This window comes from Halomonas sp. (assembly GCF_052095765.1).
Classification (GTDB): Bacteria; Pseudomonadota; Gammaproteobacteria; order Pseudomonadales; family Halomonadaceae; genus Halomonas.
This window is the reverse complement of the sequence record NZ_JBQDJZ010000004.1, coordinates 1-57,671: the sequence shown is the minus strand read 5'-3', so window position 1 is coordinate 57,671 and position 57,671 is coordinate 1. Positions and strand designations below refer to the sequence as shown.

The 57,671-nt window shown below is 59.5% G+C and carries 53 protein-coding genes (1 of these 53 running past the window's edge); 17 read left to right on the top strand and 36 right to left on the bottom strand.

The genetic code is table 11. From position 1 onward, the window contains the following. From ACTH3D_RS01390 to ACTH3D_RS01340, 11 genes are all read right to left on the bottom strand, one after another. On the bottom strand, window positions 1–473 hold the 5' portion of the coding sequence (locus tag ACTH3D_RS01390) for an adenylosuccinate synthase (protein ID WP_441664488.1). 823 nt of this gene lie to the left of the window's left edge; the window shows 473 of its 1,296 coding nt (coding positions 1–473); its start codon is at window positions 471–473; its stop codon lies beyond the left edge, outside the window. Between the two features lie 63 nt (window positions 474–536). Next, window positions 537–1,733, bottom strand: a complete 1,197-nt coding sequence (locus ACTH3D_RS01385) for an ATP phosphoribosyltransferase regulatory subunit (protein ID WP_441664486.1) — start codon at window positions 1,731–1,733, stop codon at window positions 537–539. A 246-nt stretch (window positions 1,734–1,979) separates the two neighbouring features. Further along, complete coding sequence (gene hflC, locus ACTH3D_RS01380) at window positions 1,980–2,858, bottom strand: protease modulator HflC (RefSeq protein ID WP_441664484.1); 879 nt, start codon at window positions 2,856–2,858, stop codon at window positions 1,980–1,982. 2 nt (window positions 2,859–2,860) lie between these two features. Further along, on the bottom strand, window positions 2,861–4,132 hold the full coding sequence (hflK, locus tag ACTH3D_RS01375; protein ID WP_441664482.1) for an FtsH protease activity modulator HflK: 1,272 nt from the start codon (window positions 4,130–4,132) through the stop codon (window positions 2,861–2,863). Window positions 4,133–4,317: 185 nt separating this feature from the next. Beyond that, complete coding sequence (gene hflX / locus ACTH3D_RS01370) at window positions 4,318–5,634, bottom strand: ribosome rescue GTPase HflX (RefSeq protein ID WP_441664480.1); 1,317 nt, start codon at window positions 5,632–5,634, stop codon at window positions 4,318–4,320. Between the two features lie 14 nt (window positions 5,635–5,648). Beyond that, the gene (hfq, locus tag ACTH3D_RS01365) at window positions 5,649–5,891 is read right to left on the bottom strand and encodes an RNA chaperone Hfq (protein WP_441664478.1); all 243 of its coding nucleotides are present in this window, start codon (window positions 5,889–5,891) and stop codon (window positions 5,649–5,651) included. Between the two features lie 110 nt (window positions 5,892–6,001). Then, window positions 6,002–6,940, bottom strand: coding sequence for a tRNA (adenosine(37)-N6)-dimethylallyltransferase MiaA (miaA, locus tag ACTH3D_RS01360; RefSeq protein ID WP_441664476.1), 939 nt, complete (start codon window positions 6,938–6,940; stop codon window positions 6,002–6,004). A gap of 92 nt (window positions 6,941–7,032) precedes the next feature. Continuing rightward, entirely contained in the window at window positions 7,033–9,003 is a 1,971-nt protein-coding gene (mutL, locus tag ACTH3D_RS01355; protein WP_441664474.1) for a DNA mismatch repair endonuclease MutL, read from the bottom strand. Window positions 9,004–9,033: 30 nt separating this feature from the next. Beyond that, complete coding sequence (locus ACTH3D_RS01350) at window positions 9,034–10,494, bottom strand: N-acetylmuramoyl-L-alanine amidase (RefSeq protein ID WP_441664472.1); 1,461 nt, start codon at window positions 10,492–10,494, stop codon at window positions 9,034–9,036. After that, window positions 10,491–10,997 (bottom strand): tRNA (adenosine(37)-N6)-threonylcarbamoyltransferase complex ATPase subunit type 1 TsaE, encoded by a 507-nt coding sequence (tsaE, locus tag ACTH3D_RS01345; RefSeq protein WP_441664500.1) that lies wholly within the window; start codon window positions 10,995–10,997, stop codon window positions 10,491–10,493. Before tsaE ends, ACTH3D_RS01350 begins: the two co-directional genes overlap by 4 nt. Before the next feature lie 45 nt (window positions 10,998–11,042). After that, window positions 11,043–12,605 (bottom strand): NAD(P)H-hydrate dehydratase, encoded by a 1,563-nt coding sequence (locus ACTH3D_RS01340; protein WP_441664470.1) that lies wholly within the window; start codon window positions 12,603–12,605, stop codon window positions 11,043–11,045. A gap of 96 nt (window positions 12,606–12,701) precedes the next feature. Between ACTH3D_RS01340 and queG the strand changes: the two genes are divergently transcribed. Continuing rightward, window positions 12,702–13,832 carry a tRNA epoxyqueuosine(34) reductase QueG gene (gene queG / locus ACTH3D_RS01335; RefSeq protein ID WP_441664468.1) on the top strand — a complete coding sequence of 377 codons (1,131 nt, stop codon included), beginning with the start codon at window positions 12,702–12,704 and terminating at the stop codon, window positions 13,830–13,832. A 24-nt stretch (window positions 13,833–13,856) separates the two neighbouring features. Here queG and orn read toward each other — a convergent pair whose 3' ends face one another. Continuing rightward, the gene (orn, locus tag ACTH3D_RS01330) at window positions 13,857–14,456 is read right to left on the bottom strand and encodes an oligoribonuclease (protein WP_441664466.1); all 600 of its coding nucleotides are present in this window, start codon (window positions 14,454–14,456) and stop codon (window positions 13,857–13,859) included. Between the two features lie 100 nt (window positions 14,457–14,556). On the opposite strand from orn, the gene rsgA reads away from it, so the two are divergent. The 4 genes from rsgA to ACTH3D_RS01310 all read left to right on the top strand — a co-directional run bounded on the left by rsgA (window position 14,557) and on the right by ACTH3D_RS01310 (window position 18,263). After that, the gene (rsgA, locus tag ACTH3D_RS01325; RefSeq protein WP_441664464.1) at window positions 14,557–15,627 is read left to right on the top strand and encodes a small ribosomal subunit biogenesis GTPase RsgA; all 1,071 of its coding nucleotides are present in this window, start codon (window positions 14,557–14,559) and stop codon (window positions 15,625–15,627) included. Window positions 15,628–15,674: 47 nt separating this feature from the next. After that, window positions 15,675–16,517 carry a sulfurtransferase gene (locus ACTH3D_RS01320; protein WP_441664462.1) on the top strand — a complete coding sequence of 281 codons (843 nt, stop codon included), beginning with the start codon at window positions 15,675–15,677 and terminating at the stop codon, window positions 16,515–16,517. 69 nt (window positions 16,518–16,586) lie between these two features. Then, window positions 16,587–17,417, top strand: coding sequence for an archaetidylserine decarboxylase (gene asd, locus ACTH3D_RS01315; RefSeq protein ID WP_441664460.1), 831 nt, complete (start codon window positions 16,587–16,589; stop codon window positions 17,415–17,417). Between the two features lie 96 nt (window positions 17,418–17,513). Beyond that, complete coding sequence (locus tag ACTH3D_RS01310) at window positions 17,514–18,263, top strand: hypothetical protein (protein ID WP_441664458.1); 750 nt, start codon at window positions 17,514–17,516, stop codon at window positions 18,261–18,263. A 25-nt stretch (window positions 18,264–18,288) separates the two neighbouring features. On the opposite strand, the gene epmA is transcribed toward ACTH3D_RS01310, so the two are convergent. Both epmA and efp read right to left on the bottom strand, forming a co-directional pair. Next, a complete protein-coding gene (epmA, locus tag ACTH3D_RS01305) occupies window positions 18,289–19,320 on the bottom strand; it encodes an EF-P lysine aminoacylase EpmA (RefSeq protein ID WP_441664456.1) in 1,032 nt (343 codons plus the stop codon). After that, window positions 19,304–19,870 (bottom strand): elongation factor P, encoded by a 567-nt coding sequence (efp, locus tag ACTH3D_RS01300; RefSeq protein ID WP_441664454.1) that lies wholly within the window; start codon window positions 19,868–19,870, stop codon window positions 19,304–19,306. Before efp ends, epmA begins: the two co-directional genes overlap by 17 nt. Window positions 19,871–20,002: 132 nt before the next feature. Here efp and epmB point away from each other — a divergent pair, with 132 nt between their 5' ends. Continuing rightward, window positions 20,003–21,028, top strand: coding sequence for an EF-P beta-lysylation protein EpmB (epmB, locus tag ACTH3D_RS01295; RefSeq protein ID WP_441664452.1), 1,026 nt, complete (start codon window positions 20,003–20,005; stop codon window positions 21,026–21,028). A gap of 173 nt (window positions 21,029–21,201) precedes the next feature. On the opposite strand, the gene leuA is transcribed toward epmB, so the two are convergent. The 7 genes from leuA to pgi all read right to left on the bottom strand — a co-directional run bounded on the left by leuA (window position 21,202) and on the right by pgi (window position 31,507). Then, window positions 21,202–22,908 (bottom strand): 2-isopropylmalate synthase, encoded by a 1,707-nt coding sequence (gene leuA, locus ACTH3D_RS01290; protein WP_441664450.1) that lies wholly within the window; start codon window positions 22,906–22,908, stop codon window positions 21,202–21,204. A gap of 394 nt (window positions 22,909–23,302) precedes the next feature. Beyond that, window positions 23,303–23,560 carry a TIGR02647 family protein gene (locus ACTH3D_RS01285; protein WP_441664448.1) on the bottom strand — a complete coding sequence of 86 codons (258 nt, stop codon included), beginning with the start codon at window positions 23,558–23,560 and terminating at the stop codon, window positions 23,303–23,305. Window positions 23,561–23,678: 118 nt separating this feature from the next. After that, a complete protein-coding gene (serB, locus tag ACTH3D_RS01280; protein WP_441664446.1) occupies window positions 23,679–24,662 on the bottom strand; it encodes a phosphoserine phosphatase SerB in 984 nt (327 codons plus the stop codon). Beyond that, window positions 24,659–26,920: a DNA topoisomerase IV subunit A gene (gene parC, locus ACTH3D_RS01275; RefSeq protein WP_441664444.1), complete on the bottom strand. Its 2,262-nt coding sequence runs from the start codon at window positions 26,918–26,920 to the stop codon at window positions 24,659–24,661. The genes serB and parC overlap by 4 nt, the downstream gene beginning before the upstream one ends. A gap of 57 nt (window positions 26,921–26,977) precedes the next feature. After that, on the bottom strand, window positions 26,978–28,858 hold the full coding sequence (gene parE / locus ACTH3D_RS01270; protein WP_441664442.1) for a DNA topoisomerase IV subunit B: 1,881 nt from the start codon (window positions 28,856–28,858) through the stop codon (window positions 26,978–26,980). Between the two features lie 106 nt (window positions 28,859–28,964). After that, window positions 28,965–29,651 carry a YqiA/YcfP family alpha/beta fold hydrolase gene (locus ACTH3D_RS01265; RefSeq protein ID WP_441664440.1) on the bottom strand — a complete coding sequence of 229 codons (687 nt, stop codon included), beginning with the start codon at window positions 29,649–29,651 and terminating at the stop codon, window positions 28,965–28,967. 80 nt (window positions 29,652–29,731) lie between these two features. Beyond that, window positions 29,732–31,507 carry a glucose-6-phosphate isomerase gene (gene pgi / locus ACTH3D_RS01260; protein WP_441664438.1) on the bottom strand — a complete coding sequence of 592 codons (1,776 nt, stop codon included), beginning with the start codon at window positions 31,505–31,507 and terminating at the stop codon, window positions 29,732–29,734. Window positions 31,508–31,652: 145 nt separating this feature from the next. Here pgi and cmoA point away from each other — a divergent pair, with 145 nt between their 5' ends. Beyond that, complete coding sequence (gene cmoA, locus ACTH3D_RS01255) at window positions 31,653–32,399, top strand: carboxy-S-adenosyl-L-methionine synthase CmoA (protein ID WP_441664436.1); 747 nt, start codon at window positions 31,653–31,655, stop codon at window positions 32,397–32,399. Next, complete coding sequence (gene cmoB / locus ACTH3D_RS01250; protein WP_441664434.1) at window positions 32,396–33,391, top strand: tRNA 5-methoxyuridine(34)/uridine 5-oxyacetic acid(34) synthase CmoB; 996 nt, start codon at window positions 32,396–32,398, stop codon at window positions 33,389–33,391. Before cmoA ends, cmoB begins: the two co-directional genes overlap by 4 nt. Window positions 33,392–33,431: 40 nt before the next feature. Here the strand turns inward: cmoB and ACTH3D_RS01245 are convergent, their stop codons facing one another. The 6 genes from ACTH3D_RS01245 to ACTH3D_RS01220 form a co-directional block, all read right to left on the bottom strand. Continuing rightward, window positions 33,432–34,382 (bottom strand): hypothetical protein, encoded by a 951-nt coding sequence (locus ACTH3D_RS01245; protein ID WP_441664432.1) that lies wholly within the window; start codon window positions 34,380–34,382, stop codon window positions 33,432–33,434. Between the two features lie 25 nt (window positions 34,383–34,407). Continuing rightward, the gene (locus ACTH3D_RS01240; protein WP_441664430.1) at window positions 34,408–34,692 is read right to left on the bottom strand and encodes a DUF2798 domain-containing protein; all 285 of its coding nucleotides are present in this window, start codon (window positions 34,690–34,692) and stop codon (window positions 34,408–34,410) included. 145 nt (window positions 34,693–34,837) lie between these two features. After that, the gene (locus ACTH3D_RS01235) at window positions 34,838–35,782 is read right to left on the bottom strand and encodes a c-type cytochrome (protein WP_441664428.1); all 945 of its coding nucleotides are present in this window, start codon (window positions 35,780–35,782) and stop codon (window positions 34,838–34,840) included. Further along, window positions 35,775–37,157 (bottom strand): c-type cytochrome, encoded by a 1,383-nt coding sequence (locus ACTH3D_RS01230; RefSeq protein WP_441664426.1) that lies wholly within the window; start codon window positions 37,155–37,157, stop codon window positions 35,775–35,777. Before ACTH3D_RS01230 ends, ACTH3D_RS01235 begins: the two co-directional genes overlap by 8 nt. A 234-nt stretch (window positions 37,158–37,391) precedes the next feature. Next, window positions 37,392–37,766, bottom strand: a complete 375-nt coding sequence (locus ACTH3D_RS01225) for a hypothetical protein (protein WP_441664424.1) — start codon at window positions 37,764–37,766, stop codon at window positions 37,392–37,394. Further along, the gene (locus ACTH3D_RS01220) at window positions 37,763–38,176 is read right to left on the bottom strand and encodes a thiol-disulfide oxidoreductase DCC family protein (RefSeq protein WP_441664422.1); all 414 of its coding nucleotides are present in this window, start codon (window positions 38,174–38,176) and stop codon (window positions 37,763–37,765) included. Before ACTH3D_RS01220 ends, ACTH3D_RS01225 begins: the two co-directional genes overlap by 4 nt. A 212-nt stretch (window positions 38,177–38,388) precedes the next feature. On the opposite strand from ACTH3D_RS01220, the gene ACTH3D_RS01215 reads away from it, so the two are divergent. Continuing rightward, on the top strand, window positions 38,389–38,850 hold the full coding sequence (locus ACTH3D_RS01215) for a flavodoxin family protein (RefSeq protein ID WP_441664420.1): 462 nt from the start codon (window positions 38,389–38,391) through the stop codon (window positions 38,848–38,850). Window positions 38,851–38,942: 92 nt separating this feature from the next. Here ACTH3D_RS01215 and fadA read toward each other — a convergent pair whose 3' ends face one another. Both fadA and fadB read right to left on the bottom strand, forming a co-directional pair. Further along, window positions 38,943–40,121 carry an acetyl-CoA C-acyltransferase FadA gene (fadA, locus tag ACTH3D_RS01210; protein WP_441664418.1) on the bottom strand — a complete coding sequence of 393 codons (1,179 nt, stop codon included), beginning with the start codon at window positions 40,119–40,121 and terminating at the stop codon, window positions 38,943–38,945. A 42-nt stretch (window positions 40,122–40,163) separates the two neighbouring features. After that, complete coding sequence (gene fadB / locus ACTH3D_RS01205) at window positions 40,164–42,350, bottom strand: fatty acid oxidation complex subunit alpha FadB (protein WP_441664416.1); 2,187 nt, start codon at window positions 42,348–42,350, stop codon at window positions 40,164–40,166. Window positions 42,351–42,649: 299 nt separating this feature from the next. On the opposite strand from fadB, the gene ACTH3D_RS01200 reads away from it, so the two are divergent. Further along, on the top strand, window positions 42,650–43,942 hold the full coding sequence (locus ACTH3D_RS01200) for a DUF5924 family protein (RefSeq protein ID WP_441664414.1): 1,293 nt from the start codon (window positions 42,650–42,652) through the stop codon (window positions 43,940–43,942). On the opposite strand, the gene ACTH3D_RS01195 is transcribed toward ACTH3D_RS01200, so the two are convergent. Then, a complete protein-coding gene (locus ACTH3D_RS01195; protein ID WP_441664412.1) occupies window positions 43,931–45,523 on the bottom strand; it encodes an ABC-F family ATPase in 1,593 nt (530 codons plus the stop codon). The genes ACTH3D_RS01200 and ACTH3D_RS01195 overlap by 12 nt on opposite strands. Before the next feature lie 334 nt (window positions 45,524–45,857). Here ACTH3D_RS01195 and slyA point away from each other — a divergent pair, with 334 nt between their 5' ends. Next, window positions 45,858–46,331: a transcriptional regulator SlyA gene (slyA, locus tag ACTH3D_RS01190; RefSeq protein ID WP_441664410.1), complete on the top strand. Its 474-nt coding sequence runs from the start codon at window positions 45,858–45,860 to the stop codon at window positions 46,329–46,331. A 79-nt stretch (window positions 46,332–46,410) separates the two neighbouring features. Here the strand turns inward: slyA and ACTH3D_RS01185 are convergent, their stop codons facing one another. Continuing rightward, a complete protein-coding gene (locus tag ACTH3D_RS01185; protein WP_441664408.1) occupies window positions 46,411–46,908 on the bottom strand; it encodes a preprotein translocase subunit YajC in 498 nt (165 codons plus the stop codon). Window positions 46,909–47,100: 192 nt separating this feature from the next. On the opposite strand from ACTH3D_RS01185, the gene ACTH3D_RS01180 reads away from it, so the two are divergent. Further along, window positions 47,101–47,547, top strand: coding sequence for a universal stress protein (locus tag ACTH3D_RS01180; RefSeq protein ID WP_441664406.1), 447 nt, complete (start codon window positions 47,101–47,103; stop codon window positions 47,545–47,547). A gap of 99 nt (window positions 47,548–47,646) precedes the next feature. Here ACTH3D_RS01180 and ACTH3D_RS01175 read toward each other — a convergent pair whose 3' ends face one another. Beyond that, window positions 47,647–49,572 carry an ATP-binding cassette domain-containing protein gene (locus ACTH3D_RS01175; protein WP_441664404.1) on the bottom strand — a complete coding sequence of 642 codons (1,926 nt, stop codon included), beginning with the start codon at window positions 49,570–49,572 and terminating at the stop codon, window positions 47,647–47,649. 126 nt (window positions 49,573–49,698) lie between these two features. Here ACTH3D_RS01175 and ACTH3D_RS01170 point away from each other — a divergent pair, with 126 nt between their 5' ends. Further along, a complete protein-coding gene (locus ACTH3D_RS01170; RefSeq protein WP_441664402.1) occupies window positions 49,699–50,589 on the top strand; it encodes a TatD family hydrolase in 891 nt (296 codons plus the stop codon). Continuing rightward, window positions 50,582–51,073 (top strand): hypothetical protein, encoded by a 492-nt coding sequence (locus ACTH3D_RS01165; RefSeq protein WP_441664400.1) that lies wholly within the window; start codon window positions 50,582–50,584, stop codon window positions 51,071–51,073. Before ACTH3D_RS01170 ends, ACTH3D_RS01165 begins: the two co-directional genes overlap by 8 nt. A 3-nt stretch (window positions 51,074–51,076) precedes the next feature. Here the strand turns inward: ACTH3D_RS01165 and ACTH3D_RS01160 are convergent, their stop codons facing one another. After that, window positions 51,077–51,649: an elongation factor P hydroxylase gene (locus ACTH3D_RS01160; RefSeq protein ID WP_441664398.1), complete on the bottom strand. Its 573-nt coding sequence runs from the start codon at window positions 51,647–51,649 to the stop codon at window positions 51,077–51,079. A gap of 142 nt (window positions 51,650–51,791) precedes the next feature. Between ACTH3D_RS01160 and ACTH3D_RS01155 the strand changes: the two genes are divergently transcribed. Further along, window positions 51,792–53,240 (top strand): MATE family efflux transporter, encoded by a 1,449-nt coding sequence (locus ACTH3D_RS01155; RefSeq protein ID WP_441664396.1) that lies wholly within the window; start codon window positions 51,792–51,794, stop codon window positions 53,238–53,240. Window positions 53,241–53,498: 258 nt separating this feature from the next. Continuing rightward, window positions 53,499–54,197 carry a hypothetical protein gene (locus ACTH3D_RS01150; RefSeq protein WP_441664394.1) on the top strand — a complete coding sequence of 233 codons (699 nt, stop codon included), beginning with the start codon at window positions 53,499–53,501 and terminating at the stop codon, window positions 54,195–54,197. 46 nt (window positions 54,198–54,243) lie between these two features. On the opposite strand, the gene tusA is transcribed toward ACTH3D_RS01150, so the two are convergent. Next, window positions 54,244–54,492 (bottom strand): sulfurtransferase TusA, encoded by a 249-nt coding sequence (gene tusA / locus ACTH3D_RS01145; protein ID WP_441664392.1) that lies wholly within the window; start codon window positions 54,490–54,492, stop codon window positions 54,244–54,246. A 49-nt stretch (window positions 54,493–54,541) separates the two neighbouring features. Here tusA and ACTH3D_RS01140 point away from each other — a divergent pair, with 49 nt between their 5' ends. Beyond that, on the top strand, window positions 54,542–54,829 hold the full coding sequence (locus tag ACTH3D_RS01140; RefSeq protein WP_441664390.1) for an antibiotic biosynthesis monooxygenase family protein: 288 nt from the start codon (window positions 54,542–54,544) through the stop codon (window positions 54,827–54,829). 28 nt (window positions 54,830–54,857) lie between these two features. On the opposite strand, the gene rlmM is transcribed toward ACTH3D_RS01140, so the two are convergent. Next, window positions 54,858–55,925: a 23S rRNA (cytidine(2498)-2'-O)-methyltransferase RlmM gene (gene rlmM / locus ACTH3D_RS01135; protein WP_441664388.1), complete on the bottom strand. Its 1,068-nt coding sequence runs from the start codon at window positions 55,923–55,925 to the stop codon at window positions 54,858–54,860. Between the two features lie 159 nt (window positions 55,926–56,084). Beyond that, window positions 56,085–57,671, bottom strand: coding sequence for a BCCT family transporter (locus tag ACTH3D_RS01130; protein WP_441664386.1), 1,587 nt, complete (start codon window positions 57,669–57,671; stop codon window positions 56,085–56,087).

Genomic DNA, 57,671 nt, shown 5'->3' with positions numbered 1-57,671 from the left:
AAACGCTCGGGATACAGCATGTCGCCAAGACGCAAGCCACGACGCGCTACTTTATCTTCATAGGCCGGGCCGATGCCGCGCCCGGTGGTACCGATTTTGGCCTCACCGCGATCTTTCTCACGCGCCTGATCGAGATAAGCGTGGTAAGGCAGAATCAGCGTACAGGCCGGTGACAGACGCAAACGCTCACGCACCTGCACGCCACGCGCCTCAAGCTTATGAATTTCTTCAAGCAACGCCTCGGGCGACAACACCACGCCATTGCCGATCACGCAGGTCTTGCCCGGCCACAGAATGCCCGATGGAATCAGATGCAAAACGGTTTTTTCACCGTCGATCACCAGCGTATGGCCGGCGTTGTGCCCGCCCTGAAAGCGCACGACGGTATCAGCAGACTCGGTCAGCAGATCAACGACCTTGCCCTTGCCTTCGTCACCCCACTGGGTACCCAGTACGACTACATTCTTGCCCATTGCTTTCGTCTCTCATTGCTGCGCCCGGCTGTAGCCGGCGCGTCGGATGTTGTGGTCAGACGCTCAAGTCTGATCGGCGATAGGCTCAAGAGCTGCTATTTTCCAGCCGCTATCAGCCATTTCCAGCTGGCGACGGCAACCATGTTCAGCAGGGCCGGTACGCTGCCCAGGCAACGCCTGAACGACACGTTCGCCCTGCCCGCGCAAGCGGCTGACCGCGTCAGCCAATCCATCACCGCTGGCCGGTGCCCAGATGGCATCACTGACCGGCGTCTCGCTGGACAGTCCCGCCAGATGCTTGAGATCCATCGAGAAACCCGTGGCCGGACGCGCGCGCCCAAAAGCCCGACCAGTGTCATCATAGCGCCCGCCCTTGACCAGCGCCTGGCCGTAGCCCGGCACATAGGCCGCAAACATCATGCCAGTGTGATATTTGAAGCCGCGCAGCTCCGCCATGTCGAAGAATAGCGCAACCTCAGGAAACTCAGCTTTGACACCGCGATGCAACGCCTGCAGCTGATCCAGCGCGGCCCCAACAGCCTGGGGAGCCTCGGAGAATACCTCGCGGGCTTCATCCAGCACTTCAGGACCACCGTTGAGCTCGCCCAGGGCGCGGAACATGGCGGCAAGCCCCGGATCCTCTACCGCGGCTTTAACCTGGCTAGCCAGCTCACCGGGCGACTTGAGACGCAGCGCCCTGAAGATCGCCTGTTCATCGTCGACACTCAGCTCAGCACTGGCGACCAGGCTGCGATAGATACCGATATGGCCGATGGCCAGGTGAATCTCGTCAGCACCGGCAACATCAAGACTGGCAAGGGCCAGACGCAGAATTTCCAGGTCAGCATCAATGCCGGCATGACCGAATAGTTCCAGACCGACCTGAACCGGACTGCGGCTACCCTGGGGGTGATCCGGCTTGGCGCGCAGCACATTGGTACAGTAGCACAGCCGCGCCGGCCCCTGGCGCTTGAGCGAATGGGCATCCATACGCGCTACCTGGGGGGTAACGTCGGCGCTAGCACCCATCATCCGGCCGGTCAGCTGGTCGGTCAGCTTGATGGTCTGCAAATCCAGCTCACTGCCGGGGCCGGTTAGCAAGGAGTCAAGAAACTCCACCGAGGGCGGCATGACCTGGTCATAGCCCCAGCGGTCATACAGATCAAGCAAGTTACGCCGTAGCTTCTCCATGCGCCCGGCCTGAGGCGGCAGCACTTCGTCGATGCCGTCGGGCAGCAGCCAGCGGTCAGCGATGGTCATGTGATTCTTCCTGCAAGACAGTTGAATGGCCTGTGACACAACGTCTGATGCAACATGGCGCAATGAGCGGACCGGAATGCCAAAAACGCTGCAAGCACGGACGCGCCGCCAGGATCACAAAGGTGGCCACAAAAAAACCGGGCGCGCCCGGTGTGATTCACGCCAAGTCTATCATATCTGACCGAGCGTTGAAGCTTCCGGACCGGCGACGGATCACTCGGCCCGGAAGCGTTTTACTGCCGACGCTTACTGCCTACCAGTGGGCTGCTTCAGGAACTGGAAGAAGTCACTGGACGGGTCCAGCACCAGCAGGTCGCTATCACCGGTGAAACTCTGGCGATAGGCTTCCATGCTGCGCCAGAAGGTATAGAACTCCTCATCCTGGCCATAGGCCTCGGCATAGATACTTGCCGCCTCAGCATCCCCTTCACCACGCAGGGTTTCAGCCCGCTCGGTGGCCTGTGCCAACAGCACCTGGCGGCGACGATCGGCGTTGGCCTGGATACGCTCGGATTCTTCCTGACCCTGGGCGCGCCATTCACGAGCCTCCCGCTCACGCTCGGAGCGCATCCGGTCATACACCGCGCTGGACACGTCTTCAGGCAGATCGATCCGCTTGACGCGGATATCAAGAATTGCCACACCCAGCTCTTCGCGCATCAGCCGGTTGAGCTCTTCGGTGGGCCCGGTCATCAGATCATCGCGCCTTTCAGAAATGATCTGCTGCAGGTTCAGTCGGCCAAACTCGTTACGCAGGCTTTCATCGACACGCGGCTCGATCAAGCGCACCGCCTGCAGCTCATCGCCTGCGGTCGCTTCGTAGTAACGGGTCGGGTTGATGACCTGCCACTGTACGTAGGAGTCGACCACCACGGCTTTTTGCTCCAGGGTCAGATAGCGACTGGCCTGGGTATCCAGCGTCAGAACCCGAGTATCAAACTTGCGGATAGTCTGGGTAATCGGCACTTTGGCGTGCAACCCTGGCTGGATATCCTCTTCGATAACCTCACCAAAGCGCAGTTTGACAGCGCGCTCGGTGGCATCAACGACATACAGCGAATTGCTGGCCACCCAGGCTATCGCGGCGATGCCGCCGACGATCAGCAAGGAACGGTTATTGATCATCGTTAACGACCCTCCCGGCGAATACCGCTGGTAGCGCTGTTTCTGTTATTGCCAGAGCTGCTGTCGCTGCTGGATGAACTATTGGGTGAGCTGCTCATGCCCGGATCCGCTGCTGCGTCACCCTGGCTGGACAGACTGCCCTCACTGCCAGCCCTGCCTCCACCCAACGTGGATGTCAGCCGTTCCAGCGGCAGCACCATCAATGGACTCTGCTCACTGACATCGATCAGCATCTTAGCATTGTTGCCATACACCTCTGACAGCGTATCGAGATACAGACGCTGGCGCAGGATCTCAGGCGCCAACTGGTACTCAGCCAGCAGCGCGCCAAAGCGGTTGGCCTGACCACGCGACTCGGCAACCACTGACTCACGATACCCCTGCCCCTGCTCGATCAGACGCTGGGCCTGGCCCTGGGCCTTGGGAATAATGGCGTTGGCATAGGCCATCGCTTGGTTGATCGTGCGCTGGCGATCCTCGCGAGCACGAATAACGTCATCAAAGGCATCGCGCACAGCATCCGGCGGCGATGTCGACTCGACGTTGATCGTCTGCAGGCGAATACCGGCACCATAGCTGTCCAGATAGGACTGCAACCGGCTGAAGACCGCGCTACCGAGGATTTCACGGCCAGAAGTCAGGATATCGATCATATCGGTACCACCAACCACATGGCGCAGCGCCGAATCCAGCGCATTTTCCATCGATAGTGCCGGATCCCGCACATTAAGTACGAAGTCCTTGGGATTGGCGACCTGATACTGAGCGGAGATTTCCACCGACACAATATTTTCGTCCTGGGTCAGCATCGCCTGGGTCTGCTGCAGCGAACGTACGCGGGTCACGTTGACCATGCGTACTTCGTCGATCAGCGGCGGGTTCCAGTGCAGGCCTGGGGTGACAACTTCCTGGAACTTGCCAAAACGCAGCACCACGCCACGCTCCGCCTGGTCCACCAGGTAGAAGCCCGATGCGGCCCAGACAGCGAGCGCCACAATGAGCAGCAGTCCCGGTAGGGTAAAGGGGCTACGCGACAACTTACCGCCGCCACCGCCACCTTTATTATTGTCGCCGTTACCGCCGCCTTTATTGCCACTGCCCTTTTTACGACCGCCCAGCATGCTGTTGAGCTTGTCCTGAAATTTCTTCAGGGCTTCGTCGAGGTCTGGCGGCCCCTGGTTATTCTTGTCTCCACCACCGCCACTGCCACCGCGGCGTCCGCCACCACCCCATGGGTCGTGCTGGTTGCCGCCTCCCGGCTCATTCCAGGCCATAAATCCTTCTCCGCTAGATGTTTCATTCTGCCCACTGCCATGACCGTGAGCAGGTGTCAATTGCAATTATTGCATGATCTTTCACAGCCTGAGCCCCTACCAGAGCGCAATCCCACAGGGCTGTCAAAAAACACTGTCAAACAATTCTGTCAAACAACTCTGCCAAACCATGCTGTCCGGGAGCGTCATTCTTCCCAGTCTTCGCTGTCATCCAATGATTCAGGCAGGTAGTCCCTGGCACGTTCATCAAGTCGCGCCATCAACTGATTGAACTCCCGCCGCGGCAAGCGTACCTGAAGCCGGGTCTTGCCTTCATCATCAAAGGTCTCTTCGCGCACTGCCCCCAGCTCATGCAGACCGGCCCGTAGCCGTCCCTGCTCGGGCGCCAGGGTCATCACCATGTCGATGATATCTTCCGCCAGGCAGTCCCTCAGCGCCTCATGGAAGAGATCAATCCCGCGGCCATCCTGAGCCGACAGCCAGACGGCAGTCGGTATGCCCTGGTCATCCCGCTCAATACGCGGCGAGCTGTCCAGCAGGTCGATCTTGTTCATCACCTGAAGCACCGGCACCTTGTCAGCACCGATTTCTGCCAGCACATTATCGACCTGCTCAATATTGAGGTCGCGATCAGGGTCAGCAGCGTCAATTACATGCACCAGCAAGCTGGCTTCGGCAGCCTCCTGCAAAGTGGCCCGAAACGCCTCAACCAACTTGTGCGGCAAATGGCGGATAAACCCCACCGTATCGGCCAGCACCACCGCCCCCACATCCTCGACCTCAAGCCGCCTAAGGGTCGGATCAAGGGTCGCGAACAGCTGGTCGGCAGTGTACACATCCGATTCGGTAACGGCGTTGAACAGCGTCGACTTTCCCGCGTTGGTATAGCCTACCAGAGACACGCTGGGCACCTCAGCCCGCTCACGGGCACGCCGGTTCTGATCGCGCTGACGGCGCACCTTATCCAACCGCTTATGAATCGCCTTGATCCGGGCACGCAGTAGCCGGCGGTCTGTTTCGAGCTGGGTCTCGCCCGGGCCGCGCAGGCCAATACCACCTGCCTGACGTTCCAAGTGGGTCCAGCCACGAATCAGCCGTGTGGACATGTACTCCAGCTGGGCCAGCTCAACCTGCAGCTTGCCCTCATGGGTACGCGCCCGCTGGGCGAAGATATCAAGAATCAGCCCTGTGCGATCAAGCACCCGGCACTTGAGTGACTTCTCCACGTTGCGCTCCTGGGACGGGCTCAGAGCGTGGTTAAAAATCACCAGCTCAGCCTCATGCACCTGCAGTGCCTCGCGAAGCTCCTCAAGCTTTCCGGTACCAATAAAAAAGCGCGAATCCGGGCGGTTCCGGCTTCCGGTCAACAGAGTAGCCGGCTCGGCTCCTGCCGAGCGCACCAGCTCCAGAAACTCATGAGAGTCTTCACGTTCATTCTCGTCCTGAAAGTCGATATGGACGAGAACTGCCGTTTCCCCGGCGTCGGGTCGCTCAAAAAACAATCAGTACCTCACGCTTAGTCGTCCTGCCCTGGTGCATCAGGCGCCGGCAGGCGCACATTGCGCGACGGCACCACGGTAGAGATGGCGTGCTTATAAACCATCTGGCTGACCGTATTACGCAACAGGATGACGAACTGGTCAAACGACTCGATCTGGCCCTGAAGTTTGATGCCATTAACCAGAAAAATGGATACCGGAATACGTTCCTTACGCAGGATGTTCAGGTACGGGTCTTGAAGGGACTGCCCTTTTGACATTGTTCTCTCCCTGAGAGGCTCTGGGTTAATTAAGTTGCCAATGCTGGCCCTGCAAGACACAACTGTCCATCAGGGCAAATCATATGCCGCGTCAAATCCGGCATTTTACGCTAACTGCTGTGCTTGCGCACAAGTTTCGCCACCTGCTGCCGGGGGTCGGCCCCGGTGGGATCAACCCAGACCAGGTTTGGCCAGCTTCTCATCCAGGTCAACTGGCGTTTGGCCAGCTGTCGCGTGGCCGCTAAGGTGCGCTGACGAAACGTGTCCTTGTCGGTATCTCCATCCAGATACTGCCACGCCTGCCGGTAACCGACGCTTTTCATAGAGGGCAGGCCCGAGTGCAGATCGCTGCGACCTTTCAGCGCAGCCACCTCCTCCAGCAACCCGGCCTCCAGCATGCTGTCGAAGCGCTGGGCAATCCGCCGGTGCAGCAACCCACGGTCTGCCGGGGCAAGGCCGATGACCAACACCCGCCAGGGAAATTTTTCTGCCTGCTGCTCCTGCCAAAGCTCCGTCAAGGTACGACCGCTATGTCGGTAGACCTCCAACGCCCTCATCAGCCGCTGGGGATCGTTGGGGTGAATGCGCTGCGCAGATACTGGGTCGACGCGGGCAAGCTCTTCATGCAGCACCGTCAGACCATGCTGTTCAGCCTGAGCCTCAAGCTCAGCGCGCAGCTCAGGCTGGGCCTCGGGCAGATTGGCCACGCCCTGCTGCAGGCGGTTGAAATACAACATGGTGCCGCCCACCAGCAGCGGCAAGCTACCTGCTTCACTGATCGCGCACATTTCGCGCCGCGCATCCTGACGAAACTCGGCGGCCGAATATGGCTCGGCCGGATCGCGAATATCGACCAGCCGGTGCGGTGCCCGGGCCAACTCATCGGCACTGGGCTTGGCACTACCGATATCCATGCCGCGATAGACCATCGCCGAATCAACACTGATCAAATCGGCACCCAGCAGCTCATGCAGCGCAATGGCCAGACCGGTCTTACCGGCTGCCGTTGGGCCCATCAAAAAAATCGCCGCCGGGCGAGAGTCACTCATTGGCACGCCATAGGTAATTGATCGCTGACTGCCCTCTTGCTGTCTGCCGAACTGGCCGCGCAGCTGTTGCCTTTTTAGCCATGCACTCTTGGCTATTGTCCACGTAAAAACAGTCGATCCAGCTCTTTCATGCTCATTTCGGTCCAGGTCGGGCGACCGTGGTTACACTGTCCGCTACGCTCGGTGCGCTCCATGTCACGCAACAGGGCGTTCATCTCACCAATGCTGAGCTGGCGATTGGCGCGCACACTACCGTGACAGGCCATGTTCCCAAGCAGTTCGTTGATGTGCGCCTCAAGGCGATCAGAGCGGCCATAACGCTCCAGATCACCCAGCATGTCGCGAATCAGCGGCTCTACGTCGGCATCGGCCAGCAGCACCGGAAGCTGTCTTACTAACAGTGTCTCGGGGCCGGCGACGTCAATTTCAACACCCAGGCGCGAAAATGCCTCGCGTTCAGCCTCAGCAGTGGCCACCTCGGCGGCACTGGCCGCCATAGAAACCGGCACCAGCAGCGGCTGGGCATCCAGCTCACCGCTGTGCACCTGCTGTTTCATGCGCTCATAGACAATGCGCTCATGGGCGGCGTGCATGTCTACCACCACCAGACCGCGCTCGGTCTGGGACAGAATGAAAACACCGTGCAGTTGAGCAATCGCATAACCCAGTGGCGGCGCCCGGGTGGCGTCGTCTTCGGGCAATGGTGGACGCTGTGTAAACGTCGTTGGCGGATTACGCTCAGCCCGCGCAACCCCGGCCGCCGCACCGCCAGCGCCTGGCGCACCGGGCTGAGGGGTGAGCAGGCTCTCTTCGTGATCGGGATGCAGCTGCCGATAACCGTCCATGAAGGCGCGCACGCGGTCAGGCGTCACGCGCTCACGCTGATCGTCACGCTGATGCAGCGCCATAGCCTGCTGCTGCCAGTTCAGGCCCATGGGGCGCTCGGCTACGTTGCCACCCGCCGCTTGCGACCCAGCATCAGGCTGGCCAGGGTGTGCGCTGGTGTCTTCGATGGCCTGCTCTGCCCCATAGCTAGAGCCATCGCCCGGGCGCGCCTGGGCCAGCGCGCGATGCAAGCTGGAAAACAGGAAGTCATGCACCAGTCGTCCATCGCGGAAGCGCACCTCGTGCTTGGTAGGGTGCACGTTGACATCCACCACCAGCGGATCGACGTCCAGATGCAGCACAAACACTGGATGGCGGCCACCAAACAGCACATCGCGATAGGCCTGGCGAATGGCATGGGCCACCAGTCGGTCACGCACCACCCGACCATTGACGAAAAAATACTGCTGGTCGGCCTGGGCGCGGGAATGGGTAGGCAGTCCGACCCAGCCCCACAGTCTCAGCCCACCAGCTTCCAGGTCCAAATGCAGGGCGTTTTCCAGAAAGGTCTTACCCAGCAGTGCTTGCAGCCGCTGCTCATGGCCCAGCTGGTCGTCACTGGCACGCAGCTGGTGGACAACTTTCTGATTGTGCCGCAGCGCCCAGCCAATATCTGGACGCGACAACGCTTGGCGGCGAAAAGCCTCTTCCGCATGGCTGTATTCAGTCTTTTCTGTGCGCAGAAACTTGCGCCGTGCCGGGGTGTTGAAAAACAGGTCACGCACCAGCACCGAGGTACCGCGGGGATGTGGTGATGGCGAAACCCGGGGTTCCATCTGGCGCCCTTCCACCACTACACGCCAGCCCTGGGCGGGATCCTCACTGGTGTTGGAGACCAGCTCCAGACGTGATACCGAGCTGATTGAGGCCAGCGCCTCACCGCGAAACCCCAGGCTCGCCACACCTTCAAGATCGTCAAGTGAAGCAATCTTGCTGGTAGCATGACGGGCCAGCGCCAGCGGCAGATCTTGCTGGATGATGCCGCTGCCGTTGTCGCGCACCCGAATCAGGCGAGCGCCACCCGACTCAAGCTCAACCTCGATGCGCGTCGCACCGGCGTCGATGGCGTTCTCGAGCAGCTCCTTGACCACCGCCGAAGGCCGTTCGACCACTTCACCCGCAGCAATCTGGTTGGCCAGGCGCGGGGCAAGGGTATGTATATGCCGACTGTCCGTCATGTCACTCCACGTGAGCTGAAAGCTGCTCGCTTAAGAACCCGGTATCCGCAACACCTGGCCGACGCGAATCACATCGCCATTGAGTTCATTGGCTTGGCGGATCTGCGATACCGAGACTGAATGGCGGGCGGCAATTTCTGACAGCGTATCGCCTGGCTGAATTCGGTATTCTCCCGAACCGGTACCACGGCCCTGATCACGCTGCCAGGCCAGCAGGCTCGACGGCGGTGGATTACGCTGAAAATGCGCACGTACGCCATCAAATACCGCGGCCATCATGCGCTGCTGATAGTTGCCATCGCGCAGCTGACGCTCTTCCTGCGGGTTGGAAATGAACCCAGTCTCTACCAGCAACGAAGGAATGTCCGGCGACTTGAGCACCACAAAGCCGGCCTGCTCAACCCGCGGCTTGTGTAGGTCGTTGACCCGCCCCATGCGCTCCAGCACCTGTCCACCGATGGTCAGTGAGTCATTAAGAGTGGCGGTCATGGTCAGGTCAAGCAGTACGCCGCGTAACACCTCGTCCTTATCGCGCAGAGACAGGTTACCATCCACACCGCCGATCAAGTCAGAGCGGTTTTCCGAGGCAGCCAGCCACTGGGCGGTTTCCGAGGTCGCGCCACGCTGCGACAGGGCATACACCGAGCTGCCATGAGGCCGCGGGCTGTCAAAGGCATCGGCATGAATCGAGATGAAGAAGTCGGCCTTCTGGTCCCGGGCAATATGGGTACGTTGACGCAACCCGACGTAATAGTCGCTATCGCGGATCATTACCGCCTTGAAGCCCTGAGTTCCATCCACTAGACGCTGCAGATGCTTGGCCATCTGCAGTACAACATCTTTTTCATACGTACCACTGGGACCAATTGCGCCAGGGTCTTCGCCACCGTGCCCTGCATCAATAGCAATGATAATGTCACGGCGCGGATGCGGCTTAGCGGCCTTGGTCGCTTGAACGGTCGGCGTTGAGCTGCTCCCTTCAATACTAGCTTCTGCCTGCGCCCGCACCGCAGCAATCTCTTGCTCTCGAACCAGCGCTTCAATCGGGTCGATAGGGTCTGTCACCGCACTTTCGCCCGGGTACTCTAAGTCAACCACCAACCGATGCCCGTATTGCTCGTTAGGCGGCAAGATGAAGTGGCGCGGCCTGACCTCCCGCGACAGTTCCAATACCACACGCAGGTCAGTACCTTGACGCACACCTGAACGCAGCGCCGAAATAGCACTGCCGCTCAGGTCGAGTTTGCCCGGATCGGCCTCCATGCTGGAGTTACCCAGGTCAATGACCATTCTGCTGGGGTTATCCAACCTGAACACCTCAGCCGAGGTCGGCGAGGTGAGATCAAACACCAGCCGGGAGTGGTCAGGAGCCGCCCATAGCCTGATGTTTTCGACGTTTCCCGCCAGCACCATGCTCGAAGCAGCCAACACCAGCACCGCCAGTGCCAGCACGCCAACCCTCAGGCGCCCGCAGCGCGACACTCGCTTCATGGTGCACAGGCTCCCGTAGTGTCTATGGAATGAGTGGCGGGCCCGGCGCAGTCGGTTTCAAGCCTTGCCAGCACCTGCCGACCATGATCGCTGAGCGCGCTCAAGGTAATACGGCGCCCCCGGTCGCAGTGCTCCAGGAGCGCCACGAGATCAGGCTCAGGCAGCCAGCCATCACCGCGGGCCGGCCATTCGATGATGCTCAGGCTGTCGTCCGTCAGCAGATCGCGCCCGCCAATGAACTCCAGCTCTTCAGGATCGCTAATGCGATACAAGTCGAAGTGATATACGCGAACGCCATCGAGCTCGTAGGGCTCCACCAGCGTATAGGTCGGGCTTTTAACCGCGCCCAGATGCCCATAGGCACGCAGGATCCCGCGAGCCAGGGTGGTTTTTCCAGCCCCCAGCTCACCTTCAAGATGCAGCCTTCCTCGCCCTGCCAGCGCCTGCCCCAGGCATTTGCCAAAGGCTACCTGCTGGTCTTCATTTTCCAGTTGCCGCTGCATCATCTTTCATGCCTACTTTTTTCATGCCTACTTTCGCGCCTGCTCTTAAGAGCAGTTATGAACAGTTGTGGACAGTGTCGGGTTGATCAGAATTCGCGCACAGGATGCCAGATCACTGGCCAGCAAGCCACGCTCTCCGGCTTGTGATGCGGCACTATCTGCAGCCTGTGCATGCACCATGACCGCAGCCCGGGCAGCAAGTTCCAAACCAAGCCCTTGACTTACCAGCGCACCCAGCATGCCCGATAGCACATCCCCCATGCCGCCACTGGCCATTCCCGGGTTGCCGTAGGGACAAACCGCCAGCCCGGCTGGGCCAGCAACCAAACTCCCCGCTCCCTTGAGCACAGCGACGCCACCAAAACGCTGACGCAGCGCCTGGGCAGCCCCGGGCCGGTCAGTCTCAACCTCAGCCACGCTGATATCCAACAGCCGAGCGGCCTCACCAGGATGCGGGGTGAGTATCCAACCGTCGCGCCGCATGGCAGAGAAACGCCCGGCCAGCAGGTTCAAGCCGTCGGCATCCAACACCAGCGGACCAGAGAACGCCAGCACCCGTTGCAGCATGGCCTGCCCCCAGCTGCCCTGCCCCAGGCCCGGACCGACAACCAGCACATCGGCCTGTTGCATCAGTGCCTCGATCTGCGCCGGACTTGTAACGCCATGCACCATAACTTCGGGGCAGCGCACCAGGCTGGCCGTCACATGCTCAGGCGCAGTGGCTAGACTGATACGTCCTGCGCCCAGCCGCGCACAACTCTCGGCGGCTAACAGCGCCGCGCCACCAAATCCCGGCGCGCCACCGACAATCAGCACATGCCCCATATCGCCCTTATGGGCATCACGCTCCCGGGGCGGCAGTACTTCACCAATCAGCGAGTGATTCAGCAGCCACGCTGCCGGCAGCATGCCATGGGCCAGCTCGGGTGCCAGCTCAGGCGCTGCATCAAGCGGGTGAAAATACAGTTTGCCAGTGCGGGCTGGCCCCTTGCCGGTATGCAGGCCCAACTTGTCGCCAATAAACGTCACGGTCAGGGTGGCGCGTACCGCACAGCCCAGTTCAGCCCCACTGTCCGCCGCCAGCCCCGAGGGAATATCAATCGCCAGGACCGGGCGCGCGTTCCGCCGTGCACTATGGTTGAGCGCCTCAATGGCTTCGGCAACCTCGCCGCGCACGGGCCCGGCCAGACCGGTGCCGAGCATGGCATCCACCAGTACCTCGCCGGAAAACTCAAGCTCACGGGACCAAGCCACGCTATCAACGCCTGCCGCTGTTGCCATCTCGGCGGCCTTCTGCGCGTCACCGCTCAAGCGCTCCAGCGGCGTAAGCAGTATGCGCTGCACCATCACGCCTTCTGCGGCCGCCATGGCCGCCAGCACATGCCCATCACCGCCATTATTGCCGCCGCCGCATAGTACGCTGATCGAACGCACCCCGGGCCAGGTCTGCCTGAGCCGCTGCCAGGCGGCTGCCGCAGCGCGTTGCATCAGCGCAAACCCTGCAATGCCCGACGCAATGGTCCGCCGGTCTAGCTCGCGCACCTGCTCGGCGCGATACAGCGGTCGGCCGCTTTTCAGCGCGTCTCCGCTGGCGTCTGCTTGCGTCATGTGCTGTTTCCCTCCTCGTGATGCTTTACCATACAGGCTACAACCCAACGCCTTGCCCTTCAGCCAGCACGCCGAGCCGTACCCCCCGAAACTCTGATGCCACACTCTTCCTCTTCGCACAACGCCCCCGGCGTCAAGAACAGCCCCGACGCGCCTGATTACCATGCGCTGGCCGAGCAGATAAAAGTCTGGGGCCGCGAGCTCGGCTTTCAGCAGGTCGGTATCACCGACGTGGATCTGGCCGAGGATGAAGCACACCTTCAGCGCTGGCTGGATGCCGGACACCATGGCGAAATGGGCTTCATGGCCAAGCACGGCACCAAGCGCACCCGGCCCGACGAACTGGAACCCGGCACCATTCGTGTGATCAGCGTACGGCTCGACTACCTATCGCCCGAGGTAGAAACCACCCGCATGCTGGCGCGGCCCGAAAAAGCCTATGTGTCGCGCTATGCGCTGGGCCGCGACTACCACAAGCTGATGCGCAAGCGTCTGGCTCAGCTGGCCAGACAGATGCAGCAGGTGGTCGGACCGTTCGGCTTTCGCGCTTTCGTGGACTCCGCACCAGTCATGGAGCGCGGCCTGGCACGTAAGGCCGGCTTGGGCTGGTTCGGCAAGAACGCCATGCTGCTTAACCCCAAGGCTGGCTCGTTGTTTTTTCTGGGCGAGCTGTACACCGACCTGCCACTGCCCATCGACCCGCCCTATGAAAAAGACCACTGCGGCAGCTGCAGCGCCTGTCGCACGGCCTGTCCCACCGGCGCCATCATCGAGGACAAGGTGGTCGATGCGCGGGCCTGCATTTCGTACTTAACCATCGAACTTCACGACGCGATCCCAGAACAATATCGCGAGGCCATGGGCAACCGCGTGTTCGGCTGCGACGACTGCCAGCTGGTCTGCCCCTTCACCCGCTTTACCCGAGCCAGCCAAGAGCCGGACTTTGCCCCGCGCCACGACCTTGACCGCACAGACCTCACCCGGCTATTTGGTTGGTGCGAAGAAGAGTTTCTGGAGCGCACTGCTGGCAGCCCCATCCGGCGACTGGGCTACGAACGCTGGCTACGCAACCTGGCCGTGGGGCTGGGCAATGCCCCTTGGAATGAGCAGGTTGAAGCCGCGCTCTGGGCGCGACTGCCCTATCCGTCTGAGCTGGTGCGCGAGCACGTGCGCTGGGCACTGGATCGCCAGCAGGAAAAACGCCGAAACGTGATCGCCGTCAGCTAGCGTTTCCGGCCCTGGCTCAGCACCTCACTCTTCTTCGTCATCTCCGTCATCCTCAATACGCAAAAACGTATTACGGTAGTGCGCCAGCTCAGCGATGGACTCCTTGATATCGTCCATGGCCAGATGCACATTGCGCTTGCTGAAGCCAGCCAGCGCGCCCGGGTTCCAGCGCTTAGCCAGCTCCTTCACAGTTGACACATCCAGGTTGCGGTAGTGGAAGAATTCCAGCAGCGCAGGCATTTCACGCTCAAGAAAACGCCGGTCCTGGTGCACGCTGTTACCGCACATCGGCGAGCTGCCGGGCGTCACGTGCTCACGCAGAAACTCAAGCGTAGCCCGCTCGGCCTCGGCGGTATCGGTCGTGCTCTGCCTGACCCGTTTGACCAACCCCGACTCACCATGAGTGCGGCGGTTCCAGTCATCCATTCCTGCCAGCAGCGCCTCCGGCTGATGCACCGCCAGCACCGGCCCTTCAGCAATCACATTCAGGTCGGCATCGGTAACAATAGTTGCCACCTCGATAATGCGTTCACGGTTCGGGTCGAGCCCGGTCATCTCAAGATCAATCCACACCAGGCGCTGACTTTTAGCGTTGGCTATATCGTTGCTGGGGGTTGTTGTCATGGTCAGTTCCTTAGCCTCAAAGCGGGAGTCGAACGGGCAGCACGACAGGCGCCACCGTTGATGAGTACAATACATTGATTGTACCGAGTTTCAGGGCCTCATGAGCAAACGCAAACTAAGCCGTCAGCAACGCTGGCGTATCGAGAAAGTTCAGGCTGAGCGTGAACAGCGCGCCGAGAACCGCGACAGCCGCGACAGCGAGAAGCTGGCCGCCGGGGAATATGGCCCGGAGCAACCAGGCCGGGTCATCGCCCACTTCGGCCGCACCCTGGACGTTCTTCCGAAAAGAGCGTCACAAAGATCACCTGGCAGCGGCGCTAACGACCCGGTGCGCTGCCACATGCGCGCCAACCTCGATGGCCTGGTCACTGGTGATCGTGTTATCTGGCGTCACGGTCAGGACGGCAGCGGCGTGGTGGTAGCGCGCAGTGAGCGCGACAACGTGCTGGAGCGCCCCGATGCCCGCGGCCAGCTCAAGCCGGTGGCCGCCAACATCGACCAGATCCTGATCGTGTTCGCCGTGGAACCAGAGCCCCATGCCAACCTCATCGACCGCTACCTGGTGGCCGCGGAAGCCACTGGCATCGCCCCGGTGCTAGTATTGAACAAGATCGACCTGCTGCCCGAGCAGGGTGGCGTACTGCGTGAGTTGCTGGCCCGTTACGAGGCGCTGGGCTACCCAGTCGTCACCACCAGCATCAACACCGACAACGGCCTGGACGCCCTGCACCACCGTTTGGCTGAACGCACTTCGGTGTTTGTCGGCCAGAGCGGCGTCGGCAAGTCGTCACTGATTGGCTGTCTACTGCCCCACGAAGACCTTCGTGTCGGCGCGCTGTCAGAGGACTCACGCAAAGGCCGCCACACCACGACCACCGCTCGGCTCTATCATTTCACTGGACTCGGCTCTGACTGCGATCTCGAAGGTGAGCTGATCGACTCCCCCGGCATTCGCGAGTTCGGCCTGATTCACCTCGACGAACAGCAAGTGGCCCAGGGCTTCATCGAGTTTCGCCAACACCTGGGCCAGTGCCGCTTCCGCGACTGCCGCCACCGCCAGGAGCCGGGTTGCGCGCTGCTGGCCGCCGTCGAAAGCGGACAGATCCACCAGCAGCGCTTTGCCAGTTATCGGCGTATCGTCGATAGTCTGGAAGACACCAACAAACACTGATACTGATATCGATAACATCACCAAAACCCATGGGCCAGGAGAGCGACATGAGTTCTGAAGCCAATATGCTGCCGCTGATTGTCGAGCCCGAGCATCTGGACGAGTTTTTGAGAGAGAACCCCATCTGCCCGGACCTGCTGATCATCGATGTTCCGATGAACGCTGACAGCTACACCCAGGGCCACGTGCCAGGCGCCATCTTTCTCGACCGCAGTCGGCTGTTACGCGGTGAGGGTGACGTACCCAACGATGTGCCAGACGCCGACGCCCTCTCAGCTCTGTTTTCGTCGCTGGGTCTGACTCGCGACACCCACGTGGTGGCCTACGACGACGAAGGCGGCGGCTGGGCCGGACGCCTGCTATGGACACTGGAGCTGATCGGCCATCAGCGCTATTCCTACCTCAACGGCGGCATTCATGCCTGGCGCGGCGAAAACCTGCCGCAGTCCACCGAGCCCCACGCCCCCAAGCCCAGCGACTACCGGGCCGACATTCTCAACCCTGAAACCAACATCGATCGCGTCGAGCTCAAGCAGCGTCTGTGCGATCCCGGTTTTGCGGTGTGGGATTCGCGCTCCCAGGCCGAATACGATGGTGAAAAAGGGGCCAGCAAGCACCTCGGCCATATCCCCGGCGCCGTCAACATGAACTGGACCGACGCCATGGACCAGGACAACCACCTGCGCATTCGTGGCTACGCCGAGCTGATCAACGAACTCGAAGCCACCGGCCTGACTCCTAACATGGAAGTCGTTACCTACTGCCAAAGCCACCATCGCAGCGGTTTCACCTGGCTGGTCGGACGTGCCCTGGGCTTCAAGAAGATGCGCGGCTATGCAGGCTCGTGGAACGAGTGGGGAAACCGCGACGACACCCCAATTGAAAAATAATGCGCCAAGGCGTCACGCTCCACGACACACCCCGCGGCCTTTTTAAGAACCTCTAACGGACTCGCCACCTTGTCACTATCCCGACTGTTTGCGCTGATTCAGTACCCCATCCCCCATCACCTGCTGTCGCGGCTGGTGGGGCGGCTTGCAGAGTGTCGTCAGCCGTGGTTGAAGAACCTGCTGACTCGCGCCTTCATCAAACGCTTCAAGGTCGATATGAGCGAGGCGCTAGAGCCTGATCCCACCGCCTACGTCAACTTCAACGACTTTTTCACCCGCGAGCTGAAAGCTGACGCGCGCCCCATCAGCGAGGGGCTGGTCAGCCCCGCCGACGGAACACTGTCAGAGTTTGGTGCCATTGAAGCCGGCCAGCTGATCCAGGCCAAAGGGCATCACTTCTCGGCCATGGCACTGCTGGGCGGTGACGCCGAGGCCGCCAAGCGGTTCCAGGGCGGTAGCTTCGCCACGGTGTACCTGTCACCGCGCGACTACCACCGCGTGCACATGCCTCTGACCGGTACTCTGACCGAAATGATCTACGTACCGGGCCGGCTGTTCTCGGTCAATGCCGCCACCACCCGGCACGTACCCAACCTCTTCGCCCGCAACGAGCGGCTGGTGTGCCACTTCGATACCGAGCACGGCCCCATGGCACTGGTGCTGGTGGGCGCGATGATCGTCGCCGCCATCGAAACCGTCTGGGCCGGGCAAGTCACCCCACTCTCAGGTGAGGTGCAACGCATCCGCTTTGACCAACCGATCCGCCTTGAAAAAGGCGAAGAAATGGGTCGCTTCAAACTTGGCTCCACCGTGGTGATGGCATTCGCCCAGCCAGTCGAGTTCAGCAACAGCGAACACCATCGCAAGGTGCAGATGGGGGAAGGTTTGGTAAGAGTATGAGCGCTTTTTCAATCCACTAGCTCAGAGAAGACAACATCTGCTTGTCGCCCATCTTAGCGGAGACTATGCTGCCGGTGGGCATAATAATGGAGAATAATGATGCGCTCAGTATTTACTTACCTCGCCATATGCATGTCTCTTTTCAGCATCAGCATCGCCAACGCGCAGGAAGAGCCCTGTCACAGTATCGAGGAGTGCGCCAAGCAGGACGGAGCCACTCTCAGAAACCTGGAAGGTGCCACGCCAAGCCAGGTGGTGACGCTCTACTACCAGGACCTGGAAAGCGCGACATCGCTGTGGTCGCTTATACCGTATGTACCGGTCCCCGAGGCTGAAGAGGACGCAGCCATCGCTAAATTAAGCGCGATGCCAGACGCGCAGAGGCAGTCCACTCTGGCGGGCTTACAGGATCGCTTCCTGTTGGCTGACCCTGAAATCCTCGCTGAAGCCGTCGCTGGTGACAGCGCTGTGGTCACGGTGAGGGGCCGAAAAGCCAGCAGGCCGGAAAGCGAGCCCATCTGGGTAGCCGTCACCATGGAGCGCTCAGGTAACGCGTGGAAGGTGAGCGAGCCGAACGAGGGGCACTTTACTGGAGTGGGCAGTGATGGATTCGGCAGCATTGCTGCTCCTTCCATTGAATCGGCAGTAACTCGCATCATCAACACGGCTGCTGGAGTAGAGCCAGTAGTCGACATTCTTAGTAGCGCAGAGGTTGGAGACGAAGCGATGGTTATCGCCCGCATCACACCCACCAATGCAGCGGACGAAAATGACTTCTTCCTGACCGCGATTAACCTGCTCAAGATCGATGGAGACTGGACTGTCGCCGGAACACACGATTATTGAGTCCCGCAGGGCATGATTACGCCCCTTACGCCACCGGCGTCGCGAAGGCCATGACCTCCGCGACGCTTTTTTTATTCAGCGACAGCTGAATCAGCCGGTCGAGCCCAAGTGCCACACCGCTGCCTTCGGGCAGGCCGTGTTCAAGGGCGGCGACCAAGCGATGGTCAACGTCGACTTCAGGCAGCTCGAGTTCGCGACGCCTGCTGTTATCTTCGGCGAAGCGTGCGGCCTGCTCGGCGGCATCGGTGAGCTCGTCGTAGCCGTTGGCCAGCTCCACTCCGTGCAGATACAGCTCAAAGCGTGAGGCCACCCACTGGCCGTCTTCCGGATCGCGGTGGCGTCGTGCCAGCGCCGCCTGGCTTGCCGGATAGTCGACTACCACATCCAGCCCGTCTCGCCCTAGCGTCGGTTCGATGACCAGGCCCATCAGCAGGTCAAGGCAGCCATCGCGGTCGCTTTCGCTCATGTCGAGCCCGCCCCGCTCTGCCGCCAGTTGGCGCAGTTCAGCCAGCTCGCTGGTGAAAGGGTCAACGGCTAGCGCGTCACGAAACAGCTGGCGATAGCGGCGCCGCTTGGCCGTCTGTGCCCTCCCGCCTGGCACCTCCGGGTAGACGTGACGAGTCAGCGCTGCGGTTTCTTCAATCAGCGCATCAAGTGAAAAGCCGGGGCGGTACCACTCCAGCATGCTGAACTCGATGTTATGGCGCCGCCCGACTTCACCATCGCGAAAGCTGCGCGCCAGCTGGAAAATCGGCCCGCTGCCGGCGGCGAGCAGGCGCTTCATGTGGAACTCAGGCGAGGTCTGCATCCATAGCCGTTCGCGGCCTGCCGGCGTGGTGGCCAGCGCCGACAGTGAGGCAAGGTATACATCGGTGCTGCCACCGTGGCCGAGCACCGGCGTTTCAACCTCCAGCACGTCGCGCTCAGCAAAGAAAGCGCGAACCCTGGCGATCAGCTGCGCCCGCTGGCGCAGCGTCTCGATGGAGGCAGTGGGCAGCCAATCGCTGTTGGCGCACTCATCAGCACAGTCGTCAGCACACTCAGGCGCGGGAGACATATTCACCGCTGCGGGTGTCAATCTTGAGGACTTCACCCTCGTTGATAAACAGCGGCACGCGCACCACGGCACCCGACGACAACGTGGCCGGCTTGGAGCCGCCCTGAGCGGTGTCGCCCTTGAGGCCAGGGTCGGTTTCGGTGACTTCCAGCTCGATAAAGTTGGGCGGAACAATACTGATAGCGTTGTCGTTCCACAGGGTTACGGTGTAGGGCACCTGCTCCTTGAGCCACTTGAGAGTATCGCCCAAGGCTTTTTTCTCCACCGCATACTGCTCGAAGGAGCCGTCAGTTTTCATGAAGTACCACATGTCACCGTCGGTGTAGAGGTATTCCATATCCAGGTCCATGACGTCAGCACCTTCCAGGGACTCGCCAGACTTGAAGGTGCGCTCCCACACTCGGCCAGTCATCAGGTTGCGCAGCTTGACCCGGTTGAAGGCCTGCCCCTTGCCCGGCTTGACCAGCTCGTTCTCGACGATGGAACAGGGATCGCCGTCCAGCATGACCTTCAGACCGCCCTTGAATTCATTGGTAGAATAGTTCGCCATTATTGCCTTATCCATGTTCGAGCGCGACGCTGGATTTTTTGATGCATTGCGCGCGCAAAGTATGATATTCGCCGAGTGACACCCCGAAAGACCGTCCCTCGCCTTGCTGATTTTTCTTCGATTGGTGCCTGCATGATAACCCGAAGCCCCGCCGCTTTGCAGCGTCAGACCATCGCGTCAACACCGCGTCACTGGCAACAGCAGCTCAGCGGTGCCATTCGCGACCCGCTGGAACTGTGCCAGCGGCTGAGCCTTGATCCGACGTGGCTTTCCGGTGCCCAACTCGGCCACCGCCTGTTCGAGGTGCGGGTGCCTGAGGCGTATCTGGCGCGCATTCGTCCCGGCGACCCCGACGATCCTTTACTGCGCCAGGTGCTGCCGCTATCGGCAGAGGGCGATGAGCAGCCTGGCTATGTCGTCGATCCGCTGCACGAAGCAGAGCATGGGCCGCGTCAGGGGCTGATTCATAAGTACGCCGGACGTGTGCTGCTGATCGTAAGCCCGGCCTGCGCGGTAAATTGCCGTTACTGTTTTCGCCGCCATTTTCCCTACCAGGACAACGCGCCGTCGCGGGCCGAGTGGGACGACAGCCTTGACTATTTGCGTGCTGATTCTTCGATTCACGAGGCGATTCTGTCCGGTGGCGACCCGCTGGCCGCCAGCGACCGACAGCTAGCCTGGCTGGTAGAACGGCTGGAAGGTATCTCGCATCTCAAGCGACTGCGCATTCACACCCGGCTGCCGGTGGTGATTCCCGACCGGGTTGATGACGCCCTGTTGGGCTGGCTGGGGAAAAGCCACTTACAAAAAGTGATGGTGCTGCACATCAATCACGCCAACGAGATCGACGATGCAGTAATCAATGCCTGCCAGCGGCTGCGCGATGCTGGCGTTACGCTGCTCAACCAGAGCGTGCTGCTGCGTGGCGTCAACGACAGCGTCGGCACGCTGGCGGCGCTGTCTGAGCGACTGTTTGAGGCCGGCATCCTGCCCTACTACCTGCACGTACTGGACCCGGTGGCCGGCGCCGCCCACTTCAACGTACCCGATGACCAGGCCCGTGACCTGGTGGCGGCGCTTCGCACCCGGCTGTCAGGGTTTCTGATGCCGACCTTGGTGCGAGAGATTCCTGGTGAAGCCAGCAAAACACCGCTGTAGTTGCCTGTGGCAAATACGAGGGGAGTCACCCAGGCGCCTCGCGGCGCCTTTCGCTGTCTAAAGACAGCTCCCACGAAAACCTGAACGGTGCCAATCAGCCGGTTCTCGCGGGTGGCATCCATGGCAGATAGCGTAGCTGACCCAGCACGAAAACCTGAACGGTGCCTAAATAATCAGGCCAAGGTTTCAGCGGTGACGTTGGGGGCTGCGGCTTCGCTGGAAAGCTTGCGGTTGATGGCACTCATCACGCCCTTGATAGAGGCGCTGGTGATACTTTCATCGGTGCCAACACCAAACACTGAGTCGCCGCCGATGCGCACCTGCACATAAGCGATCGCTTCGGCGTCTGCACCCTGGCCGCGGGCATGCTCGTGGTAGTCGATGATCTCGACTGTGTTCCCTTCGCGGCCCAGCGCATTGATGAAGGCCGCCAGCGGGCCATTACCCTGCCCCTTGATCTCTCGGCGCTGGCCGTTTTCTTCGATGGTCGCTTCAAGATTGACCTGATTGCTGTCCGACTCCGATGAAATGCGATGGTTGATCAGCGCAAAGGGCGAGACCTTGCTCAGATATTCGTCCTCAAAAGCCTGATAGATCATCTGCGAGGTGACTTCCTTGTTCAGGCGTTCGGCCACTTCTTGCACCACCTGGCTGAATTCGATGGACAGCCGACGCGGCAGCTGCACGCCGTATTCCTGCTCCAGCAGATAAGATACACCGCCCTTGCCGGACTGGCTGTTGACACGGATTACGGCCTCGTAGCTGCGTCCCACGTCCAGCGGGTCGATGGGCAGGTACGGCACTTCCCAGATGCTGTCGGGGTTTTCGCGGCGTACAGCAATGCCCTTCTTGATGGCGTCCTGATGCGAGCCGGAAAACGCGGTGAACACCAGGTCGCCCACATAGGGATGACGCGGGTGCACCGGCAGCTGGTTGCAGTACTCCACCTCACGCATGATCGGTGTGATATTGGAAAAGTCCAGGCCCGGATGCACGCCCTGGGTGTAGAGATTCATGGCCATGGTGACCAGGTCCACGTTACCGGTACGCTCGCCGTTACCGAACAGCGTGCCTTCAACGCGGTCAGCACCGGCCATCACCGTCAGCTCGGCCGCAGCAACGCCAGTGCCGCGGTCGTTGTGCGGGTGCACACTGACAATCAGCGCATCGCGCTGCTCAACGTTGCGGCAGAACCACTCGACCTGGTCGGCATAGTTATTGGGCGAAGCAGCTTCCACGGTGGCCGGCAGATTGACGATCATCGGCTTGCTGGCGGTCGCACCGGCCTCGGCACGCACGGCGTTGACGATCTCGACGGCAAAATCCATCTCAGTGGTGGTGAACAGCTCTGGCGAATATTGGAACAGCCAGTTGGTTTCTGGAGCCGCTTCCATGTGTTCACGAATGCGCCGCGTCGCATCGACAGCGATCTGGACGCACTCCTGCTTGTTGACGTTGAACACCACGCGGCGGAATACCGGATCAGTGGCGTTGTAGACGTGGACAATGGCATTTTTTGCCCCCTTGAGGGCTTCAAAGGTGCGGTCGATCAGGTGCGGGCGAGCTTGGGTCAGCACCTGGATGGTCACGTCATCGGGCACCTTGTCCTGTTCAACCAGGGCGCGCACGAAGTCAAAATCTGTCTGGGAGGCCGACGGAAAGCCCACCTCGATCTGCTTGAAGCCGATCTCGACCAGCATGTCGAAGAAGCGCTGCTTACGCTCCTGATCCATGGGGTCGATCAGTGACTGGTTGCCATCGCGCAGGTCGACGCTGCACCACAGCGGCGGGGTCTCAATGCGACGGCTCGGCCATTGCCGGTCCGGCAGATCAACGGCAACAAACGGACGGTATTTGGTCGCGGGGTTATCAAGCATCATGGCGGCATTCTCCCAGGCTCTGGTCGTGAAAGTGTTGGTGTAATAAACAATGGACAAAAATGCGCACGCCCCGGCTGCTCGTAGCAGACGGGGCGTGCTGGATCAGGTCATCGTCAGCCATACGAATCGCGGCATGAGGCGCAATACGACTGGCGGTATAAAAAGGAAATCTGGTGCTGCGGCAAGCAGTGATAAACATGAAACAACCTCGAATTCGACTGGAAAAACAGGGGCAGTGGCAATACCACGTTGCCCGGCGCGCTTATAGTCGCGCCGATAGTCGTAGGTCGAGAACGAGGTTGTAGGTTGTCATGTTCATTGCTCTAGATAATCAGGAGTTTCCAAGCTTGTCAACTGCCCCAGGACTGTTGGTCGTTTCTAGGCGTGCCACCGGCTAGGTGGTCAGCTCGCTTCCGTCCAGTAGCCGCGCCAGGTCCCGGGCATGCTCTGCGGCTTCCTGGCCAAGTGTGGTGAGATAACCACCGTCCGGCTGAGTAACCAAGCCCTTGCCATTCAGCCTGCCAGCAGCTTCGATCAGTTCCTGGTCGGCATCAGAGTGCACCTTGATACCCTCCTGCTGAGACGCCGGGTTGAACAAGGCAAGTACCTTGAGCTCGGCGAACAATTCAGGGGTAAAGCGTGGCTGGGTCATATTGCGCTCCTTGGTTATGTCGTAACAGCTGTGGCGTAACAACTTCCTTGACGCTACCGCGAGTCCACGCCCGGAGCCAGCAAATTCGTAGCGCAGGCTCAATAGCGACGACTGAGATTCAGCCGTCCAAGTCCTCATCACGATAGCCGATCAGATAAAGCACCGCATCCAGCCCAAGGATCGAGATGGAGTGACGTGCTTCTTCACGCACCTTGGGCTTAGCTCGAAAAGCAATACCCAGGCCCGCTGCGGCGAGCATTTTCAGGTCGTTGGCGCCGTCACCCACAGCGATGGTCTGCTCCATGCTGAGCCCTTCGCGTTCGGCGATTTCACGCAGCAGCAACGCCTTGCGGTCGGCGTCGACAATCGGCTCACGCACCTCGCCTGTGACCTTGCCATTTTCGACCACCAGCTCGTTGGCGTGCACTTCATCGAAGCCCAGCCGCTGCTGCAGGTAATTCGCAAAATAGGTAAAGCCGCCGGATAAGATCGCGGTGCGATAACCCAGCCGCTTGAGGTGGTGCATCAGCCGTTCCAAGCCATCCATCAGCGGCAGTGTTTCAGCGATCTCGATCAGCACTGATTCATCAAGCCCTTTGAGCTTGCTCATGCGTTCGCGAAAGCTCTGCTTGAAGTCCAGCTCACCGCGCATGGCCCGTTCAGTGATTGCGGAGACTTCGTCGTACACACCGTGACGACGCGCCAGCTCATCAATCACCTCGGCCTGAATCAATGTTGAGTCCATATCGAAGCACACCAGTTGACGCTGCCCACGCCAAACCGAGTCTTCCTGCACGGCGATGTCAATGCCATGAGCATCGCCAAGCACCAAGGCTTTTTTGCGCAGCCCTTCCAGTTCAACCTCATCCCCGCGCAGCCAATATTCCATGCAGACACCATGCGGAACAGCAACACCACCCTGACGTTTCTCACCCGAAAGCTGCTGGGTCTGTTCGATGGTTAGCCCGAAATCGGCGGCGAGCCTGCCAACATCTGCCAGAATGCCTACTGGTAGAGACTCCGCCAACAGGCTCATGATCAAGCGCGGCTGCTCCGTTGTTACAGCCACGCCGCTTGCTTGGTCGCTTGATTTCTGTGTCATCCTGGTTCTCCATCCACGGTCAGTCGGTCGACACGCTGCAGGCCACGGGGCAGCTTGCTGCCGCGTCGACCACGATCCCCCCGATAGTACTCGAGATCGGCCGTCTTGAGCGTCAACTTGCGCTTCCCGGAATACACCACCAGCCCTTGCCCCGGCGCCAGCAGCACCAGCCCGCGCACGAACTCTTCACGACGGGCAGCACGCGCCGAAGGAATATCAATCATCTTGTTACCCTTGCCACGAGCCATTTCAGGCAGCTGGTCGAGTGGAAACACCAGCAGGCGCCCTTCGTTGGAGACAGCAGCCACGCTGATCCCGTCGCCCTCAGGCACGACCAATGGAGACATCACACTACAGCCCTTGGGCACGCTGAGCGCTGTCTTGCCGGATTTGCTGCGACCGACAAGTGACTCGAGCTGGGCCACAAAGCCATAGCCGCCATCTGAGGCCAGCAGATAGCGAGTGCTTGGCGGCGCCAACATCAGTCCGGTCATCAGCGCCCCGGCGGCCACGTTGGCACGCCCTGTCACCGGCTCGCCCTGACTGCGGGCGCTGGGCAGATTGTGGGCAGCCAGGGTGTAGGCACGACCGGTATCATCGAGCAACACCAGCGGCTGGTTGGTCTTGCCTCGGGCAAACAACGAAAAGCGGTCGCCGGACTTGAAGGACAGCCCTTCCGGGTCGATCTCGTGACCCTTGGCAGCGCGAATCCAGCCTTTCTCGGAAAGCACCACGGTGATCGGGTCGGCACCGACAAGCTCAACCTCGGACAGCGCCCGGGCATCTTCACGCTCCACCAGTGGCGAACGGCGGGCGTCACCGTGTTCCTCGGCGGCAGCCTTGAGCTCTTCTTCCAGCAGATCAGTCAGCGCCGCCTCACTGCCCAGCAGCGCTTCGAGCCGGTCGCGCTCGGCGGCAAGCTCCGCTTGCTCGCCACGAATCTTCATTTCCTCAAGCTTGGCCAGGTGACGCAGGCGCAGCTCAAGAATGGCCTCGGCCTGACGCTCACTGAGCGCGAAGGCCTGTATCAGCGCTGGCTTGGCCTCATCCTCTTCGCGGATGATGCGGATCACCTCGTCGATATTCAGGAAAGCCGCCAGCAGCCCTTCAAGAATATGCAGACGATCCCGCACTTTGCCCAGCCGATGCTCGAGCCGTCGACGCACGGTGGTACGCCGGAACGCCAGCCATTCAGTCAGCATCACCGGCAGCGACATCACCCGTGGCCGGCCGTCCAGCCCAATCACGTTCATGTTAACCCGGGCGTTCTTCTCCAAATCCGTGGTGGCAAACAGGTGGGCCATCAGCGCTTCGATATCTACCCGGTTGGAGCGCGGCTCGATCACCAGCCGCGTCGGCTCTTCATGGGTCGATTCATCACGCAGGTCGGCCACCATGGGCAGCTTCTTAGCCTGCATCTGCGCGGCGATCTGCTCCAGCACCTTGGCACCGCTGACCTGATACGGCACCGCAGTGACCACTACGTTGCCGTCCTCCATGAGGTAACAGGCGCGCATCTTGACCGAGCCGCGACCGCTCTCATAGATCTTCTTCAGGTCGGCCCTGGGGGTGATAATTTCGGCATCAGTAGGAAAATCTGGCGCCGGAACGAACTTGACCAGATCGGCCGTAGTGGCCTCGGGATGACGCAGCAAATGGCAGGTGGCCGACACCACTTCATGCACATTGTGCGGAGGTATATCCGTGGCCATGCCCACGGCAATGCCGGAGCCGCCGTTGAGCAGCACGTGAGGCAAACGCGCCGGTAACACCACCGGCTCCTGCATAGTGCCATCGAAGTTGGGCGTCCAGTCCACGGTGCCCAGGCCAAGCTCAGACAACAGCACTTCAGAGAACTTCGACAGCCGTGACTCGGTGTAGCGCATCGCGGCAAACGACTTGGGGTCATCCGGGCTGCCCCAGTTGCCTTGGCCGTCGACCAGCGGATAACGGTAAGAAAACGGCTGGGCCATCAGCACCATGGCTTCGTAGCAGGCGCTGTCGCCATGGGGATGAAATTTCCCCAGCACGTCGCCGACGGTACGCGCCGACTTCTTGTACTTGGCGCTGGCGCCAAGGGCCAGCTCGCGCATGGCGTAAATAATCCGCCGCTGAACCGGCTTCAAGCCGTCGCCGATATGCGGCAAAGCACGGTCGAGAATGACGTACATCGAGTAATCGAGGTAAGCTTTCTCGGTATATTCGCGCAGGGACAGACGTTCGACGTCACCCTCTGCGACCTGGATATCCATGGTCATGGGTTTCAAGCCCTATAAATTCGCTGAAAGAGATCGCTGATAGAGGTTACGAAATACTTAAATCTCTATTTCCGCCAGGTTGCCGTAGTCTTCCAGCCAGCTTTTACGGTCGGCGGCACGCTTTTTAGCCAGCAGCATGTCCATCATTTCCATGGTGCCATCACCGGCCTCGCGGACCAGCTGCACCAGCCGGCGCGTTTCGGTTGCCATGGTGGTTTCACGCAGCTGCAAGGGGCTCATTTCGCCTAAGCCCTTGAAGCGCTGCAGGTTCGGCGTGCCGCGCTTGCTTTCCAGCTTACGCAGTATCGCGGCCTTCTCACTCTCATCCAGGGCGTAGTGCACTTCCTTGCCCAGGTCGATGCGATACAACGGCGGCATGGCCACGTACACATGACCGGCATCGACCAGTGCAGGAAAATGGCGCACGAAGAGTGCACACAACAGAGTGGCGATATGCAGCCCGTCAGAGTCGGCGTCGGCCAGGATACAGATACGGTGATAGCGCAGCTGGGTGAGGTCGTCGCTGCCCGGGTCCATGCCGATTGCCACGGCGATATCGTGCACTTCCTGGGAGCCGTAGATGTCGTGGGATTCGACTTCCCAGGTGTTGAGAATCTTGCCGCGTAGCGGCAGGATCGCCTGAGTCTCTCGGTTACGTGCTTGCTTGGCACTGCCGCCGGCGCTGTCGCCCTCGACCAGGAACAGCTCACTGGCCGCTGGGTCCTGGCCGCTACAGTCGGCCAGTTTGCCGGGCAGCGCGGGGCCAGAGGTGACCTTCTTCCGCGCCACTTTCTTGGCACTTTTTTGACGCCGCTGGGCGGCGCTGATCACCAGCTCGGCCAACACCTCGGCCTGGTCCACATGATGGTTTAGCCACAGCGAAAAGGCGTCCTTGACCACGCCAGAGACAAACCCGGCCACCACCCGTGATGACAGGCGCTCCTTGGTCTGGCCGGAAAACTGCGGGTCCAGCATCTTGACTGACAGCACGAAAGACACCCGCTCCCACAGGTCTTCGGCACTGAGTTTGACGCCGCGGGGCAGCAGGCTGCGGTACTCACAAAACTCACGCAGCGCCTCCAGCAGGCCGGCACGCAGGCCGTTCACATGGGTACCGCCCTGGGAGGTGGGAATCAGGTTGACGTAACTCTCCAGCAGCGGTTCACCACCTTCCGGCAGCCACTGGATCGCCCAGTCCACGGCTTGTTCGTCATCAGCAAAGTGCCCCACGAAGGGCGACGCCGGCAGCACCTCGAAGCCGTCGGTAGCCTGGGCCAGGTAATCACGCAGACCATCTTCATATTGCCAGCGGCTTTCGCTGCCATCGGCCTCTGTCAGCACCACTTCTAGCCCCGGGCACAGCACCGCCTTGGCCCGGAGCAGATGCTTAAGCCGCACCACTGAGATCTTGGGTGAATCAAAGTAGCTGGTTTCGGGCCAGAATCGCACCAGGGTGCCGGTGGCCCGCTTGGGCGCAGTACCTATCTCTTGCAGCGGTGATACCGGTTCGCCGTGCTCAAAGCTCATGGAGTGGCGAATGCCGTCTTTAACGACCTCGACATCAAGACGCTGCGACAGCGCGTTGACCACCGACACACCTACGCCGTGCAGGCCACCAGAGAAGCGATAGCTCGATGACGAGAATTTTCCGCCGGCGTGCAGCCGCGTCATGATCAGCTCGATCCCCGACACGCCGTGCTCGGGGTGGATATCGATCGGCATGCCGCGCCCGTCGTCGCTGACCTCTACCCCGCCGTCCTCAAGCAATGTGACGCTAATACGCTTGGCGAAGCCTGCCAAGGCCTCATCGACGCTGTTGTCGATGATCTCCTGCACCAGGTGGTTGGGCCGGGACGTATCGGTATACATGCCGGGGCGCTTGCGCACGGGCTCAAGCCCCGAAAGCACCTCGATGGAACTGGCACTGTATTGATTCATGCGTCACCCGAAATGGTATGGGTCATGGGGTGTCACTCCTTCGTAATCGTGGCAAACACTGCCATAGCGAACAGCGTCATGGCGAACACCGTCATGGCGAACACCGTTACGGCGAGGATGAAGATGGTGATTCTGACAATGCTGTTATTGAGGGCGGCGGCGGCGGCGCTACTGCATCGGCAGCCAGCTGATGCCCTCCCCAGGCCAGAATTGCCGGCAAGTAGCGATGCAGCATCGAGAAATTATGATCGCCCCCAGGATGCAGGATAGTACTTGCGCCGCGATACAGATCAAAGGCGTCCTGGCTGTCCAGGCGCTCATCAGCCGTGCATAACAGCAGGCGATAGTGCGCTGGATCAACCCGCACCGGCGTCACCTTACCAAGGTACTCGCCCTGGCTTGCCGTGACTCTGAATTGCTCACCGCTGTAGGGGTTAGTGAAGGTCTCATCCAACCACTCGGCCACCAATCGTGCCGGTGCGACAGCCGGGTTGATCAACACTGCTCGCAGCCCATGGCGCTCGGCAAGCAGCGTGGCCATGAAACCGCCCATGGAACTGCCAACCACCAGCGGGAAAGGGCCAAGCCGCTGTCGCCGCTCCTCGGCCAGGGCAATGGCCTGCTCGGGGTCGGGAGGCAGGTTGGGTGTCTCGCAGGGCAGGCCAAGCACGGCACAAGCCTCACGCACCAACCCCGCCTTCCAGGAAGCGCTGCCGCTGTTAAAGCCATGCAGATATAGCACGCCGCTGGCAGGGCGGCAGGAAGCGGCTGGGTACACAGAAGAGTTCAACATCGTCGTAATCCTAGGCTAAGCACTGTACACAAAGGCTGTACAAATGACCAGCTGGCAGCGCCAGACGCCATCGCTGGCACTCAGGCGTTGCGCTCGGCTTCGCCAGCCCATACCGCTTCTATCAGGCCGCGCGTTGAGGCATCGGTGCTATCAAGCGACTGATGCTTTTCCAGCATGCGCTGGGTTTCGCCAGCCATTACCTTGCCTAACTCCACGCCCCACTGATCAAAGGGATTGATATTCCAGATCGTGGCCTGGACAAAGACCTTGTGTTCGTAGAGGGCAATCAACGTGCCCAGGCTGAACGGCGTCAGCCGATCCAGAAGAATAGTGCTCGACGGCTGGTTTCCCGCGTACTGTTTGTGCTGCAGTGGCAGTTCTTGACCAGAGCCTGCTTCGGCAGCTTGCTGCCCACTCCCGTCCTGCGTCATCCCACCCAGTGCCGCATCGCCCAGCATCAGCGCTCGCGACTGGGCAAAGCAGTTGGCAAGTGTCAGGCGGTGCTGTGCCATCAGGTGCCGGCGTGTGCCCGAGTCAGCCACGTCATCGTAGCGTACCCGCGGAGCAATAAAGTCGCACACCACTGGCTGGGTGCCCTGGTGCAGCAGCTGATAAAAAGCGTGCTGGGCATTTGGCCCAAGCTGGCCCCAGAGAACCGGGCAGGTGGAATAGCCCACACTTTCGCCGTCGTGGGTGACCGACTTGCCGTTGGACTCCATTTCCAGCTGCTCCAGGTAAGCCGCAAAATATTCCAGCCGACCGTCGTAGGGCAGGATGGAATGGGCGCGGATATCCAGGAAGTTGACGTTCCAGATGCCGGCCAGCGCCAGCAGGACCGGCAGATTATCCTTGAGCGGCATCTCGTTGAAATGGCAGTCCATGGCATGGGCTCCGGCCAGCATAGCGCGGAAGTTCTCCATGCCGACCACCAGCGCCACGGGCAGGCCGATAGCACCCCATAACGAATAGCGTCCGCCGACCCACTCCCAGAACTCCAGCTGATGCGCCGGGGCTATGCCCCATTTGTTCATCTTGTCGGGCTGGGACGACACGCCGATAAAGTGCTGCCGCAGAATCAGCGACTCTTCGGCCCGAGCATCATTGTGCTCATCCAGCTGGGCAGAACGGCGTTTAAGCCGCGACACCAGCCATTCAAGCGCGGTGCGTGCGTTGGACAAGGTATCGATGGTGGTGAACGATTTTGACGACACCACAAAGAGCGTGGTTTCAGGGTCGAGCTGCACCAGATAATCAGCCAGCTGCGAGCCGTCCATGGTTGAGGCGAAGTGCACACTGATACGGCGCACACCCTCCGGACGAAAGTCTGACAGGGCCCGGGTGGTCATCAAGGGGCCCAGGTCAGAACCACCAACACCAAGGTTGACCACATCGCTGATCGGCTTGCCTGTCGCACCCCGCCACTGCCCGGAATGAAAGCGCGTGACCATGTCATCCATACGCTCAAGAGTGGCATGCACCGACGGCACCAGCTCCTTGCCCTCTACTATCAAGCTGGCCTCGCTGGGCAGACGCAGCGCGGTGTGCAGGGCTGGGCGCTGCTCGCTGCGATTGACCGCCTCGCCGTCCAGCAGCCCCTGAACAGCCGTGGCGACACCGGCTTCCTCGGCCAGCGCCAACAGCAGCCCAAGGGTTTCTTCACTCCAGCGCTGCTTGGAAAGGTCTAGCGTCAGCCCGCAGGCCTGGCGGGAAAAGCGTGCGAAGCGCTGCTCGTCTTCGGCAAACAGGTCGCGCAGATGGCGTTTTCCCATGTGTTTGGCATGCGCCGTCAGCTCACGCCAGGCAGGCTTAAGGTTAACCGCCTGACTGCTTGGCTGATCAACGGTGGCTTGCGTCATGGTGTCTCCTGAAATTCGATTAGCGATCCGATCTCGGACCGGGATCAAAAGCTCTGGCCGGCACGCTGCTGTTTACCCGACCGTGCAGCAAATTCCCACGGGGCGTATAATGCCGGCCTTTATGCTCAACCCACCTGGCTAGCCCATGAGTGATGCATCTTACCGCGACGCTATCTTTTCGACACCCTTGGATAAAGTGGCGCGTTTCTCCTTTGACGAACGCGTGGTCGCCTGTTTTCCGGACATGATCCGCCGCTCGGTACCCGGCTACGGGCAGATTCTGGCCATGCTCGGCCCGCTGGCACGCCGCCACCTGCGCCACGGCGGCCTGGTGCTGGACCTAGGCTGCTCGCTGGGTGCCAGCGGCCTGGCACTGGCTAGTCAACTGCCTGCGGATGCGTTTCGCTATCTGGGCATCGACCTGTCACCGGCCATGGTGGAGCGCGCCCGGCACACCCTGAGTGAGGAATATCCTGACCACGACATGCGCGTTGAGCAGGGTGATCTACGCCAACGGGAGTACCCGCCGGCGGATATGATTGTTGTCAATTTCACGCTGCAATTTCTCGACCCAGGTGAGCGCGACCAAGTGCTCGGTCAGGCCTTTGACGCCCTCTCTCCGGGCGGTGTGCTGGTGCTGTCAGAGAAAATCGTGGCCAGCGACGAGCAGGACAACGCCTGGCTGGTGGAGCGCTACCATGACTTCAAGCGTGCCAACGGCTACAGCGACATGGAAATCAGCCAGAAACGCACAGCGCTGGAAAACGTGCTGATACCCGACAGCCTGGACGCACATCACCAGCGTCTGGCCCGAGTCGGTTTCCCGCGCTCGCTGACCTGGTTCCAGTATCTCAATTTCGCCTCGATGATCGCCTTCAAGGAGCCCGTATGAGCCTGCCGGCGCATCATCGCCCGCTGTATCAGGCAATGCTCGACCGCGGCCTGGAACGCTGGCTTGCCCAACTGCCTGAGCAACTGGCCCGGGGCCTTGACCGCGAGCGCCACGGCGACCTGCCGGCCTGGGAAAAAGCCGTGACCAAGCTGCCGCCGCTACCCGAGAGGCGCCATGTAACACTGGACCAGGACACCGTCAGCGTCGAGGTGGCGCTTGACGACTCTCGGCAGCGCCAGTGTCATAACCTGCTGCGCGCCCTGTCGCCGTGGCGCAAGGGGCCTTACTCGCTGGGCGGCGTGTTCATCGACACCGAATGGCGCTCTGACTGGAAATGGCAGCGCCTGGCACCCCACCTCTCGCCATTGAAGAGCCGCCGGGTGCTGGACGTGGGCGGCGGCAACGGCTATCACGGCTGGCGCATGGCCGGTGCCGGCGCCAGTTTCGTGCTTGTCATCGACCCATCGCCGCGTTTCTACTGGCAGTATCAAGCCGTACGCCACTTTGTCGGTAATACCGATGGCGGCGCGGTACAGTTTCTGCCAGTAGGCATTGAAGACGTGCCGGACAATCTCGGCTACTTTGACACGGTGTTTTCCATGGGCGTGCTTTATCATCGCTCTTCGCCGCTGGAGCACCTGAGCCAGCTCAAGGCCGCCCTGCGCCCCGGCGGCGAGCTGGTGCTAGAAACACTTGTTGTGGAAGGTGATGAACATACCGTGCTGCTGCCCGGCGAACGCTACGCCGCCATGCCCAACGTCTACTTCCTGCCGTCGTCAGCAGCACTGTGCCAGTGGCTTGAACGCTGCGGCTTCAGTGATGTGCGCGTGGTTGACGAAGCGGTGACGACGCTGGAAGAGCAGCGAGCAACCGAATGGATGACATTCCAGTCACTGGCCGATTTCCTCAACCCCCACGATTCGAGTAAAACGCGAGAAGGCTATCCTGCCCCGCGTCGTGCTGTGATCATCGCACAACGCCCTGGGGGATAGCGGCCACTTTGACACAGCCCCACCACTCAATATCCTGTACTCAAGCAACATCGACTGATAACAGCTTGCTGCCTGAGGCTCCGCTGTCCCTCCGGCTTTCTGCCGAACAATCAGAAAATGTCAGCGTGAAGCAGTCAAAGGGCGCCGCTGCATCTTCCTTAAGCATGAGATCAAGTCGAGTGCCACTGAGGTTGGCACTTTCCAGGTGGGCTTTTTTGCCATCCAGCCACACATTGCCGATCACTTTCTGATACTTCTGCTTCAGCTCGATGCGATACTGCTTTCCGTCGGGCCGGTACCACTCCCAGGTGCCAACGACCTGAGCCGGCACCACCCACTTGTACAGCGTGGCACCCGTAAAAGAGCGTCGCTCATCGGCTTTCCAGTCGCTCATGTCGAAGGCATGGGAAACAATGCGTGTGCCCGGGCGGAGCGTGTCCAGCAGCCGCGCACGCAACTCCAGATTGACAGAGTCCAGCAGGTACAACGTCACCACGCTAGCGGCGCTGATATCTTCAGTGAAGATATTGCCCTCGATAAAGTCGACCAAATACTCAACGCCGGTGTGGCCGGCATACTCCATGGCATCAGCAACTCTCATCGGATCAAGGTCGATACCGACTCCGCGGGTATTACGCTGCTTGGCCGCAGCCACCACGATCCGACCATCGCCTGAACCCAGGTCGTACAGCACATCTCTTGGGCCAACATCAGCCAGGTCCAGAATTTCGGCCACCACTTTCTCATCGGTCGGCACATAGGGCACATCCAGGAAAAGCTCGGGCTCCTCGGAGTAGTTATCGGGATCACAAAGAAAATCAAGGTCGGCAAAGGAACTCAGGTCTGAATAGCCGTCAAGCTCTGAGTAATCATCAAGGTCTGAGTAATCATCAAGATCTGAATAGCTATCGAACTCCGAGTAGCCGTCGAGCTCCGGATAGTCATAAGAATCGGAACTTCTATCGGGTCTGTTCTCTCCATCTCTACGCAATGTGCATACCTGTATAAGTGACAGATCAGAGTTCGCCGTCGGCAATCGTCCACTTGACCAGACGCATCACAAGGGGGCGAACGACCAGCACACAACAGAAGGCGACTGGCATGGCCAACGCGTAGGCGCTCATCGCCGCACTGAAAAAACCGGCGCCAAGGCCCCGCATTACAGCAGTAATCACCAGCGTCATCAGAAAAGCCATGATTGATGACATGTAAAACGCAAAGACAATGGGCGTAAAACGCCGTGGCAGCCCACGCTTTTCCACGACACGCTTAAAAAATGACGTTGAAGCCGGTGATTCCATGCCTATTACCAAACCCTGATCAAAATGGTGGTACGAAAGGAAAGAACCTCTGCACCACCTAGGGTGAAGCGAGGTTCTTTCGTATGACGGTGCTAGAAACTATAACTATATACCACTGCTAAAAAGCCAAGAGTCCACTTATAGACTAGTAGCGCGCATCTTTTGGCTTATTGCCGGATGGCCAATCATTGACCTTGCCCGGAAAGTCAGGACGCGGCTTATGGGTGAAATACTCTGCCACATCGACGGCATCCTGGTCCGTCAGCACATTACCGTGCCCCCAGAGGCCTTTGGTCTGAATTCCCATGGGCATGTTGTATTTTACGAAAGCAGCAGCTTTATAGGTCCGCGCCATACCAGCGCCAATATTGAACGACTCCTCACCCCACAGCGGTGGAAAAACAATGTCACCACGACGGTCCTTGATGCCTTCGCCGTTATCACCATGACAGGTGGCGCACTGAGCCATATACAGCTCCTCACCACGCACTGGGTCAGGTACCAGCGAGGTATCGATTTCACCGGCATTGCGGATATCAACCCGTTGGGAGTCTGGCGTACTCTGCGCCAGCCATTCCATGTACGCGATCATCGCCAGCATCTCGGGCGACTCCCGATCCAGCGGCGTGCCGTTCATGGAGCGCTGGAAGCAGCCATTGATACGTCCTTCAAGATCTACCTCCGTCCCTGAGCGTGGCATGACCCTGGGGTAGTCATTGAAGCTGTTGATGTAGGGGTCGCCCAGCGGCACCTTACCCTGAGAAATGTGGCAGCTGTTACAGTTCATGCTGGCACCGACGTGATCTGGCAGCAGGCGCTTGGTCTCATTGAGCAGCCGCTTGCCGTAGAAGATTTCGTCCGCATTGGGCTCATCCAGTATGGCCGTATCCTGGGGCAGGATGTAGGTGCCAATATCTTCGTTGGCATCATCGGCTGTCACCAGATCCAGCTGCGTGGCCTGACGCTCTGCTGGCTTGGGGTCGGAGCAGCCGCTGATGGCAACCGCACAGGCAACGGCAATAGCAGTCAACACAGCGCGACGAAGCGTAAGGCTAGCGACAGCAGGAAAATCAGATAAACGCTTACTCATGATTTACTCCTTCTTGTTCAGCACCTACGCTCAGGTCGGGCGCGAAGTCCGTTGCTGTTTTCGGCTTCTTGTCCAGGAAGGCACGCATCTTCACTACGTCATCCACATCAACTTCACTGGCCTGGTTGGTCCAGCTGTTACGCACATAGTTGACCACTTCCGCAATATCATGATCACTGAGATTGATGAATTCCGGCATGGTAAAAGCCATGCGGTCGTGAGGCGTGTCCGGCATTCTTCCGCCACTCAGTGTGATCTGAAGAACAGAGTCAGCCTCCTTGGAGTAGACCGCGCTGTTAGCATCAAGCGCGGGGAAGATTCGGGGTACACCTTGGCCATCGGCACGGTGGCAGACCTGGCAATACTCGGCGTACAAGATCGCACCACGCGAATCATAGACCCCGTCGAGCAGTTTCTGGGTCGTGGTGTCTTCCTTGTCGGCCAGCCTGACTTCCTTGCCTGGCGCCGGGCTGAGTGATTTCAGGTAAGTCGACATGGCATTGATGTCTTCATCCGTCATGTACTGGGTGCTGTGCTCAACCACCTCGGCCATGGCACCAAACGCCGCCGTCGTATTGGTGCGGCCCGTCTTGAAGAAATCATTTAGTTCGGCCACCTCCCAAGTACCAAGCCCACGGTGCTCTCCACGCAGACTTTTAGCACGCCAGCCGTCAATCACCGCACCGCTCAGGAACTCTTCAGAGTCAGCATTGGACAGCGCCACTTCCTGAAAGCCAATACCACGCTCGGTGTGACAGGAGCCACAATGCCCGGGGCCTTCTATGAGGTATTGACCCCGCGTCAGCATCGGGTCGGCGGTTGCAGGGACAAACTCGCGCTCGGGAGCAAACATGGCCTGCCAGTACGCAAGGGGCCAGCGCCAGTTGAGCACCGGCGGCAGTTCGCTTTCCCGGTTGGGTTGATTGACCGGCTCAACGCCAGACATAAAGTAGGCGTACATGGCAGCCATGTCTTCATCCGGCATGATCTGATAGGACGGATACGGCATGGCCGGATACAACGCAGCGTTATCCTGGCGTACGCCATGCTTCACCGCGTTGATGAAGTCATCCAGCGAGTAACTGCCAATGCCGGTGTCTTTATCAGGTGTGATATTGGTCGAATAGATTGCGCCCAGCGGAGTCAGCATCGGCAGGCCACCGGCGTAGTCCTCGCCTTCAAGGGTGGTGTGGCAGGCAAAGCAGTCTGCCGTCCTTGCCACGTACTCGCCTTTTTCGATCAGCGCCGGATCGGTGATATCTACTTCGGCGCCAGCGCTGGTGGTACGCAGATTCGGCAACACTTTACCGACAGCGAATGCCAGCCCCAACCCAAGAACTCCCACAACACCGATAACTGATAGCCACTTCTTCATGCGCTTGCCCCTGTCATGGAAGATGCATCCAGGCGATTTCCTTTGCGGCCAGCCCTGGCATCGGCTTGAGTCACTGTTTCAACGTAAAACCCCGCCCCAGCTACACTTTCTCACCAGCTATAACTTAGCATGTTAACGATATCACAATGCCATTAAGAACAAAATTTCATAACATAATCCTTAAACGCCAAGTATCGACCTTCACCTGTCCACTGGGTCTGCCACCCTGCCTACTTAGTCTCCATTGTCATCACTAGCTGTTTTAACAGACAGCACTTGACCGGCCACAAGCTCAACATCGCCCAGAGCCAGGCGACGCCCCTCGCTATCGGAGTAGCGGAAATGGCCCTCTACCCGTACGCTTTTCCCCAGGTAAGGGGCGATGGTTTGTTGGGGGAATATCTCCACGCGATTGAAAGCGCTATCTTCTATCCAGTAATGCAGCGGATCCTCGAAGCGTCGCACCACGCCACTGGTGATAACCTGCCGATCATCATAGTCAGCCGAACTGCTGACCAACATGGCCAACGGAACCTGGCTCGCCTTTTCCTGCCCGCCACAGCCAGCTAAAAGACCGGCAAGCAACATAGCAGGCAGCAGCTTTCTCACAGCCGTCCGTCCCGCGCCAGGCGACGACGCACCATGCCCTCATATATCCACGTCAGAACAGGTTTGATGACCGGCAGCCCGATAACCCAGGCCAGCGGCTTCAGGCGTGGCACTCGGCGCATCAGCAGCACATAGGCATCAATACCGTCATGGAACTGACCAGCAGCGTCTTCTACGTGTAGTGACAGCAATGCTTCACGTGGCACAACACCACGCGCAATCAGGTGTTCATCGTGGGTGTTCACATCAAGCCATGCCACGCCCTCGGCGGCCTTTTGCCACGACTCATAGCGTTGGCGCTCGCGTCGGCACAGCGGGCAGGCCGCATCGTAGTAAACCTTGAGCTGTGCGTTTTTGACCTGTGATTGCTGTGCGCCACAGCTGCTTTCAACCTGGCTGTTATCCGTCATCAGCGACCTCCTTGATGAAAATTGCCTTCAGAGTCTGCATTCGCCCAGCCTTTCGCAAAAACGATATACATGAAAGCCATGTCGTCCATCATACCAGTTTGGCATTGCTCAGCCGTGCTGGCCCAATGCCCTCGTCAGGGGCTATGCTGACAGCCCTATTGCATTGCAATAATCTACCCACCGGCCACGGGGCAGCATAAGGAGATTCCAACGTGAAACGTCTGCTGATTGTCGCCCATGCACCCTCTCCCAACACCTTGAAGCTGCGCGAGGCAGCACAGCGAGGGGCGCAACACCCAGACATAGAGGGTATCGAAGTCGTGGTAAAAGCGCCGCTGGATACCGTGCCGGACGATGTACTGGCCTGCGATGCTGTGCTGATGGGTACCACTGAGAATCTGGGTTATATGAGCGGTGCGCTAAAGGACTTTTTTGACCGCTGCTATTATCCCGTACTGGAAGAAAAGCAGGGGCTGCCCTGTGCGCTCTATATCCGCGCCGGGTTGGATGGTACCGGCACGCGTCGCGCGGTAGAGAGCATCGTCACTGGCCTACGCTGGAACTGGGCCCAGGAACCGCTGACGCTACATGGTGAGTGGCAGGAAGGCTTCTGCGGTCAGGTCGAAGAGCTGGCGCAGGCCATGGCGGCGGGACTGGAAGCCGGTGTTATCTGACTGGCATGCCGACGATAAAACAATAAAGAAAAACGGCACCCTGCGGGATGCCGTTTGTGTGCCGTAGTTCAATAACTGCCTGGCCTATACGCTTACTTCAGACGCTCGAACACCGTGGCCACACCCTGGCCCATGCCGATACACATGGTCGCCAGGCCCAGGGTGGTGTCCTGCTCACGCATCACGTTCAGCAAAGTGGTGCAGATACGCGAACCGGAGCAGCCCAGCGGATGGCCGAGGGCAATAGCACCACCGTGCAGGTTGACGGCCTCATCCATGCGGTCACGCAGGCCCAGGTCTTTCAGTACAGGCAACGCCTGGGCTGCAAAGGCTTCGTTGAGCTCGACGGTTTCGATGTCGTCAATGCTCAGCCCTGCCGCCTTGAGCGCCTGCTTACTGGCAGGCACTGGACCATAGCCCATGATCGAAGCGTCGCAGCCGGCCACGCCGGTCGACAGCACGCGCGCGATGGGCTCAAGCCCCAGCGCCTGGGCCCGCTCGGCACTCATCACCGCCATGCCGCTGGCTCCCACAGACAACGCTGATGAGGTACCGGCGGTCACGGTGCCACCGCGCGGGTCGAAGGCCGGCTTGAGCCCGGCCATGGACTCCAGGCTGGCATCGGCACGAATCACTTCGTCCTGATCGACGCGGATCCTGAAGCCCTGGGCATCATGGCCTTCAATGCCGATAATCTCACGGTCAAAGCCACCGTTCTGCTGCGCGGCCAGCGCACGCTGGTGAGAGCGCACCCCAAAAGCGTCCTGCTCTTCACGGGTAATACCGTGCATCTTGCCCAGCAGTTCGGCGGTCAGGCCCATCATCATTGCCGCCTTGGCCGCGTACTTACTGGCCTCGGGGTTAATATCGATGCCGTGAGTCATGGGCACATGCTCCATGTGCTCGACGCCGCCAATGATATAGAAGTCACCCATGCCGGCACGAATGTTGGCCCCAGCAATATGCAGCGCGCTCATCGAGGAGCCGCACAGCCGGTTGACGGTCTGAGCAGGCACAGTGCGCGGTATGCCGGTCATGATCGCGGCGTTGCGCGCGATGTTCATGGCCTGTTCCAGGGTCTGGTTCACACACCCCCAGATCACGTCGTTGATCTCAGCCGGATCCAGCCCCGGGTTACGCTCAAGCAGCGACTGCATGACGGCGGCGGACAAGGTTTCGGCACGCACGTTACGGAAGGCACCGTTCCTGGCTTTTGCCATGGCGGTACGAACGCCGTCGACCACCACGATATCTCTCGGATTCAAACTCATTGCTCTAGCTCTCCCACTTGTTCTGCCAACTGAGGTGGTGGATCAGGCCTGGTCAGCGCCCTGATAGAAGCTGTCACCGTTTTTCGCCATCTCGCGCAGGCGGTCGGTGGGCGCATACAACGGACCCAGGTCCTTGGCCAGTCCATCGGCCAGCTCGACGAACTCAGCGAGGCCCATAGCGTCGATGTAACGCAGCGCACCACCGCGGAACGGCGGGAAACCGATGCCGTAGATCAGTGCCATGTCGGCCTCTGCTGGGCTGCCCACGATGTTGTCTTCCAGGCAGCGCACGGTCTCCAGGCACAGCGGCACCATCATGCGCGCAATGATGTCTTCATCAGAAAAATCCTGCTGGCCGGTGACTACCGAGGCCACCAGTTCATTGGCTACCGGGTCGTCAACCTTCTTCGGCTTACCCTTCCTGTCTTTCTCATAGGCGTAGAAGCCCTTGGCGTTCTTTTGGCCCAGACGGTCATTCTCGAACATCACCTGAATGGCGGTCTTGTGGCCTGAGTCGCCCGATGCGCTCATGCCGCCCATTCGATCCGGGAAGCCTTCGGCCATGACCTCACCGGCATGAACCGCAGTATCCATACCGACCACGTCAAGCAGATACGCCGGACCCATGGGCCAGCCAAATCTTTCCATGACCTTGTCGACGCGCTTGAAATCGGCACCGTCTTCAATCAGCTGGCTAAAGCCGCCGAAATACGGGAACAGTACGCGATTGACCAAAAAGCCGGGGCAGTCGTTGACCACAATCGGCGTTTTGCCCATTTTTCGTGCATAGGCCACCGTTGCTGCGACGGCCTTATCGCCGGTCTTTTCACCGCGGATGACTTCGACCAACGGCATGCGATGCACCGGATTGAAAAAATGCATGCCGCAGAAGTTTTCGGGCCGCTTGAGGTTTTCAGCCAGTCGCGTGATAGAAATGGTTGAGGTATTGGAGGTAAGAATGGTGTCCTCGGCCACACTGCCTTCAACTTCGGCCAACACAGCACCCTTGATCTTGGGGTTCTCGACCACCGCCTCGACGACCAGGTCGACATGCCCGAAGTCGCCATAGGACAAGGTGGGCCGAATGTTGCTCAGCCGCTCTCCCATCTGGGCAACGCTCAGCTTCTTGCGCTCCACCTGCTTGCCGAACAGCTTACGTGCCTCATTCAGGCCCAGCTCAATGGCATCTTCCTTAATGTCCTTCATCAGGATCGGCGTGCCCTTGGAAGCACTCTGGTAGGCAATACCGCCACCCATGATGCCAGCACCTAGTACCGCGGCCTGGTTGACTTCTGGTGCCTGCTTTTCGTATTTGCTGGCTTTTTTCTTGACTACCTGGTCATTCATGAACAGGCCGACCAGGTTGAAGCTGACATCGGTCATCGCCAGCTTGCCAAATGCTTTGGCTTCAATGGCCTGGGCGCGGGCACGCTCCTCTCCGGCACCTTTCTGAATGACCTTGATGGACTCCACCGGTGCCGGATAGTGCGGCCCGGCCTTGCCGGCGACGAAGCCTTTGGCCGTCTCAAACGCCATCATCTGCTCGATGGCGTTAAGCTTGAGCGGCGAGCACTTTTCAACACGGCGCGCCTGGTAATCCAGCTCGCCGGCACCCGCCCGTTTGACCAGATCCATTGCTGCGTCGAGCAGCTGCTCATGGGGGACGACGACGTCAGCTGCTCCGACCTTCAAGCAGGCATCGGCGCGATTTTCCGTGCCGCCGGCAATCCACTCAATGGCGTTGTCGGCGCCAATCAGGCGAGGCAGGCGCACACAGCCTCCCCAGCCTGGCAGGATACCCAGCTTGGTTTCAGGCAAACCAATCTTGGCGCGTTCGCTGAGCACCCGGTAATCTGTGGTTAACGTGACTTCACAGCCACCACCCAGAGCCAGCCCGTTAACCGCGCTCACCGTGGGGAACGGCAGGTCTTCCAATGCATTGAAAATGCCGTGAACATGCTCGAGCATGGCAGTCAGCGCTTCGCTGCCCTCCTCGAACATGCGATGAAATTCGGTAATATCCGCACCAACGATAAACGCTTCTTTGGCGCTGGCCAGGATCAGGCCCTTGAGCGACGACTCTTTTTCGATTGCCTCAACCGCCTCCCCCAGCTCCTTGACGACCGCGCTGGACAGCACATTGACGGCTGAGTCCTTCGCGTCGAAGGTCAGGGTGGCGATGTCGTTGTCACCACGTGACACCGAGATGGCATTGCCTTGATAGATCATCCACGAATCTCCGTGCAAGAATTCATACGACCGTTTGATTTGCTACAGCTTGGTTCACTCTCGCGGTGGCGTCAAGCTTTTGGCGCATTGGCTTTTGAAATACTGGCTTTTGAAATACCGTTTTTTGAAACAGTCCGCATTGTGAACTGATTCTCATGCTGTTGATCCGATACCTCAGCGTACATCTGATTCCACTTGAGACTACAGTACAGGCAGTCATTCCCGACATCTGCAGCGTCAGCACACTTTTTTCACTGCCAGCCTTTCACTACCAAGCATCAATAAACCACGAGACCCCCATGGCTTCCACACCCCAACCCTCTGACCCTCAAGTGCCCGCCCAGGCGCCTTGGCTGCAGGTCTGGCAACGCCGCCTGGAAAAACTCGCTGTTTACTGGCGGCGCTGGGGCTGGTTATGGCCGCCAGCGGCCTTTGCCAGCGGCATGGGCAGTTTCTTCCTGGTTGAACGTCAACAGTGGCTGGGTGCCACCCTGGCGCTAGGCATGTTGCTGGCCTGGGGGCTGCTACTGGGTGAGGGGTTGATCATCCAATGGCTGAAGCGCCGCGGCTACCCCTCCCTGCCAGTCGGAAGCACTTCTTTTATCGCCCAGCTAATACACCAGGAGACGCTGTTTTTCTGTCTACCCTTCCTGCTGGCCACCACTGTGTGGAGCAGCGGCCAGGCCCTGTTCACGTCAGCGATGATCCTGCTGGCGCTGGTTTCCATCATGGACCCGCTGTATTACCGCCTGGCGTCACACCGCTGGCTGTATTTTTTCTTCCATGCCCAGTGTGTGTTTCTGGTGGTGCTGGTAGCACTGCCGACGCTGCTTCACCTGAGCACCCGGCAGAGCATGCTGCTGGCGCTGGTCGCCATGGTGATTTTCAGCCTGCCAAGTCTGATGCAGCTGCGCAGCCTGGTGTCACGACGAAGATGGCTGTCGATGCTGGCTGTGCTGCCGATGCTGGCCGTATTGGCCTGGTCGGGTCGCGCCTGGGTGCCGCCGGCTAGCCTGTGGCTTTCAGCCAGCGCGCTGTCACCAGCCTTTGACAGCTCTGAGCGGGCACCGCGTGGTGAGATGCGCCTAACCCCCGAGGCTCTCAATGCCAATGGTCTTTACGCCTTTACGGCCATTCATGCACCGCGCGGCCTGAAGGAGGAGGTCGTACACGAATGGCGTCATAACGGTGAGTTGATCGAGCGTATCCCACTGGAAATTCATGGTGGCCGTGAAGACGGCTACCGTGCCTGGACCCACAAGCTGAATTTTCCCGCCGAATCGGCGGGGCGTTGGCGCATTGATATCATGACCACAGGCGGACAACGCATCGGCATCATCCGCTTTAACGTCAGTGATGACAGCAGCACAGCGACCCTGGCTGATGGCCACACAAGCACACCGCCGGGCATTCCGGGCCTCGTTGTCAGGCACCTGGTCGCCCGCCCCAGCCACGCACCAACCCCCGGGAACACCTCAGATCAGCCTGAAGACGAGGCTGAACCTGAGCCTGATAGCGAGCCGGGCGCTAAGACACAAACCAAGCCCCAACCTGAGGGCGGAGATAACACCCAACAGAAATCAGCCGAATAGCCCCTGGCTACGCAGGTATTCGTCGTAGCTGCCGCTGAAATCGGTGATGCCATCATCGCGCATGTCGAGAATGCGTGTAGCCAGCGATGAGACGAACTCACGGTCGTGACTGACAAAAATCAGCGTTCCCGGGTAGTTCTCCAGCGCCAGGTTAAGCGCCTCGATAGACTCCATATCCAAATGGTTGGTGGGCTCGTCCATCAGCAAGACGTTGGGCTTGGTCAACGCCAGCTTGCCGAAAAGCATGCGGCCCTGCTCGCCACCCGAGATCACTTTCACTGACTTACCAATATCATCGCTGGAAAACAGCATCCGTCCTAAGGCTCCACGCACTTCCTGCTCACCACCGGTAGTCCACTGACCCATCCACTCGAACAGCGTGGCGTCGTTGGTAAAGTCGCTGCTGTGATCCTGGGCAAACACACCAATCTCAGCACTGTCAGTCCAGCGCACAGCACCGGCATCGGGATGCAACTCACGGGCTAGGATCTTGAGCAGTGTCGTCTTGCCAATGCCATTGGGGCCGATGATGGCGATGCGTTCGCCGGCTTCTACGGTCATTGAAAAGCGTTCAAACAGCGGCGCATGCTCACCGAACGCCTTGGAGACCGCCTCGACATTGACCGCATTGCGATGGATCTTCTTGTTCTGCTCAAAGCGGATGAAGGGGCTAACCCGACTGGAGGGCTTGATGTCCTCGAGCTTGATCTTGTCGATCTGGCGCGCCCGCGATGTCGCCTGCTTGGCCTTGGAAGCGTTGGCCGAGAAGCGGCTGACAAAGGCCTGCAGCTCAGCGATTTGGGCCTTCTTCTTCGTGTTGTCAGCCTGCTGACGCTCGCGCACCGCCGTGGCGGCAGTCATGTACTCGTCATAGTTGCCAGGAAACAGGGTGATTTCGCCGTAGTCCAGGTCCGCCATGTGGGTACAGACGCTGTTAAGAAAGTGGCGATCGTGGGAGATGATCACCATGGTGCTGTGACGCGCCTTCAGTATGTCTTCCAACCAGCGGATGGTGTGGATGTCCAGGTGGTTGGTGGGCTCGTCGAGCAGCAGCACGTCGGGGTCGGCAAACAGCGCCTGAGCCAGCAGCACGCGCAACTTCCAGCCTGGCGACACCTCGCTCATAGGACCGGTATGCTGCGACTCAGGAATTCCCAGCCCCAGCAGTAGCTCACCGGCACGCGAGTCCGCGGTATAGCCATCAAGCTCCGCAAAGCGGACTTCCAGATCAGCCACCGCCATACCGTCTTCTTCACTCATTTCCGGCAGCGAGTAGATGCGCTCGCGTTCAGCCGCCACCTGCCACAGCTCATGATTGCCCATGATCACGGTATCGATGACCCGCGCACTCTCGAAGGCAAACTGATCCTGACCCAGCTTGCCCAGCCTGGCGCCGGTATCAACCATCACCTGCCCTGAAGACGGCTCCAGATCACCGGCCAGAATCTTCATGAAGGTGGACTTGCCACTGCCGTTGGCGCCGATCAGGCCATAGCGGTTGCCATTATTGAATTTGACCGAGACGTTTTCGAACAGGGGTCTGGCCCCGAACTGCATGGTAATATTGGCAGTAGAGATCAAGATTGCATTCCGTAATGTTGCGTTATCTGGAGCAGCGCCTCAGGGCCACGGGCCCGGAACGCATAGAAAGAAAGGGGGCGATTGTAAGCGCCAAGCAACAGCGATGCAGCCCCAATTATTGTTACCGTAGCGCTACTAGGCAATTATCAACGATCTGCGGCCATTCGAAGCAGCTCGATGCATCAACGCCATCGTGTTACAAGGTGTTGCATACCCAAACCGCCATTTGCATTACACGCAACATCTTCGGACACTTGTCACTGACGTAGATGTTCATTGAAAAAAATAGTCCTGAATCAACAGATCACTGAAACCACCTAGGCAGTAACGACCCATGCACCAGAACAGCGTCGCTTTCCAACTGGCACGGATTCCCCGCATCTGGCGTGCCATCATCGACCGCCGCCTGGCTCCCGAAGGGCTGACCCAGACCCGCTGGGTTACGCTCTACCACTTGTGGCGGCTGGGCGATAACCAGCCTCAGCGTGAACTGGCCCGGGCCATTGGCGTTGAAGCCCCCTCGCTGGTACGCACCCTCGACCAGCTGGCTGAGCAGGGTTTGATCGAACGTCGCCCTGGCGAGGCCGATCGACGCACCAAACATATCTTCCTGACCCAGGCAGCCATGCCGCTACTACAGCACATAGAAGCCGAGGTCAGCGATGTCATGTCTGAAATGCTGTCAGGTCTCAGCGCCGATGAAATCGAACTGTTCACCGCCTTGCTGACCCGTATTGAAAATAACGGCCTGGCAATCCGCGAGCAGGAACAGGATGCCGAGCAGCCAGACGCCTCCGAGTCAGACTAGGTTCTGAGTCAATCAGCGTCCGAGTCAGCTCCGGCTCTCAGGTTCAGCGCACTCCGACTTTTCGCCCCAGTGCCCAGCCTTAGCGCTGGTCCGGGCACCCTTCCAGAGCATCGCGCAGCTCAGCCAGCGGTTCAACAAACGCCGGCAGCTGTTGCGCGTACAGTGCCTCGTCCCACCACAGGGTCAGTGCCGAGCGGCTCGAGCCAATCGCCAGCACACTATCACCCAGATGCGCGGGCAGACGGCTCAACAGCCGCTGGGCAGGCTCGGGTAGCGGCCGAAGCGGCTCTGTGCGCCAGCACCAGCCATCGGAAAACACCTTCAGCGCCGGGCTGGCCAGATCCGGGCTGACCAGCATGAAGTCTGGCCCCGGACGTGACCCAGGGTACGGCCAGCGATACACCGCCACCAACCCCTTGGCCTGATGGGCAGGCGAGACGTCCATCTTCACCTCGATACCGAGCTTGCGCGCTTCACCACGCAAGGCCACCAGCCGCTTTTGCCGAGGGCTTGGCTTGAGCCACATCAGCGGGGCAACCAGCATGGCCATGACACCAGCAATGACCAACCAGCTCATGGCGCTGTCCTTGAGTGCACTGCTCTGACGTGCGTTGTCATGTTGCAGGCTGTCCTGGGATATAATGGATACAGATCATTGTCTTGAATCATCGTGCGTCCTAAAGTGGGAACATGAGTTTGAGAACATGGGTTTAAGAACATAAGTTTGAACACACAGGCTGACTGAACGGAACGCCATCTGGAGGCTGTCATGAGCAACGAATATCGTCACATCCTGGTCGCGGTTGACCTGACCAAGGACTCCCACTCAATTCTTGAGCGGGCCTTGCAAATTGCTGACCGCAACCATGCTAGGCTGTCCATCATGCACACCCTGGAACCGCTTGGCTTTGCCTATGGCGGTGATATCCCCATGGACCTGACCAGCATCCAAGACCAGTTGGATGATCACGCCAAAAAGCGTCTGGCTGATATCGCCAACCCCCATGTTGCTCCTGAAGACCAGCACGTGGTCGTCGGCATGCCGGATACCGAGATTCATCGCTTTGCTGATGAACAGGACGTGGATCTGATCGTGGTGGGCTCACACGGGCGCCACGGTTTCGCATTACTACTGGGCTCCACTTCCACCGGTGTGCTGCACGGCGCCAAGTGCGATGTGTTGGCAGTGCGTGTCGGCATGGACAGCGACGAATAGCAGCCAGCCGTTATTCGAGACCAAGCACCGCTCGAGGCCAAACACCATCCAACAGCCCGGAGCGCAATAGCGCTCCGGATTGGTTCTTTACTCAGACCTTTATTCGCCAGACGCCTGGGCTTCAAGCTCCATCCAACGCTCCATGGTGGCTTCCAGTGCAGCCTGTCTGTCGCTCAGCGCTTGCAGCACTGACGTTACCTTGTCGCTATCCTGCTGATAGAAACTCGGCTCGCTGATTTGGGCCTCGACCTCGGCAACCGCATTTTCCAGGCGCTCTATTTCTGCGGGGAGCCCATCCAGCTCACGCTGCAACTTATACGACAGCTTGACCCGCCTGGGCGCTGCTGCTGGCTCGGTTTCACTGGTGCCGACCTTTGGTGGTGTTTTTTCGGCCACCGGCTCAACCTGCTGACGCGCGGCGCCCTCCCAGGGCGCCGGCGGCAAGGCACCACCCTGGCGTACCCAGTCGCTGTAACCCCCGACATATTCGCGCACCAGACCCTGTCCCTCAAAGGCCAGCACACTGGTGACCACGTTATCCATGAAAGAACGATCGTGGGATACCAGCAGTAAGGTGCCGTCAAAGTTGAGCAGCAGCTCTTCCAGAAGCTCCAAGGTCTCGACATCAAGATCGTTAGTCGGCTCATCGAGCACCAGCACGTTGGCCGGCTGGGTGAACAACTTGGCCAGCAGCAGGCGGTTGGATTCACCGCCCGAAAGCGCCTTGACCGGCTGGCGCACGCGGTCGGGGGTGAACAGGAAGTCCTGCAGATGACTGATAACATGACGGTCGCGACCGCCCACCGTAACCCGGTCGCTGCCCTGGGCCACGTTGTCATACACACTCTTCTCGGGTTCTAGGCCGGCACGCAGCTGGTCAAAATAGGCAACCTGCAGCTTAGTGCCCACCAGCACCTCACCCTCACTGGGTTTCAGCTCACCCAGCAGAATCTTGAGCAGCGTGGTCTTACCGGCGCCGTTACGGCCGATCAAGCCTATTCTGTCGCCACGTTGGATCTCCATGCTCAGTCCATCAATCACGGCATCATCGCCAAAGCGCTGGGTCACATTCTTGAGCGCCACCACACGCTTGCCGCTCCGCTCTCCACTGTCCATGGCGAGGTTGGCGCGGCCAAGGCGCTCGCGGCGTTCACCACGCTCGCGACGCAGCTGCTCGAGCGCCCTCACCCGCCCTTCGTTGCGGGTACGCCGGGCCTTGATGCCCTGGCGAATCCAGGCCTCTTCCTGGGCCAACTTCTTGTCGAACTCGGCATTCTCCCGGGCCTCTACCTCCAGCTCATGGCTCTTGCGCGCCTGATACTCGGCGTAGTTACCGGGATAGCGGCCAAGTCGGCCGCGATCCAACTCAAGAATCGCCGTGGCCAGGTTCGACAAGAAAGTACGGTCATGGGTAATGAACAGCACCGACCCATCGAAGGCAGCGAGCTGTTCTTCCAGCCAGGCAATGGTGTCCAGATCCAGGTGGTTGGTCGGCTCATCAAGCAGCAGCAGGTCCGGCTCGGCGACCAGCGCCCTGGCCAGCGCCACCCGACGACGCCAGCCACCCGAAAGATCGGCCATCGCAGCATCTTCGGGCAGGCCCAGGCGGGTTAATACCACGTCGATACGCCGGTGGAACGACCAGCCATCGATGGCTTCCAGGCGTTCCTGCAGGGATGCCATGCGATCCATGTCAGGGGCGTCGGACTGCACCAGGTGATGATACTCACTGAGCAGCTCGCCGGCTTCGGGCAACCCTTGGGCAACCACATCGAAGATGGTTTCACCGGACGCGTCGGGCAAATCCTGAGCCAGCACGCCGATCTTCAACCCGGGCGCACGCCAGACGCTGCCGCCGTCCGGCAGTATCTCACCGGCCACCAGCTTGAGCAGCGTTGACTTACCCGTTCCGTTGCGCCCGACCAGGGCCAACCGCTCTCCGCGTTCCAGCACCAGATCGGCGCCATCCAGCAGCACTTTGGGGCCATAGGCCAGCTGCAGCTGTTCAAGACGTAACAGAGCCACGCATCCACCTCTCTTATTGACAAGCGCTATAGTGTAAACCATGTGCCCCGACGTGGCTTGATGACAATGACTGTGGGTACAATTCGCGCCTGTTCAACGTCACTTCAGCACAAGGAGCCCATCGCCGTGGCCGATTCGCCCTCGGATGTCGACAACGTCTTACCGGAGGCGCTGCAGTTTTGCTCGCCAGCGCCGCTGATGGATATCGGCGCTAATCTTACTCATGAAAGCTTTGGTAGGGACCTCGAGGCGACCCTAAGCCGTGCCAGGGCCGCTGGCGTCGAGACGCTGATCATTACCGGCACTGATCTCGAACATGCGCGTCAGGCGCTGGAGCTGGCTGGGAAACACCCCGGACTTTACGCTACAGCCGGCGTGCATCCCCACGATGCCAGCCAATGGTCTGCTGAGCTTTCCAGCGCTATGGCTGAACTGCACCAGCAGAGCAAAGTCGTTGCGGTCGGCGAGTGTGGACTGGACTTCAACCGCAATTTCTCCACGCCGGCCGACCAAGAGCGTGCCTTTGAGGCCCAGCTGGAGCTGGCCGCCAGCAATCGCCTGCCGCTGTTCATTCACGAACGTGATGCGGGCCAGCGCATGGCCGAAATATTGGCGGCCTGGCGCGACGATATTACCCAAGCGGTAGTGCACTGCTTTACCGGCGAGCGTGACACCCTGTACCGCTACCTCGACCTGGACCTGCACATTGGCCTGACCGGGTGGATCTGCGATGAGCGCCGCGGCCACCACCTGCGCGAGCTGGTTCCCGACATCCCATTGACGCGTCTGATGGTTGAAACCGACTGCCCTTATCTACTGCCACGCAATTTACCTGCCAAACTGAAAGGTAGGCGCCACGAACCAGCACTGCTGCCGTGGATCGTACGCGAAATCGCCCACTGGCGAGGGATCGACGAGGCCGAGCTGGCACGTGCTACCACCGCCGCCGGTCTGGCATTTTTTGGCCTAACAGCAAGCGAACCTGATAACACCACAGAGGACATCTGCCATGGATGACTTACCCGGTTTCATTACGGTAGAAACTGCAGATCAAGACGGCTTGCCGCTATCGATTGCCTGGACGCTACGCGATGGCAGCGTCAAACACACCCTGATCCAGCCAGATAGCGACTGGCTTGATGACGAAATGATTTCGCTGGGCAGCTACAGCATGGAAGAACTCGCCACCATGGGTGTCAGCCCGCTGGATGTCATTCAGGAGCTGGAGCAGGACCACTTCAATGCCACCCTCTACACTGCCGGCATTGCAGATGATGAGGCGGCACTCTCGCGGCTGTTTGACACCTATGGCATGGACCCATTTATCGAGCTGGCACCTGCTGAGAGCCTGTATCCTGAACTGTCTGTAGGTGAGTGGTCCCAGGCAAGGCGCGAGCTGTTCGCTGAACTTGGGCTGGAGCCGATGCGCCCGGAGGACGAAATCCAGGTCATGCTGGCGCTGCATCAGCGCATGCGCCTCGATGACGACAACGAAACCTGAGCTTCAGGCTCGCTCAACACACTCCGTCATGTCGGCACCAAGACACGCGCGGCCGATAGCCACAGCGACCTGTATGCTGTTGCCCTGCCGATAAAACGCTGCCAGTGTCGAGCGGAATGCCTCGGCACGAGACGGCAGCCCCTGCCTCTCGAATGTCTCGGCCCGTTTTGCCACCCTGGCTGCAAAAGCCTGGCGATCCACTTCAACATCGCCCAGATTATCCACGCTGACATTGAAGTGTCGCCCGCAGGCCGCTGAAAACAGCGACTCTAGTGCCTGGGGCGCCACTTCTGCGGCTTCAAAGGCCTGCTGCTGCTCAGCATCTCGGCCATCGGGCAAGTACCAGTAGCCGTAATCCTCCAACTGACGACGCTGCGCACCGGCAATACACCAATGGCTGATCTCATGCAGGGCACTGGCGTAGTAACCGTGGGCGAAAATTACCCGATGCCAGGCCACTTCACTATCCGCCGGCAGATACAACGGCTCATCACCACCGCGTACCAGGCGCGTTCGATACGTCGGATAAAAAAGCCCATCGAACAGCGCCGTTATATCGTCAAGTGAATGAATCACGCAGTTACCTAGACCAGAAATTGGCCGTCCATTATAGCCAGTATGGGAGCACGACGAAAATTGCACAGCACTGGTAGAATACGCCGCTCATTCCGCCCGCTCTGCCCCTGATACGGGGCCATACTGCCTGGAGCTGAAACACATGGCCCGGTTTATCGCCGACCTTGTCAGTACCTCGCGTACTGAGACACGCACACTCGTTCGTCTGTCCCTGCCGATCTGGGGCGCCCAGCTTGCCCAGGCGGGAATGAGTGTGACCGATGTCATGATGACCGGCCGCCTCAGTCCGACGGACCTGGCAGCGGTATCGGTCGGCTCAAGCCTGTGGCTGCCACTGATGCTACTGATGACTGGCACCTTGATGGGGCTGACACCTGTGGTGGCACAGCTGCTCGGTGCGGGCAAGCGGGCTGAAATACGGCCCCAGGTGCATCAGGCACTATGGATTGCCTTAGTAATGGGGCTACTGGCCATGCTGCTAATATGGACCATTGTGATGCCGATATTCCACTGGATGGAGATACCTGAAGCGGTAGCCAGTCGTTCGGCGAGTTATTTACTGGCCATCGGCGCCGGCATGCCCGGCATAGCGCTATTTCTGGCCTTACGCTCCTTTTCTGACGGCATGAACCACACCCGCCCCGCACTACTGATCAGCCTGATCGGCCTGGCCGTGAATATCCCCAGCAATTACCTGCTGATTTACGGAGGCCCAGGGCTTGTCAGCATGTTTGGTGACTGGCTGCCTGCTCCAGTTCAGGCAATTCCAGCTCTGGGTGCCTTCGGCTGCGGCATTGCCACGGCGCTGTCAATGTGGGCCATGAGCCTGTCGATGATGGTCTATACCCGCCGCAGCTCTGCCTATGGAGATGTCGAGCTGTGGCACTCACCTACCCCGCCGCGCTGGAAAATCATCGGCGAGCTGCTTTACGTGGGCCTGCCAATCGGTGTGGCAATCTTTGTCGAGGTGACGCTATTCACGCTCATTGCTCTGCTGATCGCCAGCCTCGGTGAGATTACCGTGGCCGCTCACCAGGTGGCGCTGAACTACACCTCGCTGCTGTTCATGCTGCCGCTGTCGCTGAGTATAGCGGTCACCGTGCGTGTCGGTAATACCCTTGGGCAGGGCCGCCTGCGGGCCGCTCGGATGGTGGCCTGGCATGGCGCCTATATCTCGTTGGCTGCGGCGCTGTTCAACAGCACCCTGGTCTGGCTGACCGCTGATGCGGTGATCGACCTGTACACCCGCGATGGCGCCGTCAAAACGCTGACCATGTCATTGATCGGCCTGGCCATGCTCTATCAGGTATCAGACGGACTACAGGTCAACCTGGCCGGTGCCCTGCGCGGCTACAAGGACACCCGTGTCGTCATGTTGATCACCATGCTGGCTTACTGGCTAGTCGGCCTGGCCGGCGGACACTGGCTAGGGACGCAAGGACTGGCTGGCTTGACGCCGCCGATGGGAGTTCATGGCTACTGGATCGGCCTGATTGCCGGGCTGACCGTTGCCGCCATACTGCTCGGCGAACGCCTGAGACGTCTCAGCAAGCGCGTTGCAGCCAGTCAGACAGACACTGCCAACGCCTGACATCACTCCCTCTGCAACTGCCCCCGGCCACCCTCATCCAATCCAAAGTGTTGAGGCCAGGGGCTTACCCTTACCTGCCAGTCTGTGATATTTGTGTAGAACCTGTGGTATTGATGTAGAAGGTGTAAAGATGTGGGGTAAAAGCCACGAGAGTGAGGTTGTGAAGGTAAGGATTTTCAACAGTGACGCCGTGCACTGACAACCGGCGCTGAAAAACTGGCCGCCGACTGATGTGATAATGCTTCAGCAGGAGGAATCATGGCTATCTCGCTGTCTCACCGCCCTGCCCAGGTCATTGACCTGGAGACGATGCGCCAACGCCAGCTGGCCAGACGACGTCTGGTTCGCCTGTCACCGGAGTTGGATGGCCTGGAAATGGTCTATCAGCAGTCTGCCGAACCCGACGCTCACTATTGTATGCCCGTGCTGGCCTGGGGCCTTCGGGAAGATGGCGATGTGGTTGGGCTGGTGGCCTGGATGGAAACACTCATGCCCTGCCAGCAGCTTGACGACCCGGAGCACGGGCAATTCATCGGCTATCGGGACCCGGAAACAGATGAGCTGTTCGACTACCCGCCTGCCCATAAGGTGCACGAGCTGGAGCACTCAGCAGCCTACTTTGACTATGAAGAAATGCAGGAAACTGCCCTAATTCAGCAGATTCCTGAAAGCCACGGCACCCATGCCCTCTGTATGGACGATAATCAGAGCCCGCTGCAGCTGAAACAGGTCTTTGGTTGGCACCTGTATAATGACGGGCGTATCGAAGCTTTGCTTGCCGACGAAGACAAGATCGAGATGACCCCAGTGCTACCGGGCGACGCCTGCCTTTACCCCGGGCACAGTCGGCACGCTGTTGTGTATCTTTTCCAGCGTGATATTGCCAACCGTATCCGTGACGAGGATGCTGCCACCATGGAGGCCCTGGCCATCACAGTGCTCAGTGGTAAAGGCTGAGCCATCGTACTGAAGCAATGCCTAAGCCAAGGTCTGAGTCAGCCGCTCAGCCTAGGCGTATCAGGTAGCGGTAACAGCCATCGGCTTCGCTATGATGAGTCAGTTCATGGCCAAGAAAAGCGCAGAACTTTGGCACATCGCGCACAGTGGCCGGGTCGGTGGCTATCACTTCAAGCACCTCTCCGGGCTGCATGTTGCGAACCTGGTTGTGCATCATCATGATTGGTTCAGGACAATAGAGCCCACTGGTATCCAACTGGGCCTGGCTGACTGGCAAGGACGTATCGGATGACATTATGCAATTACCTCCCTCACACTGACAGAATAGATCTGGGGACTGTGTCATGATCAAGATTATTATCGAACGGCGCATCATGCCCGGACTGGAAGAAGAGTACGAGCAGGCAGCACGCGATGTTATGCGCCAGGTGCAGGGCGTCACCGGCTTTGCTGGAGGTGAAAGCTTGATCGAAAGCGAAAACAGCAACCGACGGCTGGTCATCACCCAGTGGCGCGACCTACGCGCCTGGAAAGACTGGCGTGACAGCAGTGCGCGTCGGCAGGTACTGCAAAAAATGCTGCCGCTGCTGACCGAAGATGAACATGTACGGATGTTCAAACACAGTTATTAATAGCAGACACAAAACGCTGAGCTGATGTTCAGTCGCGCAGGCGCACATGCACCGTAACTTCTTCCCGATCATGGTATAGGTGTCGACAGCTGATGTCAGCGCCAACACCGGCATCTGCCAACATCAACTCGAGCCTTGATAACCCTTCGTGCACAGCACGCCAACGCTGCTTCATCGGCAGTTTCAGATTAAAAACCGCTTCGCGGCACCAACGCTTGACCAGCCAACGGGCCATCATGTCGATGACCCGCGAGGGCTGGTCGACAATGTCACACACCAGCCAGTCAAGCCGCATCGGTGGCGCCCATGCAAAGCCGTCCTCACGCAAATGCTCGACCATGCCGCCGGCCATCAGCGCCGGATTCATGGGGCCATTATCAATGGCGTAAACCTGCATTCCCCGATTGACCAACTGCCAGGTCCAGCCACCAGGAGCCGCACCCAGATCAGCAGCCTGCATCCCTACAGCCAACCGCTCTTGCCACTGATCGATGGGGATAAACTCATGCCAGGCTTCCTCCAGCTTGAGCGTTGAGCGGCTGGGCGCAGCATGAGGAAAACGCAGGCGCCGAATACCGCCGGGTTCCTCGCTTCGGTTACCTGGAAAGCTGATGCCCAGCTGAACACAGTCGCCATCGCTCCACCACACATGCAGCCTTCGACCTCCCGCCTTACGCCTCAAGGCACCGCGCTTTTTCAGACTTGACTCCAGCGGACGCTTGAGCGCCTTCATCAGTCCCGACAGCGCTTTGGCCTCGTTGGTGTCTGGCGTTTCCTGCCACAGCGTCTCGAAACTCCAGCCGCTTTCCACCACCTGCGAGACAATCGGCGACAAGCGGTCATTGCGATCCAGTGACAGAGGCGGAAACGCCACCAGGCTCTGGCGTGCAAATACCAGCGACGTCAGTGGCAAGCCGCGATGCAGCTCGTTGGCAGCCTGCCCTGGCGGCAACGCATATCGCACAAAACCACTGTGACGTTCGGCATGGTCTACCCCATCGATACCCAGCTGACCTCCCCGGTGGAGCAGCTCTGCCGCCAGATCAGGTTCAAATCCAGGGCGGCAATAGCACAGCAGCTCGTTGGGCACGTTCATGAGACTTCCTCGTCTGACGCATTTTCAGCGGCCAAGGGCTGACCGCTGCTGGATGCTGCCAATAACTGGCACTATACGCTATCCAGGCCTGATACAAAAAAAGGCCTGCCATACTGGCAGGCCCCTGTCGCTCTGGTTCTAACAGCTTACGCCGCCGCTTCACGCAGCAGGTTTTTCCTGACGCGGCCTACTCATCAGTCCCTGCTCACGTGCCATGGCAATGGCCGCCTGAGGCCCTGTCCACAGCGTCGGCAGCAGCACCAAGGAAACCGGCGTTGCCGTGATCACGATGAACTGCTGCAGGGCGCCCACCTGACCGGCTCCCATACGCAGCAGGATACCTGCCAGCAGCGCCATGGCAATGCCCCAGAAAGCACGTACCAGTACGCTAGGCTGATCATGCCCTGTGCCAACTACCGAAATTGCATAACTCATGGAATCACCAGTGGTAGCCACAAAAATGGTCGTCAGCACTAGGATGGCCAGCGCCATGAAAGTGCCGCCCGGCAAGGCTTGTGCCACGGTCAGCGTTGCCACATCAAAGCGGAAGTTGTTCAACGCATCAGTCAGATCGATAGCACCAGTCAACTGATAGTAAATCCCTGAGCCGCCCATCAGAGTGAACCAGACGGTAGTTGCTATCGGCGCGATTACAGCAACCGCCAGAATCATCTGCCGAATGGTGCGGCCACGCGAGATACGTGCAACAAAGATCGCCATCAACGGACCATAGCCGATAAACCAGGCGAAGAAGAATACCGTCCACCACTGCATCCACCAGTCGGGAGCGGTCTGGTTAGTCATAGTGGCCATAGTGAAGAATGAAGACAGGTATTCACCAAATCCTTGGGTAAAGGCATCAATCAGGAACTGTGTGGGCCCGAATAGGAAGATCACAGCGGCAATAGCCAACGCCAAGAAAACGTTGAAGCGGCTAAGAATCTGGATACCGCGATGGATACCGGTCATGGCCGACGTCACATAGATCAGGCCCAGCACGATCAGCACCGTGAGCTGAGTGGCGAAGGTATCAGGCAAACCGAATAGCTCATGCAGCCCGAAGCTGACCTGCGTGGCTAGAAAACCGATCGGGCCGACGGTGCCGGCAACAATGGCGATGATACACAGCGCATCCACCACGCTACCAAACCAGCCCATCATCACACGCTCGCCCAGCACAGGAATCAGCAGAGTCCGCGGCTGAAGTGGATAGCCTTTGACATAGTGCGCGTGAGCCAACACAACAGCAGCCAACGAGCCCAACACGGCCCAGGCTAAGAAGCCCCAGTGCATGAACGACTGCGCCAGTGCACCGGCAACGGCCTCGGCTGTCCCCGCATCTGTATCGAATGAAGGTGGAGTCACCACAAAGTGATAGACCGGCTCGCCCGCCGCGAAAAAAACACCACCACCTGCAAGCAGCGTACACAGGATCATTGACACCCATTTGAAGGTACTCAGCTCTGGCTTATCCAGGTTACCTACCTTTGCATTGGCCGCCGGTGAAAATGCCACGCCCATGGCAACAATGAAGGTCAACAGCAATAGCAGCTGGAAGTAGCTGCCAAAGGTTGCTGCAGTCCAGGCAAAACCTTCGGAAATATTGCCGGCAACCATATCGATGTCATAAACAGACAGCCCGATAAAAAGCACAATGAACGCAATGCTCAACCCCAGAACCAGGGGATTACCCAGGGAAAATGCATGAAAAACCGCTCTACGACGGGCCTCGTAGCGCTTTACCAA

Coding starts and splice junctions, on each gene's coding strand:
- serB (WP_441664446.1), bottom strand. CDS start 24,662: ATGACACAGAAATCAAGCGACCAAGCAAGCGGCGTGGCTGTAACAACG.
- parC (WP_441664444.1), bottom strand. CDS start 26,920: ATGACCATGGATATCCAGGTCGCAGAGGGTGACGTCGAACGTCTGTCC.
- leuA (WP_441664450.1), bottom strand. CDS start 22,908: ATGATGCTTGATAACCCCGCGACCAAATACCGTCCGTTTGTTGCCGTT.
- ACTH3D_RS01350 (WP_441664472.1), bottom strand. CDS start 10,494: ATGAAGCGAGTGTCGCGCTGCGGGCGCCTGAGGGTTGGCGTGCTGGCA.
- ACTH3D_RS01340 (WP_441664470.1), bottom strand. CDS start 12,605: ATGACGCAAGCAGACGCCAGCGGAGACGCGCTGAAAAGCGGCCGACCG.
- queG (WP_441664468.1), top strand. CDS start 12,702: ATGCCACACTCTTCCTCTTCGCACAACGCCCCCGGCGTCAAGAACAGC.
- epmB (WP_441664452.1), top strand. CDS start 20,003: ATGATAACCCGAAGCCCCGCCGCTTTGCAGCGTCAGACCATCGCGTCA.
- epmA (WP_441664456.1), bottom strand. CDS start 19,320: ATGTCTCCCGCGCCTGAGTGTGCTGACGACTGTGCTGATGAGTGCGCC.
- ACTH3D_RS01140 (WP_441664390.1), top strand. CDS start 54,542: ATGATCAAGATTATTATCGAACGGCGCATCATGCCCGGACTGGAAGAA.
- ACTH3D_RS01235 (WP_441664428.1), bottom strand. CDS start 35,782: ATGAGTAAGCGTTTATCTGATTTTCCTGCTGTCGCTAGCCTTACGCTT.
- ACTH3D_RS01220 (WP_441664422.1), bottom strand. CDS start 38,176: ATGACGGATAACAGCCAGGTTGAAAGCAGCTGTGGCGCACAGCAATCA.
- ACTH3D_RS01265 (WP_441664440.1), bottom strand. CDS start 29,651: ATGTTGAACTCTTCTGTGTACCCAGCCGCTTCCTGCCGCCCTGCCAGC.
- fadB (WP_441664416.1), bottom strand. CDS start 42,350: ATGATCTATCAAGGCAATGCCATCTCGGTGTCACGTGGTGACAACGAC.
- ACTH3D_RS01240 (WP_441664430.1), bottom strand. CDS start 34,692: ATGGAATCACCGGCTTCAACGTCATTTTTTAAGCGTGTCGTGGAAAAG.
- parE (WP_441664442.1), bottom strand. CDS start 28,858: ATGAATCAATACAGTGCCAGTTCCATCGAGGTGCTTTCGGGGCTTGAG.
- ACTH3D_RS01185 (WP_441664408.1), bottom strand. CDS start 46,908: ATGAGCTGGTTGGTCATTGCTGGTGTCATGGCCATGCTGGTTGCCCCG.
- ACTH3D_RS01285 (WP_441664448.1), bottom strand. CDS start 23,560: ATGACCCAGCCACGCTTTACCCCTGAATTGTTCGCCGAGCTCAAGGTA.
- ACTH3D_RS01385 (WP_441664486.1), bottom strand. CDS start 1,733: ATGACCATCGCTGACCGCTGGCTGCTGCCCGACGGCATCGACGAAGTG.
- tusA (WP_441664392.1), bottom strand. CDS start 54,492: ATGTCATCCGATACGTCCTTGCCAGTCAGCCAGGCCCAGTTGGATACC.
- miaA (WP_441664476.1), bottom strand. CDS start 6,940: ATGAGTGACTCTCGCCCGGCGGCGATTTTTTTGATGGGCCCAACGGCA.
- ACTH3D_RS01165 (WP_441664400.1), top strand. CDS start 50,582: ATGGATGACTTACCCGGTTTCATTACGGTAGAAACTGCAGATCAAGAC.
- hflK (WP_441664482.1), bottom strand. CDS start 4,132: ATGGCCTGGAATGAGCCGGGAGGCGGCAACCAGCACGACCCATGGGGT.
- ACTH3D_RS01150 (WP_441664394.1), top strand. CDS start 53,499: ATGGCTATCTCGCTGTCTCACCGCCCTGCCCAGGTCATTGACCTGGAG.
- ACTH3D_RS01180 (WP_441664406.1), top strand. CDS start 47,101: ATGAGCAACGAATATCGTCACATCCTGGTCGCGGTTGACCTGACCAAG.
- ACTH3D_RS01200 (WP_441664414.1), top strand. CDS start 42,650: ATGGCTTCCACACCCCAACCCTCTGACCCTCAAGTGCCCGCCCAGGCG.
- fadA (WP_441664418.1), bottom strand. CDS start 40,121: ATGAGTTTGAATCCGAGAGATATCGTGGTGGTCGACGGCGTTCGTACC.
- hflC (WP_441664484.1), bottom strand. CDS start 2,858: ATGATCAATAACCGTTCCTTGCTGATCGTCGGCGGCATCGCCGCGATA.
- ACTH3D_RS01320 (WP_441664462.1), top strand. CDS start 15,675: ATGAGTTCTGAAGCCAATATGCTGCCGCTGATTGTCGAGCCCGAGCAT.
- ACTH3D_RS01310 (WP_441664458.1), top strand. CDS start 17,514: ATGATGCGCTCAGTATTTACTTACCTCGCCATATGCATGTCTCTTTTC.
- cmoB (WP_441664434.1), top strand. CDS start 32,396: ATGAGCCTGCCGGCGCATCATCGCCCGCTGTATCAGGCAATGCTCGAC.
- rlmM (WP_441664388.1), bottom strand. CDS start 55,925: ATGAACGTGCCCAACGAGCTGCTGTGCTATTGCCGCCCTGGATTTGAA.
- tsaE (WP_441664500.1), bottom strand. CDS start 10,997: ATGCAGCGGCAACTGGAAAATGAAGACCAGCAGGTAGCCTTTGGCAAA.
- orn (WP_441664466.1), bottom strand. CDS start 14,456: ATGACAACAACCCCCAGCAACGATATAGCCAACGCTAAAAGTCAGCGC.
- hfq (WP_441664478.1), bottom strand. CDS start 5,891: ATGTCAAAAGGGCAGTCCCTTCAAGACCCGTACCTGAACATCCTGCGT.
- ACTH3D_RS01155 (WP_441664396.1), top strand. CDS start 51,792: ATGGCCCGGTTTATCGCCGACCTTGTCAGTACCTCGCGTACTGAGACA.
- mutL (WP_441664474.1), bottom strand. CDS start 9,003: ATGACGGACAGTCGGCATATACATACCCTTGCCCCGCGCCTGGCCAAC.
- rsgA (WP_441664464.1), top strand. CDS start 14,557: ATGAGCAAACGCAAACTAAGCCGTCAGCAACGCTGGCGTATCGAGAAA.
- ACTH3D_RS01230 (WP_441664426.1), bottom strand. CDS start 37,157: ATGAAGAAGTGGCTATCAGTTATCGGTGTTGTGGGAGTTCTTGGGTTG.
- slyA (WP_441664410.1), top strand. CDS start 45,858: ATGCACCAGAACAGCGTCGCTTTCCAACTGGCACGGATTCCCCGCATC.
- cmoA (WP_441664436.1), top strand. CDS start 31,653: ATGAGTGATGCATCTTACCGCGACGCTATCTTTTCGACACCCTTGGAT.
- efp (WP_441664454.1), bottom strand. CDS start 19,870: ATGGCGAACTATTCTACCAATGAATTCAAGGGCGGTCTGAAGGTCATG.
- pgi (WP_441664438.1), bottom strand. CDS start 31,507: ATGACGCAAGCCACCGTTGATCAGCCAAGCAGTCAGGCGGTTAACCTT.